50 protein-coding genes and 1 tRNA gene (2 of these 51 running past the window's edge) are annotated in these 56848 nt (G+C 66.4%); 24 read left to right on the forward strand and 27 right to left on the reverse strand.

The features are described 5' to 3' along the window. From LDO14_RS17035 to LDO14_RS17055, 5 genes are all read left to right on the forward strand, one after another. Positions 1 to 2045 carry the 3' portion of a transglycosylase domain-containing protein gene (locus tag LDO14_RS17035; protein WP_134164158.1) on the forward strand. It extends 277 nt beyond the left edge of the window, so the window shows 2045 of its 2322 coding nt (coding positions 278–2322); the start codon falls outside the window, past its left edge; its stop codon occupies positions 2043 to 2045. Between the two features lie 6 nt (positions 2046 to 2051). Then, positions 2052 to 2996 (forward strand): metallophosphoesterase, encoded by a 945-nt coding sequence (locus tag LDO14_RS17040; RefSeq protein ID WP_018768984.1) that lies wholly within the window; start codon positions 2052 to 2054, stop codon positions 2994 to 2996. Between the two features lie 136 nt (positions 2997 to 3132). Then, positions 3133 to 4941: an ABC transporter ATP-binding protein gene (locus tag LDO14_RS17045; protein WP_056392563.1), complete on the forward strand. Its 1809-nt coding sequence runs from the start codon at positions 3133 to 3135 to the stop codon at positions 4939 to 4941. Continuing rightward, positions 4938 to 6764 carry an ABC transporter ATP-binding protein gene (locus LDO14_RS17050; protein WP_056392561.1) on the forward strand — a complete coding sequence of 609 codons (1827 nt, stop codon included), beginning with the start codon at positions 4938 to 4940 and terminating at the stop codon, positions 6762 to 6764. Before LDO14_RS17045 ends, LDO14_RS17050 begins: the two co-directional genes overlap by 4 nt. Positions 6765 to 6847: 83 nt before the next feature. Beyond that, positions 6848 to 6924: transfer RNA gene (locus LDO14_RS17055), tRNA-Pro, on the forward strand. A gap of 137 nt (positions 6925 to 7061) precedes the next feature. On the opposite strand, the gene LDO14_RS17060 is transcribed toward LDO14_RS17055, so the two are convergent. Further along, positions 7062 to 7280, reverse strand: coding sequence for a hypothetical protein (locus tag LDO14_RS17060; protein WP_018768987.1), 219 nt, complete (start codon positions 7278 to 7280; stop codon positions 7062 to 7064). Between the two features lie 128 nt (positions 7281 to 7408). Between LDO14_RS17060 and LDO14_RS17065 the strand changes: the two genes are divergently transcribed. Beyond that, positions 7409 to 8677: a helix-turn-helix transcriptional regulator gene (locus LDO14_RS17065; protein WP_018768988.1), complete on the forward strand. Its 1269-nt coding sequence runs from the start codon at positions 7409 to 7411 to the stop codon at positions 8675 to 8677. A 48-nt stretch (positions 8678 to 8725) separates the two neighbouring features. Here LDO14_RS17065 and LDO14_RS17070 read toward each other — a convergent pair whose 3' ends face one another. Further along, complete coding sequence (locus LDO14_RS17070) at positions 8726 to 9664, reverse strand: phosphoribosylaminoimidazolesuccinocarboxamide synthase (protein WP_223992641.1); 939 nt, start codon at positions 9662 to 9664, stop codon at positions 8726 to 8728. Between the two features lies 1 nt (position 9665). Next, the gene (gene purD / locus LDO14_RS17075; protein WP_018768990.1) at positions 9666 to 10982 is read right to left on the reverse strand and encodes a phosphoribosylamine--glycine ligase; all 1317 of its coding nucleotides are present in this window, start codon (positions 10980 to 10982) and stop codon (positions 9666 to 9668) included. Between the two features lie 95 nt (positions 10983 to 11077). Between purD and LDO14_RS17080 the strand changes: the two genes are divergently transcribed. From LDO14_RS17080 to LDO14_RS17090, 3 genes are read left to right on the forward strand one after another with little or no spacing between them, the layout of a single operon-like run. After that, positions 11078 to 12664, forward strand: a complete 1587-nt coding sequence (locus tag LDO14_RS17080) for a molybdopterin-dependent oxidoreductase (protein ID WP_223992643.1) — start codon at positions 11078 to 11080, stop codon at positions 12662 to 12664. A gap of 53 nt (positions 12665 to 12717) precedes the next feature. After that, entirely contained in the window at positions 12718 to 13734 is a 1017-nt protein-coding gene (locus LDO14_RS17085; RefSeq protein ID WP_018768992.1) for an asparaginase, read from the forward strand. A 40-nt stretch (positions 13735 to 13774) separates the two neighbouring features. Next, positions 13775 to 14152, forward strand: coding sequence for a sterol carrier family protein (locus tag LDO14_RS17090; RefSeq protein ID WP_018768993.1), 378 nt, complete (start codon positions 13775 to 13777; stop codon positions 14150 to 14152). Between the two features lie 40 nt (positions 14153 to 14192). Here LDO14_RS17090 and LDO14_RS17095 read toward each other — a convergent pair whose 3' ends face one another. The 3 genes from LDO14_RS17095 to LDO14_RS17105 are packed head-to-tail and all read right to left on the reverse strand — an operon-like array spanning position 14193 to position 17307. Next, on the reverse strand, positions 14193 to 14954 hold the full coding sequence (locus LDO14_RS17095; protein ID WP_018768994.1) for an SDR family oxidoreductase: 762 nt from the start codon (positions 14952 to 14954) through the stop codon (positions 14193 to 14195). 13 nt (positions 14955 to 14967) lie between these two features. Continuing rightward, positions 14968 to 15711, reverse strand: a complete 744-nt coding sequence (locus tag LDO14_RS17100) for an aspartate/glutamate racemase family protein (protein ID WP_018768995.1) — start codon at positions 15709 to 15711, stop codon at positions 14968 to 14970. 27 nt (positions 15712 to 15738) lie between these two features. Then, positions 15739 to 17307, reverse strand: a complete 1569-nt coding sequence (locus LDO14_RS17105) for an NCS1 family nucleobase:cation symporter-1 (protein WP_223992644.1) — start codon at positions 17305 to 17307, stop codon at positions 15739 to 15741. 310 nt (positions 17308 to 17617) lie between these two features. Between LDO14_RS17105 and aceE the strand changes: the two genes are divergently transcribed. From aceE to nboR, 3 genes are all read left to right on the forward strand, one after another. After that, the gene (gene aceE / locus LDO14_RS17110; protein ID WP_223992645.1) at positions 17618 to 20359 is read left to right on the forward strand and encodes a pyruvate dehydrogenase (acetyl-transferring), homodimeric type; all 2742 of its coding nucleotides are present in this window, start codon (positions 17618 to 17620) and stop codon (positions 20357 to 20359) included. 178 nt (positions 20360 to 20537) lie between these two features. Further along, entirely contained in the window at positions 20538 to 21455 is a 918-nt protein-coding gene (locus LDO14_RS17115; protein ID WP_263422484.1) for a nitronate monooxygenase, read from the forward strand. 34 nt (positions 21456 to 21489) lie between these two features. Next, entirely contained in the window at positions 21490 to 22140 is a 651-nt protein-coding gene (nboR, locus tag LDO14_RS17120; protein WP_223992647.1) for a nicotine blue oxidoreductase, read from the forward strand. 13 nt (positions 22141 to 22153) lie between these two features. Here the strand turns inward: nboR and LDO14_RS17125 are convergent, their stop codons facing one another. The 9 genes from LDO14_RS17125 to LDO14_RS17165 form a co-directional block, all read right to left on the reverse strand. After that, positions 22154 to 23725: an HNH endonuclease signature motif containing protein gene (locus LDO14_RS17125; RefSeq protein ID WP_223992648.1), complete on the reverse strand. Its 1572-nt coding sequence runs from the start codon at positions 23723 to 23725 to the stop codon at positions 22154 to 22156. 49 nt (positions 23726 to 23774) lie between these two features. Further along, positions 23775 to 24425 (reverse strand): uracil-DNA glycosylase, encoded by a 651-nt coding sequence (locus LDO14_RS17130; protein WP_056391385.1) that lies wholly within the window; start codon positions 24423 to 24425, stop codon positions 23775 to 23777. After that, positions 24422 to 25162, reverse strand: coding sequence for a HEAT repeat domain-containing protein (locus tag LDO14_RS17135; RefSeq protein WP_056391387.1), 741 nt, complete (start codon positions 25160 to 25162; stop codon positions 24422 to 24424). The genes LDO14_RS17130 and LDO14_RS17135 overlap by 4 nt, the downstream gene beginning before the upstream one ends. Positions 25163 to 25194: 32 nt before the next feature. Next, positions 25195 to 26175 (reverse strand): aldo/keto reductase, encoded by a 981-nt coding sequence (locus tag LDO14_RS17140; RefSeq protein WP_223992649.1) that lies wholly within the window; start codon positions 26173 to 26175, stop codon positions 25195 to 25197. Positions 26176 to 26273: 98 nt separating this feature from the next. Continuing rightward, the gene (locus LDO14_RS17145) at positions 26274 to 29105 is read right to left on the reverse strand and encodes a molybdopterin cofactor-binding domain-containing protein (protein ID WP_223992650.1); all 2832 of its coding nucleotides are present in this window, start codon (positions 29103 to 29105) and stop codon (positions 26274 to 26276) included. 2 nt (positions 29106 to 29107) lie between these two features. Continuing rightward, positions 29108 to 30043 carry an FAD binding domain-containing protein gene (locus LDO14_RS17150; RefSeq protein ID WP_223992651.1) on the reverse strand — a complete coding sequence of 312 codons (936 nt, stop codon included), beginning with the start codon at positions 30041 to 30043 and terminating at the stop codon, positions 29108 to 29110. Beyond that, on the reverse strand, positions 30034 to 31251 hold the full coding sequence (locus LDO14_RS17155) for an XdhC/CoxI family protein (RefSeq protein ID WP_223992653.1): 1218 nt from the start codon (positions 31249 to 31251) through the stop codon (positions 30034 to 30036). Before LDO14_RS17155 ends, LDO14_RS17150 begins: the two co-directional genes overlap by 10 nt. A 99-nt stretch (positions 31252 to 31350) precedes the next feature. Beyond that, positions 31351 to 32892: an NCS2 family permease gene (locus LDO14_RS17160; protein ID WP_056391396.1), complete on the reverse strand. Its 1542-nt coding sequence runs from the start codon at positions 32890 to 32892 to the stop codon at positions 31351 to 31353. A 9-nt stretch (positions 32893 to 32901) separates the two neighbouring features. Continuing rightward, positions 32902 to 33396 (reverse strand): nucleoside deaminase, encoded by a 495-nt coding sequence (locus LDO14_RS17165; RefSeq protein WP_018769702.1) that lies wholly within the window; start codon positions 33394 to 33396, stop codon positions 32902 to 32904. Between the two features lie 401 nt (positions 33397 to 33797). Between LDO14_RS17165 and LDO14_RS17170 the strand changes: the two genes are divergently transcribed. Both LDO14_RS17170 and ligD read left to right on the forward strand, forming a co-directional pair. After that, positions 33798 to 35168 (forward strand): 8-oxoguanine deaminase, encoded by a 1371-nt coding sequence (locus tag LDO14_RS17170; protein ID WP_223992655.1) that lies wholly within the window; start codon positions 33798 to 33800, stop codon positions 35166 to 35168. Between the two features lie 31 nt (positions 35169 to 35199). Continuing rightward, entirely contained in the window at positions 35200 to 36444 is a 1245-nt protein-coding gene (ligD, locus tag LDO14_RS17175) for a non-homologous end-joining DNA ligase (protein ID WP_223992657.1), read from the forward strand. Positions 36445 to 36474: 30 nt separating this feature from the next. On the opposite strand, the gene LDO14_RS17180 is transcribed toward ligD, so the two are convergent. Beyond that, positions 36475 to 36645, reverse strand: coding sequence for a hypothetical protein (locus LDO14_RS17180; protein WP_018769699.1), 171 nt, complete (start codon positions 36643 to 36645; stop codon positions 36475 to 36477). A 371-nt stretch (positions 36646 to 37016) separates the two neighbouring features. Between LDO14_RS17180 and pucL the strand changes: the two genes are divergently transcribed. Both pucL and LDO14_RS17190 read left to right on the forward strand, forming a co-directional pair. Next, a complete protein-coding gene (gene pucL, locus LDO14_RS17185; RefSeq protein WP_018769698.1) occupies positions 37017 to 37925 on the forward strand; it encodes a factor-independent urate hydroxylase in 909 nt (302 codons plus the stop codon). A 134-nt stretch (positions 37926 to 38059) separates the two neighbouring features. Further along, positions 38060 to 39565: a nucleobase:cation symporter-2 family protein gene (locus LDO14_RS17190; protein WP_018769697.1), complete on the forward strand. Its 1506-nt coding sequence runs from the start codon at positions 38060 to 38062 to the stop codon at positions 39563 to 39565. Positions 39566 to 39654: 89 nt separating this feature from the next. Here LDO14_RS17190 and LDO14_RS17195 read toward each other — a convergent pair whose 3' ends face one another. Continuing rightward, complete coding sequence (locus LDO14_RS17195; RefSeq protein ID WP_018769696.1) at positions 39655 to 40410, reverse strand: IclR family transcriptional regulator; 756 nt, start codon at positions 40408 to 40410, stop codon at positions 39655 to 39657. A gap of 221 nt (positions 40411 to 40631) precedes the next feature. On the opposite strand from LDO14_RS17195, the gene LDO14_RS17200 reads away from it, so the two are divergent. From LDO14_RS17200 to LDO14_RS17215, 4 genes are read left to right on the forward strand one after another with little or no spacing between them, the layout of a single operon-like run. Continuing rightward, entirely contained in the window at positions 40632 to 42080 is a 1449-nt protein-coding gene (locus tag LDO14_RS17200; RefSeq protein WP_223992661.1) for an NAD-dependent malic enzyme, read from the forward strand. A gap of 34 nt (positions 42081 to 42114) precedes the next feature. Beyond that, on the forward strand, positions 42115 to 43713 hold the full coding sequence (gene aceB / locus LDO14_RS17205) for a malate synthase A (protein ID WP_223992663.1): 1599 nt from the start codon (positions 42115 to 42117) through the stop codon (positions 43711 to 43713). 3 nt (positions 43714 to 43716) lie between these two features. Continuing rightward, positions 43717 to 44994 (forward strand): aldolase, encoded by a 1278-nt coding sequence (locus tag LDO14_RS17210; RefSeq protein ID WP_223992664.1) that lies wholly within the window; start codon positions 43717 to 43719, stop codon positions 44992 to 44994. 17 nt (positions 44995 to 45011) lie between these two features. Further along, positions 45012 to 45824: a bifunctional allantoicase/(S)-ureidoglycine aminohydrolase gene (locus tag LDO14_RS17215; protein WP_018770567.1), complete on the forward strand. Its 813-nt coding sequence runs from the start codon at positions 45012 to 45014 to the stop codon at positions 45822 to 45824. An 85-nt stretch (positions 45825 to 45909) separates the two neighbouring features. Here LDO14_RS17215 and LDO14_RS17220 read toward each other — a convergent pair whose 3' ends face one another. Then, the gene (locus LDO14_RS17220; RefSeq protein WP_223992665.1) at positions 45910 to 47091 is read right to left on the reverse strand and encodes a zinc-dependent alcohol dehydrogenase; all 1182 of its coding nucleotides are present in this window, start codon (positions 47089 to 47091) and stop codon (positions 45910 to 45912) included. Positions 47092 to 47283: 192 nt separating this feature from the next. On the opposite strand from LDO14_RS17220, the gene LDO14_RS17225 reads away from it, so the two are divergent. Further along, on the forward strand, positions 47284 to 47532 hold the full coding sequence (locus tag LDO14_RS17225; protein WP_223992666.1) for a hypothetical protein: 249 nt from the start codon (positions 47284 to 47286) through the stop codon (positions 47530 to 47532). Positions 47533 to 47569: 37 nt separating this feature from the next. On the opposite strand, the gene LDO14_RS17230 is transcribed toward LDO14_RS17225, so the two are convergent. The 3 genes from LDO14_RS17230 to LDO14_RS17240 form a co-directional block, all read right to left on the reverse strand. After that, positions 47570 to 48283 (reverse strand): HAD family hydrolase, encoded by a 714-nt coding sequence (locus LDO14_RS17230; RefSeq protein ID WP_223992667.1) that lies wholly within the window; start codon positions 48281 to 48283, stop codon positions 47570 to 47572. Continuing rightward, positions 48283 to 48573 (reverse strand): hypothetical protein, encoded by a 291-nt coding sequence (locus LDO14_RS17235; RefSeq protein ID WP_018770571.1) that lies wholly within the window; start codon positions 48571 to 48573, stop codon positions 48283 to 48285. Before LDO14_RS17235 ends, LDO14_RS17230 begins: the two co-directional genes overlap by 1 nt. 114 nt (positions 48574 to 48687) lie before the next feature. Next, positions 48688 to 50496 carry a glycoside hydrolase family 15 protein gene (locus LDO14_RS17240; RefSeq protein ID WP_018770572.1) on the reverse strand — a complete coding sequence of 603 codons (1809 nt, stop codon included), beginning with the start codon at positions 50494 to 50496 and terminating at the stop codon, positions 48688 to 48690. Positions 50497 to 50557: 61 nt separating this feature from the next. On the opposite strand from LDO14_RS17240, the gene LDO14_RS17245 reads away from it, so the two are divergent. Both LDO14_RS17245 and LDO14_RS17250 read left to right on the forward strand, forming a co-directional pair. Next, positions 50558 to 51289 (forward strand): DUF72 domain-containing protein, encoded by a 732-nt coding sequence (locus LDO14_RS17245; protein ID WP_223992668.1) that lies wholly within the window; start codon positions 50558 to 50560, stop codon positions 51287 to 51289. A 32-nt stretch (positions 51290 to 51321) separates the two neighbouring features. Then, positions 51322 to 52434 (forward strand): phosphatase domain-containing protein, encoded by a 1113-nt coding sequence (locus tag LDO14_RS17250; protein WP_223992669.1) that lies wholly within the window; start codon positions 51322 to 51324, stop codon positions 52432 to 52434. A gap of 21 nt (positions 52435 to 52455) precedes the next feature. Here the strand turns inward: LDO14_RS17250 and LDO14_RS17255 are convergent, their stop codons facing one another. From LDO14_RS17255 to LDO14_RS17270, 4 genes are all read right to left on the reverse strand, one after another. Continuing rightward, a complete protein-coding gene (locus LDO14_RS17255) occupies positions 52456 to 54003 on the reverse strand; it encodes a family 1 glycosylhydrolase (RefSeq protein ID WP_056391432.1) in 1548 nt (515 codons plus the stop codon). A gap of 97 nt (positions 54004 to 54100) precedes the next feature. After that, positions 54101 to 54478 carry a hypothetical protein gene (locus LDO14_RS17260; protein WP_018770576.1) on the reverse strand — a complete coding sequence of 126 codons (378 nt, stop codon included), beginning with the start codon at positions 54476 to 54478 and terminating at the stop codon, positions 54101 to 54103. A 41-nt stretch (positions 54479 to 54519) separates the two neighbouring features. Then, positions 54520 to 54897 (reverse strand): J domain-containing protein, encoded by a 378-nt coding sequence (locus LDO14_RS17265; protein WP_018770577.1) that lies wholly within the window; start codon positions 54895 to 54897, stop codon positions 54520 to 54522. 64 nt (positions 54898 to 54961) lie between these two features. Then, the gene (locus LDO14_RS17270) at positions 54962 to 55387 is read right to left on the reverse strand and encodes an HSP20 family small heat-shock protein (RefSeq protein ID WP_223995298.1); all 426 of its coding nucleotides are present in this window, start codon (positions 55385 to 55387) and stop codon (positions 54962 to 54964) included. A gap of 144 nt (positions 55388 to 55531) precedes the next feature. Here LDO14_RS17270 and LDO14_RS17275 point away from each other — a divergent pair, with 144 nt between their 5' ends. Next, the gene (locus LDO14_RS17275; RefSeq protein WP_056391447.1) at positions 55532 to 55849 is read left to right on the forward strand and encodes a MerR family transcriptional regulator; all 318 of its coding nucleotides are present in this window, start codon (positions 55532 to 55534) and stop codon (positions 55847 to 55849) included. Positions 55850 to 55911: 62 nt separating this feature from the next. On the opposite strand, the gene LDO14_RS17280 is transcribed toward LDO14_RS17275, so the two are convergent. Together LDO14_RS17280 and LDO14_RS17285 are read right to left on the reverse strand one after the other, a co-directional pair. Continuing rightward, on the reverse strand, positions 55912 to 56709 hold the full coding sequence (locus LDO14_RS17280; RefSeq protein WP_018770580.1) for a phosphatase PAP2 family protein: 798 nt from the start codon (positions 56707 to 56709) through the stop codon (positions 55912 to 55914). Between the two features lie 96 nt (positions 56710 to 56805). Next, on the reverse strand, positions 56806 to 56848 hold the final stretch of the coding sequence (locus tag LDO14_RS17285) for a S8 family serine peptidase (RefSeq protein ID WP_223992670.1). The gene runs 1805 nt beyond the window's last position; the window shows 43 of its 1848 coding nt (coding positions 1806–1848); its start codon lies beyond the right edge, outside the window; the stop codon is at positions 56806 to 56808.

The raw sequence follows: 56848 nt of genomic DNA on the forward strand, positions 1-56848 counted from the left end.
TGGACCAGATTTCACCGAACATGAAGAACGCCATCCTCGCCGTCGAGGACAGCAGGTTCTATGACCACGGCGGCGTGGACACCACCGGTATCCTCCGCGCGCTGGTCAGCACCATCCGAGGCAACAAGCAGGGTGCCTCCACCATCACTCAGCAGTACGTCAACAACGTTCTCAACGCCAACCTCGCCGCCGCCGGCGAGGAGGACCAGATCAAGCTGAACGGCGTCAACAAGGGTGTTGGTGACAAGCTCCGCGAGATGAAGCTCGCCATCGCCCTGGAGAAGGAGTTCAGCAAGGACCAGATCCTTGAGGGCTACCTGAACATCGTGTTCTTCAACCGTGATGCATATGGCATCGAGGCCGCTTCCAGGTACTTCTTCAGCACCACCGCCAAGGACCTGACGCTCCCCCAGGCAGCGCTGCTGGCCGGCCTGGTGAACAGCCCCTCCGCCTTTGACCCCATCATCAATCCCGAGAAGTCAAAGCAGCGCAGGGACCTGGTGCTGGGACTGATGCTTGACCAGAAGAAGATCACCCAGGCGGAACACGACGCCGCCGTCGCCACCCCGGTGGAGCCCAAGGTGACCCAGCCCAAGCAGGGCTGCGCCTACGCGGCCTCGGCCCCGTACTTCTGCGACTACATCCTGCACCTGCTGGAGAACAACCCTGCCTACGGCGCGGACGTCAAGGAGCGCCAGCGGCTGATCTACGGCGGCGGCCTGACCATCACCACCACACTGGACCCCAAGGCCCAGGCCACGGCCCAGGAGCAGGCCAATGCCGCCGCCGGCGCCAACCCCGACAAGTGGGGTGCCTCCATGGTGTCGGTGCAGCCGGGTACGGGCAAGATCATCTCAATGGCCCAGAACACCACATTCCTGCCCGGCCAGGGCTTCGATTCCCAGCTCAACTTCAACGTGGACAAGCTGGATAAGGACGGCAACGACCTCAACGGCATGGGCGGCGCCCAGCCCGGGTCCACCATGAAGCCGTTCACCTTTGCCGAGTGGCTCAACGAGGGCAAGTCCATGAACACCATGGTCAACGCGGCCCAGCGCGTTTACCCGATCGGCTATCCGTGGCGCAACACCTGCGGCAAGGTCCAGGGTGCCTACAGCACGGCGCAGAAGAACGCGGGCCTGGACGCGGCTGACGACCTCCAGAACGCCGAGCCCCAGTGGTACAAGCCGCTGTCGGTCCTGGAGGGCCTTTACAACTCGATCAACACGGTGACGTTTGCGTCCGCGGCACAGCTGGACTTCTGCGGCATCCAGAAGATCGCTGATGCGGTGGGACTGCACAGCGGCCTGCCCTCAGCGGACGGCAGCGAGCCGAACCCCAAGGTGAACATGATGACGCTGGGCAACCTGCTGGGGTCCACGCAGACCTCTCCGCTGACCATGGCCAGCGCGTTTGCCACCTTCGCTAACGACGGCAAGTACTGCGAGCCCATCGCCATCACCTCGGTGACGGACGCCACCGGCAAGCAGCTCCCGGCACAGTCCAGCAGCTGCCGTGACGCCATCAAACCGGAGGTTGCACGCGGCGTGAACTACGCGCTCCAGGAAGTGCTGAACAGGGGCTCCGGTTCGCTGATCCAGCCCCGGATTTCCACCAAGACCAGCTTCCCCATTGGTGCCAAGACCGGTACGTCCAACAACAACGGCTCCACCTGGGTTGTTGGGCATACCACCGGCCTGGCAACGGCCGCCTGGTTCGGCGACCCGCTGGGAGCACAGGACCGTGCAGGGCAGAACATCACGGTCAACGGCAAGTTCTATAAAGGCATCGATGGTTACATGATCGCCGGTCCCATGTTCTCCAACTACATGGCGAAGATCGCCCCGGCATACGGCACCAACCCGTTCCCGGCACCGCCGAGCAACATGGTCAACGGAACAACCACTACTTCGCCTGGAAGGACCACCCCGCAGGCCACCCAGGCTCCCGTACCGTCCACGCCGGCAACGCAGGCGCCCGCCACCCAGGCGCCGGCCCCCGCCCCCACCAGCAATGGCAACGGGAATGGAAAGGGCAACGGCTAAGCACGCATGAGCATCGACAGCCTGGCAGGCCGCGCCCGCGCAATCGGGCGCGGCTTTGCCGTCACTGCAGGCGCCGGGGCCGCGGCCGGAATGGCAGCCTTCGGCTACGGCCTGTGGGAGAAGAACCAGTTCGTCCTCCGGGAGGAAACCCTGGCCATCCTCCCTCCCGGCCGCGGTCCGTTCCGCATCCTGCACCTGAGCGACATCCACTTCGTGCCGGGGCAGCGGAAGAAGGCTGATTGGCTAAGGTCCCTGGCGGACCTCAGGCCGGACCTGGTGGTGAACACCGGCGACAACCTCAGCCACGTGAAGGCTGTGGACCCGCTGCTGGATGCCCTGAAACCGCTGCTGCAGTTCCCCGGCGTCTTTGTCCCCGGGTCCAACGACTACTTCGCGCCCAGCCCAAAGAACCCTGCGTCCTACCTGCTGGGGCCGTCCAAGGCGAAGCCCAAGCCGGTTGCCCTCGACTGGCCGCGCCTGCGGTCCGGCTTCGGCATGAGCGGCTGGGTGGACCTGACCAATCGCCACCAGTCATTGGTCCTCAACGGCATGCGCTTCGATTTCTCCGGCGTCGACGACCCGCACCTGAACCGGGAACGGTACGCCGGCTGGCCCCGTGGAACGGTCAGCCAGGATGCCAAGGACCACCTCAGGATCGCGGTCATCCATGCACCGTACCAGCGGGTCCTGGACCACTTCACCGAAAGCGGCGCGGACCTCCTGCTGGCCGGCCACACACACGGGGGCCAGCTGTGCATCCCCGGGTATGGCGCCCTCGTGGCCAACTGCGACCTCCCCACATGGCGGGCGAAGGGCCTCAACGACTGGTCAAGCAACGGAAGCACGACGCCGGTCAACGTGTCCGGCGGCATCGGCACCTCACGCTTCGCCCCGGTAAGGATCGCCTGCAAACCCGAGGCCGTCCTGCTGACCCTTACCTCCCCCAACTGAACCGAAAGCATTACGGTCTGCAATAACTGGGCAAGCAGCCGGCCAGCACCGCAAATCCCTGTGAACCGCCTCACGCCAATGGCATAGGGTAGTTGCTAGAGGAAACTACATTCGTTTTAGAGCTTGAGAAGCGGGCATGGCCAAGCAGACTCCATTTTTCCGATCCATCAGCCGTCTTTATCCGCACGTCCGGCCCATCATCCCCAGGCTCCTGCTGGGACTCCTGTGCGCCCTGCTCGCAAGCGTCGTGGCGCTGACCATCCCCCAGGTGCTGCGGGTCCTGGTCAATACCGCGCTGCAGCCAGGGGCCACGCCGGAGGCGGTCTGGGTGTCGGCTGCCGTCATCCTGGTCCTGGGCATCGCTGAAGCCGGACTGGTGGCGCTGCGCCGGCAGTTCGTCATCAACCCCGCCACCACCGTGGAGACCCGCATGCGGGTGTCCCTTTACAACCATCTGCAGGACCTGACCGTCTCCTTCCACGACCGGTGGGGATCCGGCCAATTGCTGTCCCGGGCCATGACGGACCTGAACTTCCTGCGCCGCTGGATGGCTTTTGGCGCCATCATGCTGGTGGTCACCACCCTGACGGTGATCATCGGCGTCGTGGCCATGTTCGCCATGAGCTGGCAGCTGGCCCTGATCTTCCTGGCCGCCGCCGTTCCCATCACCATCAACAGCTTCCGGTTCCGCACCCGGTTCAGCAAGGTGGCGCGGCGAAGCCAGGACCAGGCCGGCGACCTTGCCACCACTGTGGAGGAATCGGTCCACGGCATCCGCGTGCTCAAGGCCTTCGGACGCAGCCGGGAAGCCCTGGAAAACTTCAACGAACAGGCAGAGGGCCTGCGCCAGACAGAGATCGAGAAGGCACGCCACCAGGCAACGTTCACCATGGTGGTCACCCTGCTTCCTGAACTCGCCCTGGGAGCCGGCCTGGTGGTCGGGGTCATGCTGTGCGCCAGCGGCCAGCTGAGCATCGGCTCCCTGGTGGCGTTCTTCGCCACCGCGGCAGTCATCGCCTCCCCCGTGGAATTCTCCGGCATGCTGCTGGCCATGGCACTCACCGCCAAGACCGCCGTCGACCGCCACTACGAAGTGATGGACACGCAAAACACCATCACCAGTCCTGCCCAGCCCCGCCGGCCGGCTGAGCTGGCCGGGGCACTGCGCTTCAACAACGCAACCTTCGCCTTCGAGGACGCCCCGGACAAGCCCATTCTCAAGGACATCAACCTGGACATCCGGCCCGGCGAAACCATGGCCCTGGTGGGCATCACCGGCAGCGGCAAGAGTGCGCTGATCCAGCTGGTGCCGCGCCTGTACGACGTCACCGGCGGCGCCATCACCATCGACGGCGTCGACATCCGGGACTTCGGCGTGGAGGAGCTGCGCCGGATCGTGGGGGTGGCCTTCGAGGACACCACGCTCTTTTCCAATTCCGTGCGGGACAACGTCCTGCTCGGCGCCCCGGCCCGCACAGAGGAGGTCCTGGACGAGGCCCTCGATGTGGCGCAGGCGCACTTCGCCTATTCCCTGCCCGGGGGTGTGGACACGTTGATCGGCGAGGAAGGCCTGAGCCTGTCCGGCGGCCAGCGGCAACGGATCGCCCTGGCACGTGCCATCGCCGCCCGTCCGCGGATCCTGGTCCTGGACGACCCGCTGTCAGCCCTGGACGTCCACACCGAGGAGCTGGTGGAGGCCCGCCTCCGCGAGGTCCTGAAGGACACCACCACCCTGATCGTGGCCCACCGGCCGTCCACGGTGGCCCTCGCGGACCGGGTGGCCCTGCTGGAAGACGGCCGCATCGCCGCCGTCGGAACGCATACCGAACTGCTGGCCCATAACCAGCACTACCGCTACGTCATCGCCAGCCTGGACCGGGAGCCGCGGGACCTGGACTCTGAACTGTCGGCACTTGAAGACAATGCTGAGGAAGTGTCCCGATGAGCACTGCAACGTTCGGCACCGCAAATGAAGACAATGCCCACCTCAGCAAGAGCGACAGCCGGGCAGTACGACGGCGGTCACTTGCCCTGCTGCGATCGCTGATCCGTCCCGTGCGGGCGCGGTTCTGGCTGACCATCGCCATGGTGGTCCTGTCCCAGGCCGCGCGGGTGGCCGGCCCGGCACTGATCGCGTTCGGGATCGACCATGCCCTTCCCGCCCTCCAGGCCGGCAACAACGCCCCCTTGGTGTTCACCGGCGTCGGCTACCTTCTGGCAGCCATTGCGACGGCGGGACTCACCGCCCTGTACGTCACCTCCACGGCGCGGCTCAGCCAGGCGATGCTGCTGGACCTCAGGGTGCGCGTCTTCCGGCACACGCAGCGGCTCAGCCTGGAGTTCCACGAGAAATACACCTCCGGCAGGATCATCGCCCGGCAGACCTCAGACCTTGAAGCACTGCGCGAACTCCTCGACTCGGGGGTCAGTTCACTGGCTTCGGGAATGCTCTTCATGGCCTTCACCGCCGTCACCATCTTTGCCCTGGACTGGCGGAGCGGTTTGCTGGTGCTGGCCGCCGGCGTGCCGATGTTCTTCCTTTCGCGCTGGTACCAGAAGCACTCGCAGATTGCCTTCAGGGAGTCCCGCGTGGTCTCCGCCCGGCTGATCGTGCATTTCGTGGAGACCATGACCGGCATCCGCGCCGTCAAGGCCTTCCGCAAGGAGAAGGAGAACTCGGAGCGCTACGGGAAACTCGCCGAGGACTACCGCCTGGTCACAGTCCGCTCCATCAACCTCAACGGCATCTTCCAACCGGGACTGGTGCTGATTGGCAACGTCTGCGTTGCCGTGGTCCTGCTCTTCGGCGGATTCCGGGTGCTGGACGGCGGCCTGGCAGTGGGCGTACTCCTGGCCCTCATCCTGTCCACCAAGCGCTTCTTCCAGCCGGTGGACCAGATGGCCATGTTCTACAACTCATTCCAGAGCGCGCAGGCAGCACTGGAGAAGGTGTCCGGACTGCTCGAAGAGGTTCCCACGGTCCGGCCACCCAGGAACCCGGTGGCCCTGCCCAGCGCCACGGGACGCATCGACTTCAACGGCGTCGAGTTCCGCTATGGCGACGGTCCGTTGGTGGTGCCGCGCCTGGACCTGCACATCCCGGCCGGACAGACAGTGGCGCTGGTGGGACAAACGGGCGCTGGAAAATCCACCCTGGCCAAACTCATCGCCCGGTTCTACGACGTCACCTCGGGAACGCTCACCCTGGACGGCGTGGACCTCCGCGACCTGGCCACCACCGACCTCCGCCGGAACATCGTCATGGTCACCCAGGAGGCCTTCCTGTTCAGCGGCTCGGTGGCGGACAACATCGCCCTGGGCCGGCCGGAGGCATCACGCGCCGAAATCGAAGAGGCCGCCAAGGCAGTTGGCGCCCACGAATTCATCCTTGAACTTCCCGAGGGCTACGACACCGATGTCAACAAGCGCGGCGGCAGGGTCTCCTCCGGCCAGCGGCAGCTGATCAGCTTTGCCAGGGCGTTCCTGGCGCAGCCGGCCGTGCTGATCCTGGACGAGGCAACCTCCTCACTGGACATCCCGTCCGAACGCCTGGTGCAGGCCGGACTGGCCCGCCTGCTGGCCGGCACGGAAGCCAGACGCCGGACGGCGTTGATCATCGCCCACCGCTTGTCCACGGTGGAGACGGCGGACCGTGTCCTGGTGGTGCACGACGGGCGGATCGTGGAGGACGGCACGCCGGAGGAACTGATCGGCGGCGGCGGACGCTTCGCCGACCTGCATGGGGCGTGGAAGGACTCCCTGGTCTGACCCGCGTCCCGCCCCGGACCGGGCAGGATTTCGCATCGGGACCCGGAATCGGCTATCCTTGTAAAGTTGCTTTTGCAGCGGATCGGGATGTAGCGCAGCTTGGTAGCGCGCTTCGTTCGGGACGAAGAGGTCGCAGGTTCAAATCCTGTCATCCCGACCATAACGAAAAGAGGGTCTCCTTGCGGAGGCCCTCTTTTTTGTCTCGATGTGGTCACGGCCCGGCACACCGGGGTTAAAACGAGTGGCCCCGGAGCTGTTGCTCCGGGGCCACTCCCGCCTCCTGTGTGAGGAAGCTGTTTAAGCGGGATCAGGCCAGTTGCCCACGTACGTTGTGTAGGTAGTATCGGTCTTCTTGTCCTTCTTCACCTTTGCTGAGGCGGGATCAGGCCAGTTACCAACAGCTACCGACACACCCGAATTATCGGCGACGGAACCTGAAGCCAGGACGGCCGGAGCCGCCGCAGAAAAAGCCAGGGCCCCAGCCAGGACGGCCGCGGTTGCGATCTTCTTCAACATATAAGTTCCTCAATACGAGTCGGATTCGTTACAAAGCCAGCACTGTCCTTGTTGACACACATTGTAAAATATTTTCCACAGGGACTGTCAAGCATTCGGCAGCCCAAGTGTCCAGAAGGAGGAAACGCGTGGGCAACGGGTTCGGAGAAAAGCTCCGCGCGGAGCGCCTGGAGCGTGGACTGACACAGGCCGAACTGGGCAAGGACCTGTATTCACCCAGCTACATTTCGCTGCTGGAAACCGGCCGCCGGGAGCCGACAGCCGAAGTAATTGAAGAATTGGCACGCAGATTGGAACTGGCCCCCAAGGCGCTGGAGGCTTGGAGCCAGCCAATTTCCGTGAGCGACGCCGAGTACGTGCTGGCAGGCCTCTATGCCCGCCAGGCGTGGGACCTTCGTGATTATCCACTGGCGGCAAGCCACGCTGCCACGGCCGCAAAGATTGCCCTCGAGGGGCGGAACACCAGCGCCTGGTGGAACATGACCTATATGCAGGCCGAATGCCTCATCAAGCAGGGAAACTGGCGCGAAGCCCAGAAGATCATGGAGCATTTGCTGGAGCATCCCATGGCCAGGGAATCGGCAGGCCTTGCCGTACGGGCACACCAGATGCTGGCGGGTATCTACCAGGGACAAGGCCAGCTGAGCCTTGCCGTGGACCAGGGGATCCAGGCAGTGGACCTCTGCAGGCAGCTTCCCAAGGGATCCACCCTGATCATCAACGCCCATCACGCGCTGATCGGGGCGCTTGCAGAAAGCGGGCGGCTCGACGAGGCCTGGAAGTATTGCCAGGCCATGATCGACCACGTGGATGAGCTTTCCATGACGCAGCTCGCCGGCGAGGTGGCCTGGGTTGTGGGGAACGTTGCGTTCATGCGGCATGACTACACGGAAGGCGTCAAACACCATGAGCGGGCAGCACGCCTGCTCTCCCCCGCCAATGACATCGAACTGTGGGCCCGGTTCAACAAGGCCTCCGCAGCCGTCCGGCTTTCCTCGGGCATCGTGGAGCCGGAGACCCTGTCGGCAATCGAACGTGCCGAACTGGCCTTGTCGATTGTGGGTGGGAACAAGTCCGATCAGCTGGAGGTCGCCTTCATCCGTGCCCGCTGGCTGTACCTGACCGGGGACATTGTGGCCGCCGTCGAAAAGCTGCGGGAAATCCACGCCGAACGCGCGGAGCTCGCCAAGCACACCGCGGGTGAAGTTTCCCTCCTCCTGGGCAAGTCCCTCAAGGCCGCGGGTGATACGGACGAAGCACTGGTGCATCTCGAGGAAGCCCAAAAGGCCTTCGCCACTGCCGGCGCCCAGGACCGGGTTCAACAGGCGCTGGACGCGATCCTCGAGATTAAGCTGGCGCAGAAACGCGCCGCCGCTGCGGCTGCGAAAGCCAGCTGACCAGGCCAGGTAAACCCGCAGTGCGGGCTTACCTGGCTTCCGGTTGTTCTAGGAGAACGCCTTCCCCGTGATCCTCTCGTATGCTTCGACGTAGCGGCTGCGGGTCCGTTCCACTACTTCAGCGGGGAGCGCCGGCGGCGGCGTGTCCGAGGCCTTGTCCCAGCCGGACTCCGCCGATGTCAGCCAGTCCCGCACATACTGTTTGTCGTAGGACGGCTGGGCCTGGCCCGGCTTGTAGGTGGCAGCGTCCCAGAAACGCGAGGAATCCGGGGTCAGCACCTCGTCGCCCAGGGTGATCGACCCGGAGGCTGCGTCGTAGCCGAACTCCACCTTGGTGTCCGCCAGGATGATGCCGCGCTCCCGGGCGATCTTTTCCGCCGTCGTGTAAATCTTCAGCGTCAACTCACTGAGGCGGCCCGCGATGTCGTCGCCCACCAGCGCCACTACGGCGTCGTAGGTGATGTTCTCATCATGCTCCCCGATCAGCGCTTTGGCCGACGGCGTGAAGATGGCGTGCTCCAGCCGGGATCCGTCCACCAGCCCTTCCGGCAGCGGGATGTTGCATACGGTTCCGGAGGCCTTGTACTCCTGCAGGCCGGAGCCCGTGAGGTAGCCGCGGGCGATGCATTCCACCGGGAACATGTCCAGCTTCTTGCAGATCATGGCCCGGCCTTCAACCTCGGCCGGGACGCCGTCCTCCACCGTGGAGCCGAGCACATGGTGTTCCACGCCCAACTGGTCGAACCACCAGAGGCTCAGTTGCGTGAGGATGCGTCCCTTGTCCGGGATTTCGCTGGACAGCACATGGTCAAAGGCGCTGATGCGGTCGCTGGCCACCACCAGTACGCAGTCCTGCCCAACGCGCTGCAGGATGGATTCGTCGGCGGGCTCATAGAGGTCGCGTACCTTGCCGGAGTAGACGTGGGTCCAGCCGGGAAGATCCAGTGTTTTGGTGGCGTAGCCGCGGTTCTCTCGGTTTTCAGTCATGTCAGGCCTTTGCTTTCACGATGGGCATCGAACCGGTGGCGCCGTAAGGAACCTTGATCTCGCCACGGGCGGCTTTGCGGGCGATGTCGGTGCGGAACTGCGCCCCGTCCAGCTGAACCAGCTCCACGCCGTCGTACGCTTTCTCGCGCGCCTCCACCAGGTCACTGCCCAGGGCGACAACCGCCAGGACACGGCCGCCGGCGGACACCACCTTGCCTTCCTTGTCCAGGGCGGTTCCGGCGTGGATAACGTGCACGCCGTCCAGCGCTTCCACTTTCTTGAGGCCACGGATCCGGTCACCGGTGCGGGGCGTGTCCGGGTAGTTTTCGGAGGCAATGACGACGGCGACGGCGGCCTCCTTGGACCACCGCAGCTCCTCAGCCTTGTCCAGTTCGCCCTTGGCGGCGGCCATCAGCAGCGCACCGAGGGGGGTCTTAAGCCGGGCGAGGACGGCCTGGGTTTCCGGGTCGCCGAAGCGGACGTTGAACTCGATCACGCGGGTGCCGCGTGACGTGAGGGCCAGTCCGACGAACAGCACGCCGACGAAAGGGGTGCCGCGGCGGGCCATCTCGTTGACGGTGGGCTGGGCCACGCGTTCAAGGACTTCCTGCACCAGTCCCTCGGGGGCCCACTCAAGCGGGGTATAGGCACCCATGCCGCCGGTGTTGGGCCCTTCGTCATTGTCGAAGATGCGCTTGAAGTCCTGGGCGGGCGAGAGCGCCACCGTGTTCTGCCCGTCGCAGAGCACAAACAGGGAAACCTCCGGGCCGTCCAGGAACTCCTCGATGACCACGGAGCCGCCGGCGTCGAAGCAGGACTGGGCATGCGCCAAAGCTTCATCGCGGTTGCGGGTGACAACAACACCCTTGCCGGCGGCGAGTCCATCGTCCTTCACCACGTAGGGGGCGCCGAAGGTGTCCAGTGCCGATGCTGCTTCCTCGGCGTTGGTGGCCACCATGGCCATCGCCGTGGGGACGCCGGCTTCCGCCATGACCTCCTTGGCGAAGGCCTTTGAGGCCTCCAGCTGGGCTGCTGCCTTGCTGGGTCCGAAGACGGGGATCCCGGCTTCGCGGACGGCGTCCGATACGCCGGCGGCCAGCGGAGCTTCCGGGCCCACCACCACGAGGTCCACACCGAGCCGTGCGGCCAGCCCGGCGACCGCGTCGGGATCGTTGCCGTTGATGTCGTAGGTGGGAACCAGTTTGCTGATGCCGGCATTGCCAGGTGCCGCGTGGACCTCGGACACGTTGGGGTCGGCGAGCAGGGAGCGGACAATGGCGTGTTCGCGGCCTCCGGGGCCAATGACGAGTACCTTCACAGTGTCCAAGGGTACTTTGTGCACCCTCCCCGCTCCTAAGCTGTGTCCTCCCCCGCCTGGTCAATCCGGAGTCCCGCCCGCTCCGAACCATACATATGACAAAGCTGCGAAACAGGATGACAGGCGCCGGAACCATGGCCGCGTTGGCAGGCGTGGTGGCAGCCGCCGTCGTACTTGCCGTTGCGGAGCTGATTGGCGCATTTTTTACCGCCCGCGCCACCCCCCTCTTTGCCCTGGGGTCCACCTTCATCGACTTCACGCCGCCGTGGCTCAAGGACTTTGCGATCGCCACGTTCGGCACCAACGACAAGACAGCGCTATTCGTGGGCATGGGCCTGACCATTGCGGTGCTCGCCTGCATCCTGGGCGTGGTGGCCTACCGGAAATGGGCCCTCGGCGTCCTGGGTGTACTTTTCATGGGGGCCGTGATCGTGGCCAGCGTGGTGACCCGCGCCGGCGTCGGCGCCGCTGACGCCATCCCTTCGGTGCTGGGAACCCTGGCCGGACTGGTGGTCCTGCACCGCCTGATGGTGCCGCTGTGGGGGCTGAAGGCGTGGCCGGAAGCGCCGGCGGATACAGCGTCCGACGGCGGCGAACGGCCTGGGGGCGAAGGCACCAGCCGCCGGCGCTTCTTCGCCACTGCCGGGATCACGGCCGTAGCCGCGGGCATCGCCGCCACCGGTGGGCGGCTGCTGGCTGCGGCGCGCAGCAATGTGGCCCAGGCCCGTGAAGCGTTGAGCCTGCCAACGCCGGCGAAAGCTGCAGCCGCCGTACCGGGCGGGGTCCAGTCCACGGTCCCCGGCGTCCCGCCGTGGCTGACGCCCAATGGCGAGTTCTACCGGATCGATACGGCTTTGAGCGTGCCGGAAATCAACGTTGACGACTGGGAACTGCGCGTTCACGGGCTGGTGGAGCAGGAAGTGACGCTCACCTTCCAGGACCTGCTCGACGCCGAGCTGATCGAATCCCACGTCACGCTCACCTGCGTGTCCAATCCAGTGGGCGGCAACCTCGCCGGAAACGCCAAGTGGCTGGGCCTGCCCATCCGTGAGGTGCTGGCGCGCGCCAAGCCCAAAGAAGGAGCAGACATGGTGCTGTCAAAGTCCATCGACGGCTTCAGCGCTTCCACTCCCCTTGAGGTCCTGCAGGATGACAGGGACGCCATGCTGGCCATCGGCATGAACGGTGAGCCGCTTCCGCTGGAGCACGGCTACCCCGTGCGGATGGTGGTCCCCGGACTGTACGGGTTTGTGTCCGCCACCAAATGGGTGGTGGACCTGGAGGTCACCCGTTTCGCGGACAGCAAGGCCTACTGGACCGAGCGCGGCTGGTCCGAGCGCGGCCCCATCAAGACGATGGCCCGCGTGGACGTGCCCAAGTCCTTCGCGAAGGTGCCGGCCGGAAAAGTCGCGGTGGGCGGCACCGCATGGGCCCAAACTCGCGGCATCAGCAAAGTGGAAATCCAGATCGACAACGGCGGGTGGGCGGAAGCCACCCTCTCCGCCGAAGCGTCCACCGTTACCTGGCGCCAGTGGTCCTACGAGTGGGACGCCACGCCCGGCCCCCACTACATCAAGGTACGGGCAACCGACGGGACCGGGGCGGTCCAAACCGACCAGCGCGCAGATCCCGTGCCTGACGGTGCGTCAGGCTGGCAGTCGATAATGGTCACCGTGCAGTAGGCCGCAGCCCGGAGTGCCCGGGCTTCTGCGGGGCTGGCCCATAGACTGGCAGTATGCCGCATAATCCGCATGCCACCTTCACTGTTGACTCCGCCGTCGAACTGGCCGTGATCGAACGCAGCGGCTTTGTGGAGTCGCGGCACATCGGTTCCGCCGTGCTCCTGTCCGCCGACGGCTCGGTGGTCACCGAACTCGGAGACATCAACACGCCCATCTTCGCGCGGTCCACGCTCAAGCCGTTCCAGGCATTGGCCGCCATGCAGTCCGGGGTTCCGCTGCGGGGCGCGCAGGTGGCCATTGCCTGCGGAAGCCACACGGGCTCCCTGGACCACATGGACGTGGTGGCGGGCATGCTCAAGGCCGCCGGAGTCCGTGAAGACCAGCTGCAGTGCCCCGAGGCCTGGCCGCAGGATGAAACGGCCCGGAACTGGCTGGTGCGCTCCGAAAAGGGCAAGTCGCGGCTGGCGTACAACTGCTCCGGAAAGCACGCCGCTTTCCTGTGGGCCTGCACGGAAAACGGGTGGGACACGCACAGCTACCTGGAGCCGAACCACCCGCTGCAGCAGCGCGTGCGCACCGTTGTGGAGGAATACACGGGTGAGAAGATCGCCCACCTGGGGATCGACGGCTGCGGCGCCCCCGTGGCGGCTGTCTCCCTGAAAGGCCTGGCCAGGGCTTACTCCCAGCTCGCCAAGGCTCCCGGGGACCAGAGCTTCAGCGCCAGGGCCGCCACCATCGCCACTTCGATGCTCGATTACCCATGGGCGGTACAGGGCCGTGGCGAGGCCAACACCCTGGTGATGGACGAGCTGGAGATCATCGCCAAGATCGGGGCAGAGGGGGTGCTGGCCATGGCCACTCCGCAGGGCGTGTCCGTGGCCGTCAAGATCCTGGACGGAAACATCAGGGCCACCTCGCTGGTGGCCCTGACGCTGCTCGCCGCGGCGGGGGCCGTGGAGATCCCGGGAGTTGCCAGCGCCCTGGAGCAGGTTGTGGAACCGGTGATGGGCGGCGGACGGCCGGTAGGAAAGATCCGCCTGGGCCCCGCTGTTTCCGCCCTCCTGGACTGACACCCCTTCCCACACCAGACATCAAAGGAAGGCTGACCGCATGGCCGTAGCCCGCCGTCGTATTGACGTCCAGCAAGGCAAAGCAGCACTGAACGCATGGCTGGAAGCTGCCCAGCCGTCGTCGGACGCTCCCTTGCCGCGAACCGTCCTGGCCACTGCCGTCAGGTACTCGCTGGAGGAGCTGACGGCGCGTGCACCGGGAAACTCCGTGGAGGTGCGCGTCCCGCCGTTCGGCGTCACCCAGTGCGTTGAGGGCCCGCGGCATACGCGCGGCACCCCGCCCAACGTGATTGAGTGCGACGCCGCCACCTGGCTTGCGATGGTGACGGGACAGATGGAGTGGGCCGACGCAGTCAGCGCCGGAAAGGTGGCCGCGTCCGGGCTGCGGGCGGACCTGTCAGCCCTGCTGCCCCTCTAGCCCCTCCGGCCCTTCGCGCTGCTCCGGCCCGGCAGAAGCCTTAGCCGCGGCCGATGAAGGGCATGCCCGCAGCGGTGACCACTACTGACCCCACGCTGGCCGAGGCCGGCATGTTGGCCATCATCAGTACTGCGCGGGCCGCGTCCGCCACCGGAAACATGGGCTCCACCTTGCGGCTGCCGTCTGCCTGCAGGGCCCCCGAGCCGACGCCGATGGTGTCCATGATGTCGGTGGCGGTGTTGCCGATGTCGATCTGCCCGCAGGTGATGCCGTAGCCCCGGCCGTCCAGTTCGATGCTCCTGGTCAGGCCTGTCATGGCATGCTTGGTGACCGTATAGGCCACCGTCCGCGGCCGCGGTGAATGCGCCGAGATGGAGCCGTTGTTGATGATCCGGCCGCCCTGCGGTTCCTGCGATTTCATGGTCCTTACCGCCGCGGCGGCGCACAGCATGGACCCGGTGAGGTTCACGGCAAGGGTGGCGTTCCAGTCTTCCAGGCTGATCTCATCCACCCCGGCGGCGGGACCGAACACGCCGGCATTGTTGAACAGGACGTCCACCCGCCCCCACTTCCGGCGCGCTGCCTCGAAAAGCCGTTCGACGTCGTCGCGCCGGGTGACGTCGCACGGCACCACCAGGGCCTCCGCGTGGCCGTCCGCCGTTTCAGCAAGTTGGGCCTCGCGGCGGCCGGCCAGCACCACGCGATAGCCGTCGGCCAGCATCTGCCGGGCAACCTCCCGGCCAATGCCGGAGCCGGCCCCGGTCACTACGGCGACGCGTGCTGTGGGAAGGGAAGTGGTCATGCGGTCTCCTGGCCTAAAACTGCGCCGGCACGGCCGGCTTGTTCAGCGGCCAGCCTATGACGGTCTTGGGACGCGGCGCAGCGAAGGTCCGCACCTTGGAGGTGGAAAGGCCCATCCGGACCAGCGATTCGGCGATGGTTACGGCCGAGGCCACACCGTCCACTACGGGAACGCCTGCCCGTTGCCGGATCTGTTCGTCCAGCCCCGCCATCCCGCCGCAGCCAAGGACAATCACCTCGGCCTTGTCCTCAGTGACGGCCAGCATGGCCTGGTTGATGATTGCCTCAACGGCGCGTTCCGGTTCCTCCTCGAGTTCCAGGACCGCCATTCCGCTGGCACGGACGGAAGCACATCTTGCGTCCAGGCCGGCCAGCTTCAGCCGGTCCTCGATGAGGGGAACCGTCCGGTCCAGCGTGGTGACCACCGAGTATTTGTGGCCCAGGAACATGGCTGTGCCGGCGGCAGCCTCGGTGATGTCGACCACCGGCACGTCCAGCAGTTCCTGGAGCCCTTCCCTCCCGTGCTCGCCGTAGCCGGCCTGGATGACGGCGTCAAACGTTCCCGGGAAGGAGGTGACGGCGTCCATCACGGCGATGGCAGCCAGGTAGCTTTCGAAGTTGCCTTCGCAGGAGTCCGCGCCGAACCTCGGGGTGATTCCCACGATTTCCGTGCCGGGAGCGGCAACACTGCGTGCCGAGGCCGCGATGGAGTCCGTCATTGATTGCGTGGTGTTTACGTTGGCGACAAGTATGCGCATTGGGTAGGTCCTTGGCTTGTGACTGGCTCAGTGGGTACTGACGACGGCGATGGCTTCCCCGTCGTGGTCGTCCAGCCTTTGGTTGCGGTCGGCGATGAAGAAGTACAGTGCCGCCGCAATGCCCGCTGCGAAGAACCAGGCGAAGGGTGCCGCGGCAGCCAGTGCCGGTACGAAGGCGATCAGCAGGGCAAGGACGGCGGCCGGAACCATGGCGATGACCGCCCGGGGGTTGACGCCCTTCCTGTAGAAGTACGCGCCCTCCGGTGATGCCGTGTAGAGCTCCGGGACGTTGACCTTGCCACGGCGGATCAGCCAGTAGTCAGCCATGACGACGCCGAACAGCGGGCCGAGCAAGGCACCGAGGCCGCCCAGGAAGTACACGATGACCAGCGGGTTGTTGTAGAGGTTCCAGGGCAGGATGACCAGGCCGATGGTGGCGGAGACCATTGCTGCCTTGCGGAAGTTCAACCGCCGGGGGAACAGGTTGGTCAGGGCGTAGACAGGGGCGACGAAGTTGGCCATGAGGTTCACTGCGATGGTCAGGATCAGCAGGGCAAGGCACGCAAGGACCAGGAAGAGCGTGTTGGGGATGGTCTGGACGATATCCGAGGGGCTCTTGATGATGGTCCCGTTGATTTTGAACTGGCCACCGGCCATGACCACCACGATGGCGCCGAACACGAGCATGTTGATGGGGATGCCCCAGAAGTTTCCGCGGACCACGGCCTTCTTTGAGACGGCTGAGCGGGTGAAATCGCAGAAGTTCAGGACGAAGGTGCCGTAGATCGAAACCCATAGGGCGCCGCCGGCGAAGATCGTGAGCCACATTTCCGGCCCTTCCAGGGCCTTGTTGGAGGACCAGGCGATGCTTCCGCCGGCTTCCACGAAGATCCAGACAGCCATTGCGGCCATGGTGGCCAGGATGACAGGGCCGGCGAAGGCCTCGTATTTGCGGATCATCTCCATGCCGAAGCTGACGATGACCAGCTGGACCACCCAGAGGGCCACGAATGCCATCCACCCCAGCGTGGACAGCCCCAGGAGGGAGTCCTGGTCCAGGTCGTGGAGGCCCGGGAACATGGCCACGAGCATGACGCGGAAGACAACGGACGCCAGGTACGTCTGAATGCCGAACCAGGCCACGGCCACCGCGCCGCGGAGGAGGCTGGCGATCTGGGCGCCCCTGATGCCGAAGCTGATGCGGCTCATGACCGGGAAGGGGACGCCGGTCTTCACCCCCATGAAGCCGGAAAGGGTAAGGAGGCCGAACAGCAGCGCGGCACCAATGCCGAGTGCCATCAGGATCTGCCACCCGCCCAGCCCCAATGCGAACAGCCCGATGGCGAAGGCGTAGTTGCCCAGGCTGTGCACGTCATTGGCCCACAGGGTGAAGATGCTGTAGCTCGTCCAGCTGCGGCCTGCGCGTTTGGTGGGGGCAAGGTCTGCATTGTAGAGGGAAGGGCTGATGCTCTTGCCGGAAGCCGCGCTGGCCGATTCGCACAGGGCTTCAACGCTGCCGGCCGGGTGGACCGGCCCGGCTGACGGCGCTGTCAGGTCCAGGTCCGCGTCAACGCCCGCCGATGGAGGGGTTTGCATAGGGGTCTCAATTCTTTGGTGGATTCCGTGTGGTGAGGCCGACCTCGGGTCGTTTCTGTTATTCCACATTGCGGAATCAAGATATTGAATAGTGAAATAAGAGTATGACCTGCGTCACGGGAACGTCAAGCAATGCCGGCATGGGCGGCAGTCACAAACCGCTTCTTCCTCCCGGCCTGCGCACTCTGCGGGCTCAGGGGCACCGGTCGCATTGACCATACCCCCGCGTCTGACTAATCTCATCTAGCAATAATGTTTTCTCGTAATATGAAAACTCAAGCCGAGCATTCGAAGATGAAAAGAGGCTGCCGTGGCTGCAGGAGAAGATACCTCCCATATCCTCAGCGGGTTGACTAACCAGCTGCCTGATCGTGATCCGGAAGAGACTGCCGAGTGGGTTGAGTCCCTGGATGCGTTGATCAGGGAACAGGGCACCGAGCGTGCCCAATACATCATGCGGAGCCTGCTGCAGCGCGCCGGCGCGCAGAGCGTCGGGGTGCCGATGGTGACCACCACCGATTACGTGAACACGATCCCGGTGGACCAGGAAGCCCAGTTCCCGGGCAACGAGGAGTACGAGCGCCGGTACCGGGCCTACATGCGGTGGAACGCCGCCGTCATGGTCCACCGGGCGCAGCGGCCCGATATCGGCGTCGGCGGGCACATCTCCACCTACGCCGGTGCCGCGACCCTGTACGAGGTCGGGTTCAACCACTTCTTCCGCGGCAAGGACCACCCCGGCGGCGGGGACCAGGTCTTCTTCCAGGGCCACGCCTCCCCCGGCATGTACGCCCGGGCGTTCATGGAAGGACGCCTCTCCGAGGAGGACCTGGACGGGTTCCGGCAGGAAAAGTCCCGCGAGGGCCACGCCCTGTCCTCCTACCCGCACCCGCGCCTGATGCCGCACTTCTGGGAATTCCCCACCGTGTCCATGGGCATCGGCCCGATGAACGCGATCTACCAGGCCCAGAACAACCGGTACCTGCACAACCGGGGCCTGAAAGACACCTCGGACCAGCAGGTCTGGGCGTTCCTGGGCGACGGCGAAATGGACGAACCCGAATCCCGCGGCCTGCTGCAGCTGGCGGCGAACGAAAACCTGGACAACCTGAACTTCGTGATCAACTGCAACCTCCAGCGCCTGGACGGGCCGGTGCGCGGCAACGGCAAGATCATGCAGGAACTCGAAGCGTTCTTCCGCGGCGCGGGCTGGAACGTGATCAAGGTCGTCTGGGGCCGGGAATGGGATGACCTACTCACCCGCGACACCGACGGGTCCCTGGTGAAAATCATGAACGAAACCGTCGACGGGGACTACCAGACCTACAAGGCCGAATCCGGCGGGTTCGTCCGCGAACACTTCTTCGGCAAAACCCCGCAGACCAAAGACCTCGTCGCGGACCTCACCGACGACCAGATCTGGAACCTCAAACGCGGCGGCCACGACTACCGCAAGGTCTACGCAGCCTACAAAGCCGCCACCGAATTCAAGGGCAAACCCACCGTCATCCTCGCCCACACCGTCAAGGGCTACGGCCTGGGACCGCGGTTTGAAGGCAGGAATGCCACGCACCAAATGAAGAAGCTGACGGTCGAGGATCTCAAGGACTTCAGGGATTACCTGCGGATCCCCATCTCGGACGAACAACTGGACGCCGACCCATACCGGCCTCCCTATTACCACCCGGGCCTGGATGCACCCGAGATCGCCTACCTCCTTGAACGGCGGCGGGCGTTGGGCGGATCGGTTCCCGAGCGCCGCAGCCGATACAGTGCTGTGGAGCTTCCGGATGAAAAGTCCTACGAGGTAGCCAGGCGGGGTTCTGGCAAGCAGCAGGCCGCCACCACCATGGCCTTCGTCCGCCTGCTCAAGGATTTGCTCCGTGACAAAAAGTTCGGGGGCAGGATTGTGCCCATCGTGCCGGATGAATCACGCACGTTCGGCATGGATGCGTTCTTCCCCACCGCGAAGATCTACAACCCCGAGGGCCAGAACTACCTCTCCGTGGACCGCGACCTGGTCCTGGCCTACAAGGAATCCCCCGCCGGGCAACTGATCCACCCCGGCATCAACGAAGCCGGCGCCGTGGCAGCCTTCACCGCAGCCGGGACCTCCTACGCCACCCACGGCGTGCCCCTGGTCCCGGTCTACGTGTTCTACTCCATGTTCGGCTTCCAGCGCACCGGCGACGCCTTCTGGGCCGCAGCAGACCAAATGACCCGCGGCTTCATCATCGGCGCCACCGCAGGCCGGACCACCCTCACCGGCGAAGGCCTCCAGCACGCCGACGGCCACTCCCCCCTGCTCGCCTCCACCAACCCCGCCGTGCTCACCTACGACCCCGCCTACGGCTACGAAATCGGCCACATCATCCGCTCCGGCCTCGAACGCATGTACGGGCCGGACTCAACGGACAAGAACGTCATGTACTACCTCACCGTGTACAACGAACCCATCGTCCAGCCCGCCGAACCCGAAAACCTCGACATCGAAGGCGTCATCAAGGGCATCTACCTGCTCGCACCGGCAAAGATCGACGGCCCCCGCACCCAGATCCTCGCCTCCGGCGTCTCCGTGCCCTGGGCCATCGAAGCCCAGCGCGTCCTGGCCGACGACTGGAACGTCTCCGCCGACGTCTGGTCCGTCACCTCCTGGAACGAACTGCGCCGCGACGGCCTCGCCGCCGAAGAAGAAGCCTTCCTCAACCCCGGCCAACCCGCCCGCACCCCGTTCGTCACCCAGCAACTCGAAGGCGCCACCGGCCCCATCGTCGCCGTCTCCGACTACATGAAAGCCGTCCCCGACCAGATCCGGCAGTTCGTCCCCAACGAATTCGCCACCCTCGGCGCCGACGGCTTCGGCTTCTCCGACACCCGCGCAGCAGCGCGCCGCTACTTCAAGAACGACACCCACTCCATCGTGGTGAAAGTGCTGCAAATGCTGGCGGCGAGGGGCGAGGTTGAGGAAAGCGCGCCGTCGTATGCCCTGGACCGCTACAAACTCCTGGACGTCAACGCCGGCACCACCGGTGGCGCGGGCGGCGACGCCTGAGACGGGGAACCGCGCCAAATTCCGGAGGCCTTTGGGCCTATTGACGACGGTGCAGCTGCGGTCTGTACTTGCCCTGTAAGCCAGTCCCTGTTGTGTGAAGGAGCAGCGGTGGAGTCCGATGCTGCGGACGTCTTTTTGTAAACTCCTCGGAATTGACTACCCCATCATGCAGGCGGGAATGGGGCTCTTCGGGAGCGATGCAGCACTGGCTGCTGCTGTTTCCAACGCAGGCGCTTTGGGCAGCCTCGGCGGTGCACTTCGCACCGCCGAGGATCTTCGCGGCAGCATCCGGCGAATCCGGGAGCTCACCGGGCGGCCTTTCGCGGTGAACTTCACCCAGCCCTGGCTGCAGGGCCACCCCGAGTCCTTCGACATAGCTGTGGAGATGCAGGCGCCTGTGATTTCCATGGCGCTGGGCGATCCGTACGGATTCCCGGCAAAGGTGCATGCAGCGGGTGGCCTTTTTGTACAGCAGGTCCACACTGTCCAGCAGGCCCGGCTGGCTGCGGACCGCGGCGCGGACGTGATCATTGCCCAGGGAGCTGAAGCCGGCGGGTTCGGCGGGAGTATCTCCACGTTGGTCCTGGTGCCGCAGGTGGTGGATGCGGTGAATCCCTTGCCGGTTCTGGCTGCGGGTGGAATTGCAGACGGCAGGGGCTTGGCGGCTGCCCTCATGCTGGGCGCCCAGGGAGCCAATATGGGGACGCGTTTCCTGGCGTCGACAGAAGCATCGATCAGCGAAGGCTGGAAACGCTCCCTGGTAGCCGCCGAAGCCCAGGACGCCGTCAAGGTGGAGGTCTGGGACGATATCTTCACGAAACCGGGGAGCGGTGCCTTCGATGTGGTTCCCCGCGCCCTGCGGACCCCTTTCATAGATCAGTGGCAACCCAACCGGGCTGGAGCGGTGCAGCAGTCGGCCCGGCTCCAGGAAGATATTGGAACGGGAATCCGGGAGGGGCGGATGGAGGAGTATGTACCATTCACCGGCCAGTCCGCGGGGCTGGTCAGCAGCATTCTCCCGGCCGCAGGGATCGTGCAGGAGCTCGTGGCTGGAGCCGTTGGCGCATTGCGGCGTGCCCGGGAACTTGGTGTGTAAAAGGCCACCGCCTCGGAAGCACTACAGTGCAGCTATGACGAGCATGGATGCCCGCGGAACGGAATCGGCTGGCCCCAGGGTGACGGGCATTGTGCTGGCAGCCGGAGGCGGGACACGGCTGGGTTTGGGCCCCAAGGCCCTGTTGCCGTATCGCGGTCGGCCACTGGTTGAGGCCATCGCAGGCAGGCTGCTCGACGGCGGTTGCCGGGAAGTGGTGGTGGTCCTGGGGGCTGGAGCAGCTGATGTTGAGGCTGCTGCCCGTTTGGACCAGTGCCGCGTGCTGACCAACGTGGAATGGCAGTCAGGCATGGGCAGCTCCTTCCTGCTCGGGAACCAGGCCGCGGCTCCGCAGGACCACCTGCTGGTTGCGCTGGTGGACCAGCCGGGCCTGACCTCCGAAACCGTGGAGCGGCTGCTGGACCGCCACCGCCCCGGACGGATTACCGCTGCCGCCTACCGCCGACGCGACGGCCCCGGCGAGGGCGGGGACGCTGAACTCCAGCGCGGCCATCCCCTGCTCATCGACGTGACCCTGCGGGAAGCGGTGTGTGCAACAGTGAAGGGCGACGCCGGCGCACGCGGCTTCCTGCGGGCGCATCCGGAACTGGTGGATGAGGTGGATTGCAGCGACCAGTCAACGGGTGAGGATGTGGATACCCCGGACCAGTTGGGGCTTCTCCGTTAGCAACCGAGGGTGGTCAGGCATGGGCGTGCAGGAACTTCTCAAGGGCATCCTCCCAGGGGGACGTGCCGTGGTGAACGATGTCGATGCTGCCCGGCTGTGGGCGTTCCGGCCACCTTGGTGGTTCCCAGTCCTGGTGTTCGCTTGTGTAGTGGCGGCCGGTGGGCGAGGTCCAGCCCGGTGGTTCGTTCGTGCTGGCCGGGGTGGGTCTCCAGCCGGTGGTGTGCCGGAGCCGGTGGTGCTTCGGGCAGGGCTGTCCCAGGTTGCTGATGCCGGTGGTGCCGCCGTGGTGCCAGGCGAGAAGATGGTCGGCCTCCGTGTCCAGGGAGGTGTTGCTGCAGCCCGGGAACGGGCATTTCCCGTCCCGCATCCGCAGCCAGGCCCGCATCGCCCTGGGAACCCGGTAACTCTTCCGGCCGATCTCCAACGGCGCCCCGTCCCGCGGGTCCACCAACACCCGGTAAAACGAGGCCGCCCCGTCCGCGACCAGTCGCCGCGCCATCGACGCCGGCACCGGACCATACCCATCCAGCATCGCCGGCTCATCGGTCAGGCCCATCAGCGCGAACACCGGAACCGTAACCAGGACCTCGGCGCGGACCGATGGCGACTGGTGGCCAGTTCCCGATGCGGCGCTATCAGTGCCACCGGCACCGGCGCCCGGCCGCGCAGCAGCCAGGGCGCCGGCAGTGGCACTGGCACTGGCACTGGCACTGGCACTGCTGAGACTGGTGCTGCCGCCCCGGGTGTCGCCGCTGCCGAGGATCGCTGCGGCGAAACTGTCGGCCCGCAGCTGGGGCATGGTCCTGTCCTCGGCCGGCCCCTGCAGGCCCCGTGCGGCAGCGGTGAGCCGGTTCCAGCCGGACATGGCCTGGTCCGCGGGCAGGTACGCGCCCAGCCACGCCATCCCGTCCCGGTCCGGCCGGAACTCCACCCGCCGCTCCGCCACACCCCTGGCGTGCCGCTTCTCGATCGATTCGGCGTGGTGGCGTTCCCGCCAGGTCCGGGCCTTGACCCGGAACCGGTGCGCCGGCAGTTCCCCAACCGGGCACCCCCTGGCCGGGGGAAGGGCGTCCGGGTCCGGTGTATCGGGTGGCAGGAAATGCGCCTCCAACGCCGCCGCCCCCGCCACATCAAGGCTCGCCGTTTCGTCGGCCATCACCAGCGCGTGCTGCCACGACAGGGTTCCGGACTGCAGCGCCTCCAAAGTCCGCGGCAAGGAAACAGTCAGGGCGTGGGAGGTGGCCAGGAACGACGCCGCCGCCCGCGGACCCAGGGCCAGCACGCACCCGATCTCCGCCGCGACCGCCATTTCCTGCGCCACCACCGGCACGTCCGGCCCCGCCACAGCATGCGCAGCCTCCGCGTACGCCACCGCAGCCTTCGCCTTCACCCCCGCAACCCGCGCCTCGACCTCCCGGGCCCCGGCGAGGATGTCCAGGCACCCATCCGCCAAACCGGCCAGCGGATCAGAAACCGCATCAGCATCCGCGAACGCCTCCAGACCCTCCCCATCCACCTCAGCCTGAAGCACAGCAAGGGCAGCACGGATCTCCTCGAACGCCCTCACCACCGCCGCTTTCCCCATAAACCCATCATGGCAAGGGGGTCCGACATTCTGGCCGTGAAGAGTCAGGTCAATCCTGCAGCCTTCCCTCAAGCAACTCCTCGAGTCCCCGCTTGAAGCCGGACCGGCCGCCATGGGCAGGATGCCGGATCTTAGGGGCAGCCAGGCCGCTGCGCTGCAGGCTGTGCTGGGCCACATTTCCCACTGCCACGATGGAGCTGATCCCGAAGATCTCCGCGAGCTCCTGCCAGAAGGATGTTCCGAGCTTGGTTTCCGAGGGTTTTGGTGTGCGGTTGGACAAGGGCTTGCCGGGCTGGTGGGGGTGCCAGGGGAAAGCACTCCAGAGCAGCGGTACGATGTCCACTTCTTCGAGGACTTGCCACAGCACCGTTGCAGTAGGTTCGGCGGCTATTCCCGCGGCGTCCGGCGGCAGCACATAGCCTTTGCCGGGGCCGAAGAGTCCAAACCTGTTGACGGGACCTTCGATGATGGTCCTGTTGGTGAAGGGCACGCCCGTGATCCGCATGCCCCTAAAGCCCGGGGCCTCACCCACCAGCAGTACCCTGGGCCGCCGGTCCAGCATTTCCTGCAGGTAGATCTCAAGGTTGCGCCGGCGCAGCTCATTCGCCGGGACGGAACGGTTGAAGAAGTTGTTGCAGGCCGGCCCGGCCTCGACGGCGGCCAGCCGCTCAACGAAGGCTTGAATTGCTGGCGCTGTCATCCGCCGGAGTGGTCCAGGACCGCCGCAACGCGTTCCGCTGCCGGTGCGTCCGCGCGGGACAGCCGGGCTTTCCGAAGGTTTTCGCGCACGATCCAGCGGACATCCTTGTCCTGGCTGGCTGCCCACCGCTCCAGCCGCGCGAAGCCCAGGGCAGGGGAAGCGGCCGCGGCAACGCTCCAGCAATAGCCGAGCCCCTGGCGCAGCACGCGGAATTGATCCAGCTTCCGCGATTCCGGGCCGGTTCCTTCGACCGACGCCGTGATCCGGTCGAGGGTTTCCACTGCCTTGGCTGCATCTTCCGGTACGCGGAGCAGCCGTGGTTCGCAGACCCCGGCTGCAAGGGCACGTTGGACCAGGGGCTTCCCGTCCACCCATTCCCTGGCCAACGCCCACAGTGCCCGCATGTCCGCGTCTCCCAGCCGCTGCAGGGCCATGGCAACACCTTCACGAACCCGCCAGCGCCCGTCCTCCGCCATGACCCTTAGTGTTTCCGCGGCGCGCTGGTCACCCGCGGCAAGCAGGCGGCCGAGGCCGACAGCAGCGCACATGGCAAGGTACTCGTCCGGACTGTCAACGAGCCGTCGGATGAGGCCGGGATCCGCCACGTCGGCGAACGCCGCAACCAGTTCAAGGTTGCCGCGCGGCCCCGGCAATCCTGACTCGGCGCGGAGGTACGCCTCCCATTGCGCCGACGGCAGCGCTTCCAGGACCGCCCGGTAGTCCGACGTCTTGGTCATCGTTCAACTCCCTGCCGCCCACAGGTGCTGCCTTACCAGCGGGGGTGGATGGCCTCACGGAAGTAGTGGTCGTAGATCCAGCGGACGCCGGCGTCGAACTCTTCGCTGATGCTGACCGTGGCCGCGGCGGCGTTGGCCCTGGCCTGATCCACGTTGCGCGCGCCGGGGATCACCGAGGTGACGCCGTCCTGCGCGGCAATCCACGCAATGGCCGCCTGCGCGGTGGTGGCGCCCTCCGGCACCAGCTGTTCGAACTCCGCCACGGCCTTCAGGCCCAGTTCGTAGTCCACGCCGGAGAAAGTCTCGCCAACGTCGAACGCCTCGCCCTTGCGGTTGTAGTTCCGGTGGTCGTTCTCCGCGAAGGTGGTCTCTTTCGAGTACTTCCCGGACAGCAGGCCGGACGCCAGCGGCACGCGGGCGATGATGCCCACCCCGGCCGCTTTGGCGGCCGGAAGCACCTCGTCCAGCGGCTTGAGCCGGAAGGCGTTCAGGATGATCTGCACCGAGGCAGTTCCCTTGTGGCGGATGGCTTCGAGGGCCTCGTCCGTCCGCTCCACGCTGACGCCGTAGTTACGGATGGCGCCTTCGGCCACAAGGGTGTCCAGGGCGTCGTAGACCTCGTTGTTGCTGTAGACCGGGGTGGGCGGGCAGTGCAGCTGGACCAGGTCCAGGGTGTCCGTGCCCAGGTTTTTCCTTGAGCGGTCCACCCATTGGCGGAAATTGGCCAGCGTGTAGTTTTCCGGCCGCTGTTCCATCCGGCGGCCCATCTTGGTGGCCACCGTGACGCCGAGGCCCGGGTTGTCCGCCAGGAACTTCCCGATAGCCTGCTCACTCTTGCCGTCGCCGTACACGTCTGCGGTGTCGAAGAGGGTGACCCCGGCCTCCACGGAGGCGGCGAGGATGGCCTGCGCCTGTGCCGGGTCCACGTTGCCCCAGTCCGCGCCGAGCTGCCAGGTGCCGAGCCCCACGATGGAGACGTTCCGTCCGGTCTTGCCTAAAATCCGCTGTTCCATCCCCTGACTATATGCAACGATGCAACCCGCAGTCAGGTTGCCCCGCTGCGAACACCTTTTGGGCCTTCCGCACGCACGGTGCGGGCAGGGCCCCGGCGTTATGACCGGGCGTGCTCGAGCTTGGGCACCAGCCCCGCCTCCTTCAGCCCCAGGTAGATGCGGTCCCGGGCAATTGGCAGCGACGCGAAGCGCACGCCCGTGGCGTTGCGGATGGCGTTGGCCAGCGCCGGCGCCACCGGGTTGAAGGGGCTTTCGCTCATCGACTTGGCCCCCAGCGGCCCCATCTTGTCGTTGGTGTCCGCGAAGTACACCTCGCTGCGCGGCACGTCCGCAAAAGTAGGGATGTGGTACTGCCGCAGGATGTCCGTGGTGACCTTTCCGGCGTCGTCCACCACCACCTCCTCGTAGAGCGTGGCGCCAAGGGCCTGGGCGATCCCACCTTCGATCTGGCCGCGGCACTGCCGCGGGTTGACCACCACGCCGGCGTCGGCCGCCTGCACGCTTTGCAGGATCTTCAGCTCGCCGGTGCCGCGGTTCACCGCCACCCGGAAGCCGTGCACATTGAATGCGACGGAGCGCGGAGTCCCACCCCAGCGCCCCTCGGCGGCGAGTTCGACGCCGGCACTCTCCGCGGCCTGGGCCAGTTCAGACAGTGCCACGGGAGTCCCGTCGACCACCAGGACGTCGTCCTCAAGGACGCAGGCGGACGCCTGGGTCTGCCGGATGCCGGCGGCGAATGCACGGATCCGGACGGCCAGTTCCTCTGCTGCGGCGAGGGTGGCCTTGCCGGCCACTACGGTGCCGGCCGAGCCGAAGGCGCCGGTATCGTGCTCTACCAGGTCCGTGTCCGATTGCCGCACCGCCACCCTGGACGCTTCCGTGGAGAGGGCGGTAGCGGCAAGCTGGGCGTGCACCGTGGTGGTGCCGTTCCCGAACTCGGCGGTCCCGACGTCGGCCTGGTACGTTCCGTCCGGCAGGAGCCGGAGCCTTGAATGGGCAAAGTGGCCGCGCGGCGGCACGGTGTCGATCATGGACAGGGCCGTGCCTTCGCCCACCATCCAGTCAGGCCCCAGGTCCTCAAGGCCGGCCTGCCGGTAGCGTTCGCGACCGCGGTCCAGCGCGTCCCTGACCAGGTCCAGGCATTGGTCCAGCCCGTAGCTGCCGTAATGGACGTCCTCTTCCGGGTCCGGCTGGGTGGACAGCATGTGGTCCCCTTCCCGGACCATGTTCCGGCGGCGGAACTCGAACGGGTCCATGCCGATCCCGGCGGCGAGCTCATCCATGGCGGACTCGACGGCGAAGATCATCTGGCTCAGCCCGTACCCGCGGAAAGCTCCGGACGGCACGGTGTTGGTGTACACAGAATGCGCGTCCACCTTCTTGTTCGCGCAGTTGTAGACCGCCAGCGATTCGCCGCAGCCGTGGAACATGACGCCGGGGCCGTGGTTTCCGTAGGCGCCGGTGTTGGTCACCACGTCCAGCTCCAGGGCCGTCAGCTTCCCGTCCTTGCTGGCTCCGGCCTTCAGCTTGATGGTGAAGGGGTGCCGGGTGGTGGTGGCGGTGAACTGTTCGGTGCGGGTCAGTTCCAGCTGGACGGGCCGGCCGAGCTTGAGGGCCGCGAGCGCCACGAGGTCCTCGGTGAGCACTTCCTGCTTGCCGCCGAACCCGCCGCCCACGCGGCCGGCCACCACATGCACCTTGTCCTCTTCCAGGCCGAAGATCCGGCACAGGGTGCGGCGGACCAGGAAGGGGACCTGGCTGGAGGTGCGCACCTGCAGCCGTCCTTCAGCGTCCACCGAGGCGATGGCTGCATGGGTTTCCAGTGCCACGTGCTGGACCCGCTGGGTTTGGTAGGTCTTTTCGTGGATGAAGTCGGCGGCAGCGAAACCGTCGGCCACGCTGCCCAGCTCCGAGTGGAGCTCCGCCACCACGTTCCGATCAGGACGGGCGATCCGGGAACCTGCAGCATCCTTGCCACCGTGGACCAGCGGGGCGCCGGGCAGCAGTGCATCCTGCGGTGAGAGGACCGCCGGGAGTTCCTCATAGTCCACCCGGAGGGCACGGACGCCGGCTTCCGCGGCGCCCACCGATTCAGCCACGACGGCGGCCACCCGCTGCCCAATGAACCGGACCACGTCATCGAGCACCCGGGTGTCATCGGGGTCGTCCGTGAACAGCTCGTGTTGTGCGGTGGAGAACAGCTGTTCCGGGGCGTCTTCGGAGGTGAAGACGGCTACCACGCCGGGAACCCTCAGCGCCGCAGCCTTGTCGATGGACACCACCCGCGCGTGGGCATGGGGCGAACGCAGGATCTTCAGGTGCAGCAGCCCCTGCAGCTGCTCCGGCGGCACGTCCAGGGTGTACCGGGCAGCGCCCCTGACGACTGCGCGGCTGGCCGGCGCCGGGACGTCATCGCCCAGCCGGCCCGGCTCCGGATCCGGCTGCCCGTCCCCTGCGATGCCGGAGCCCGGCCCCTGGGGATCCGGGTGCCCGGCGTCCCCGCAGACGGCATCCGCGATGGCACGGTAGCCGGTGCACCGGCAGAGGTTGCCTTTGAGGTTCCGGGGCAGGTTCTCCTTCTGTTCATCTGTGAAGGTGGCGGCCGTCATCACCATGCCGGCCGTGCAGAAGCCGCACTGGAAGCCCTGGCGCTCCAGGAACTGCTGCTGCACCGGGTGGAGCTGCCCGTCGTGGGCGCCGGCATCCGCGAGCCCCTCGATAGTGGTGACGGCATGGCCCTCCGCCCGGACAGCCGGGTAGATGCAGCTGTGGACCGGGGTGCCGTCCACGTGCACCGTGCAGGCACCGCAGTCGCCGCCGTCACAGCCTTTCTTTACCCCCAGGTTTCCCTGCTCCCGCAGGAACGTGCGCAGGCACTGCCCGGGACGGGGTGCCGCGTCCGCGGAAATTCCGTTAATCTCGATGGCCATGCTCAGGCCCCTTTCGAAAGAGTTGTGGGCCCGGAGCCCGGCATCCCGCCGGTCCGGGCCGGCCAGAAGTCCCCGGACACAGCCAGTCCCGGCGTTCCCTGCGGCGCTGCCAGCTCGGCCCGGATTTCCTCGGCCAGCCGGTACGTCATGTCGCGGCGCCAGGCGGGCAGCCCGTGGATGTCGTCGTGGTAGAGCTTCGCCGGAATATGGTCATCAAGTCCGGCCGCCAGCCGGTCCGCGTCCGGCAGCGCGTCGAAGCGCAGCTGCACGGGCCGCTTGGTGGCGGCGGTGACGGTCAGCACCAGGGAGGTGCCGCCGTCGAGCCTTCCAATGAGCAGCACGCCGGACCGGCCCAGGTTGCTCAGGGACAGGCGGCGGAACGCCACGCGGGCGGAAAGGGCCGACGCCGGGAGGTGGACGCTGCGGAGCAGCTCACCGGGTGCCAGGGCGTTTTTCGCGTCGCCGGTGATGAAGTCCGCCACCGGAAGGGTGCGGCTGCCGCCATCCGGTGCGATGAGGGTGGCTGTGCCGTCCAGTCCGGCGCACAGCGAAATGACGGGGCCGGCGGGCAGCGAGGTGCAGAGGTTGCCGCCCACGGTGGACATGTTCCACACCTTGAAGGAGGCCACGAAGGAGTCACAGCATGCCCGGACCAGGTCCAGCGCCGTCCAGCCGCGGTCCGACACATCCGGAAGCCCGGGAAGGCTGTACAGCCCGGCGATGGTGCAGGTGGCGGCAAGCTCGATCCCGTCGTCGGTGACGGTGATCGGCGTCCAGCCTGCGGCGTCGAGGTCCAGGAGCCGTTTGAGCGGCTGGGGCCCGAAGGCGTAGCTGCCGTAGGAGAAAAGGACCGTCCCGCCGGCAAGCCAGGCGTCGCCGTCGCGCCATTCCGAGGGGTCGGTGGTGCGGACCACCGCCTCAATGGTGTTCATGTCCATGCGATCTCCTGCTTGTCAGAGTCTGTAGGCGCCGGCGTGGGCGCGGGGTGGGGGTGGATGGTGCCGGAGGTTTCACGCAGCGGCAGGCAACTGGCGGCGCGGTTGCGGGCTGCGATGATTTCCGCGGTGATGGACACCGCCACTTCGGCGGGGGTGGCGGCACCAAGATCCAGCCCGATGGGTGAGTGCAGCTGGGCGATCCGCTCCGGCGGGACACCCGCGCTGAGGAGTTCGCCCACCCGCTGGAGGTGGCTCCGGCGGGAGCCCATGGCGCCAACGTAGGCGAGGTCCAGGGCCAGCGCGGCTTCCAGCAACGGGATGTCGAACTTCGGATCATGGGTCAGGACGGCGGCCACGGTGCGGTGGTCCGTCCTGCCCGCAGCCGCTTCCGCCGCCAGGTACCGGTGCGGCCACTCGGCCACTACCTGGTCGGCGCCGGCAAAACGGGGCTGCCTGGCGAAGGCGGGCCGGGCATCAACCAGGGTCACGTGGTAGCCCAGCAGCTTCGCAGCCGGTACCAGTGCCGCGCCGAAGTCGTTGGCGCCGAACACCAGCATCCGCGGCGGGGCCAGCCGTGACTCCACGAGGACGGCGGACCCGTCCATAGGCTGCCCTGTCCAGTCTGGCAGACAGTCCCCCGCCCCTGGAATACTGACCAGTCCGGTGCCACCGAGGCGCAGGATGGCCTCCACCTGCAGTGCCGCCTCCCCCTGGAGGAAGGACAGCTCCGGGGATGCGGCCACGCCGGCCGTGGCGGGGTGGTGCAGTACGACGGCGGCGCCTCCCGGGCTGCCCAGCAGCCGTACCAGGGCCATGGATTGGTCCGGGCCGGGTTCGGCGAGTTGCAGCAGGGCAGTGCGCAGCGGATGGGCGGGTTCGCCCGGAACCGCGGCGGGCACCGGCTGGATGTGGATGTCCAGCCGTCCCCCGCAGGTGAGCCCCGCGGCGAAGGCGTCGGCGGCACTGAACCCGTAGGACTCAAGGCGCGGGCCGCCGTCGTCCATTGCCTCCTGGGCGAGCACCACCACGGCGCCTTCCACGCAGCCGCCGGAGAGGCTGCCCAGCACCTCGCCGGATTCGGTGACCAGCATGGATGTTCCCACCGGCCGGGGCACGGAACCGGACGCCGCCACGATGGTGGCGACGGCGAACTGCCCGTCTGCAAGCCGGTGCAGCCACGGGCCCAGCGAAGGGATCAGGTCAAGCATGGCGGCACTCCTTCTTCCGCGCGGCGGTGGTGTCCATTGTCGGTCCTGGCAGGGGCCGGGCCAAGGGTTGGCCCGGCCCCCGGTGTGGCTGGGGCAAGCTCAGCCTCCGAGCAGGTGGTTGATCGGACCGCGGGCGAAGTACACCAGGAACCCGATGCTCACCACCCACATCAGCGGATGGATTTTCTTCGCCTTGCCTGACGCAGCCCCGATGACGGCCCAGCTCACGAAGCCAACACCGATGCCGTTGGCGATCGAGTAGGTCAGCGGCATGGTGACGATGGTCAGGAATGCCGGCAGGGCCACGGTGAACTTGGTGAACTTGATCTCCCGGATCTGCGCCATCATCATCGCCCCCACCACCACCAGGGCGGCGGCCGCGACCTCGAGCGGCACCACGCTGGTGAGCGGGGTGAGGAACATCGAGCCGAGGAACAGCACGCCGGTGACCACCGAGGCCAGGCCGGTCCGTGCCCCTTCGCCGATGCCGGCGGCGGAGTCGATGTACACGGTGTTGGAGGAACCGGAGGTTGCCCCGCCCGCCACGGCGCCGAAGCCTTCCACGATGAAGGCCGCTTTCAGCCGCGGGAACGTGCCGTCCTTGTGGGCGACGCCGGCGCTCCTGGCCAGGCCGGTCATGGTTCCCATGGCGTCGAAGAAGTTGGTGAACACCAGCGTGAACACCAGCATGGTGGCGGCCAGGCCGCCGATCCGGGCGAACGAGCCGAACAGGTCGAACTGCCCCACCAAACCGAGGTCCGGTGCCGAGACCAGCCGGCCGGACAGGACGGGGGTGTTCAGGTGCCAGCCGCCGGGGTTGGTGGCGCTGGCCGGGCCAAGCTTCAGGACGGCTTCCACGACGGCGGCCAGCACGGTGGTGCCGACGATGCCGATGAGCAGGCCGCCCTGGACCTTGCGCGCCACCAGGATCCCCATGGCAAGGAGGCCGATGACGAAGACGAGCGTGGGTACCGAGGTGATGGAGCCGCCGTCGCCCAGTTGGACCGGCGGACCGCCTGCCGTGGGCCGGACGAAGCCGGAGTCCACGAAGCCGATGAAGGCGATGAACAGGCCGATGCCCACGGTGATGGCGGCCTTCAGTTCCTTGGGCACTGCCCGGAAGATGGCGGTCCGGGCGCCGGTGACGCCGAAGAGGACGATCAGGATGCCGTTGATCACCACCAGGCCCATGGCCTCGGGCCAGGTGACTTCCTGGATCACCGAGACGGCCAGGAAGGAGTTGATGCCCAGGCCGGCGGCAAGTCCGAAGGGCAGGTTGGCGATGAGGCCAAAGAGGATGGTCATGACGCCGGCGGTGAGGCCGGTGACGGCACCCACCTGGGCTGCGGATAGCCAGCCCCCGGCGACGTCGGTGGGGGCGTTGTCCGCGCTGAACCCGCCGAGGATGAGGGGGTTCAGGATGACGATGTACGCCATGGTGAAGAAGGTGACCAGGCCCCCGCGGAATTCGCGGGCAAGGGTTGAGCCGCGCCGGGTGACCTGGAAGAAGCGGTCCAGGAAGGATTCCGGGGCCGGCGGCAGCGGGACGTGCGGTCCCTGTGCCGAAGTGCGCGGCGCCCGCCGGGAGGTGCTGGTGGTTGGAGCCGGATGCTCCTCGTGGGAATGGTCCAGGATGGTCATCCCAGCCGCCTAGTAGTCGATCCTGGATTCGAGCGTGTTCCAGGTGTTGAACGGCTCCAGTGGTGCCGGGGCCTGGGGATCGCCCAGCTCCAGTTTGGATACCGGCATCAGGGAGTCCCTGTCCTGGTTTTCGAAGTATTCGTAGAAGACGGCGTCGTCAAAGCCGACGGAGGCGGCGTCGTGGCGGTCCGCGGCGTAGACCACGCGGCCCACCCGGGCCCAAAGTGCGGACGCCAGGCACATGGGGCATGGCTCGCAGCTGGTGTACAGGACTGCGCCGCTGAGGTCGAAGGTGCCCAGTTCGCGGCAGGCGGTGCGGATGGCGGTGACTTCGGCGTGGGCGGTGGGATCGTTGTCCGCTGTGACACGGTTGACGCCGTCGAACGTTTGGCCGTCCGCCGTGACGATCATGGCGCCGAACGGGCCTCCGCTGTTAAGGACGTTGGCCGTTGCCAGCCGGATGGAGCGGGCCAGAAATTGTTCGGCCGTGACGGTGGTACTCATGATGCGACTTCCTTTTGCCGGGAAGCCTGATGCCGTGCAGTACCAGTAGAACCAGGTGCGAACGGTTACCAGGCTTCAGCATGTGCTGTGAAGGTTAAGTTGCGCCTGGTAGATAGCTTCCCCGAGGAGGGGCGCCCGCCTTTGGCAGAATCGAGATTAGCACCGCTTTGTGGGCTGCGCCATAGTTTTCTGGAAATTTAATTTCGCAATGTGAAATCCATGTTTCGACGCCTTCACGGCGGATGCCGCCACGCAGTCACAATCACTTCCATTGACGCAGGTGGAGGCCTTTTCCTAGTCTGATCCCACCCGTCCTGCCCGCAGGTGGCGGGCACCTGGATCAGCAGACAGGGCCTCACTGAGCTGGAACAACTGCCACTGCGCCCAGAACAGGACATCCCATGCCCCATCCCCATCCAGCGCCCGCCTCCCGCCTGTGGATCCGGAGCCCCCTGGCCGCCTTCACCGCCAACACTCTTGACGCCTCGGGTGGCGTGGTGGTCAACGGCGGAGTGATTGAAGAAGTCCTGGCAGCGGGGCAGAAGCCGGCCGCGCCCTGCACCGAAACGTTCGACGCCGGCAGCCACGTCCTGCTGCCGGGCCTGGTCAACACGCACCACCACTTCTACCAAACCCTCACCCGGGCGTGGGGTCCGGTGGCCAACGCCCCGCTGTTCCCGTGGCTGCAGAACCTTTATCCGGTATGGGCCCGGCTGACGCCGAAAGACCTGGAACTGGCCACCACGGTGGCCCTTGCCGAACTGCTGCTCTCGGGCTGCACCACCGCTGCCGACCACCACTACCTTTTTCCCGCGGGCCTTGAGGACGCCATTGACATTGAAGTGGAGGCGGTGCGCCGGCTGGGCATGCGGGCCACCCTCACCCGCGGGTCCATGACGCTGGGAACGGACGACGGCGGCCTGCCGCCGCAGTCCACCGTGCAGGCCCCGGAAGTGGTGCTGGCGGACAGCGAGCGCCTGGTGGGCCGGTACCACGAGCGCGGCGATGACGCGGTGATCCAGATTGCGCTGGCGCCGTGCTCCCCGTTCTCGGTAACCAAGGAGATCATGGCCGAAAGCGCGGCCCTCGCCGGGCGGCTGGACGTCCGGCTGCACACCCACCTGGCAGAAACCCTCGACGAGGAGGACTTCTGCCGGGAGATGTTCGGGCTGCGGACGGTGGACTACCTGGACAGCGTCGGCTGGTTGACGGACCGCACCTGGCTGGGCCACGGCATCCATTTCAGCGACGCGGAGATCGCCCGGCTGGGTGCCGCGGGGACCTCGGTGGCGCATTGCCCCACCTCCAACATGCGTCTGGCGTCAGGCACCGCCCGGGTCCTGGAACTGGAAGACGCCGGAGTTCCGGTGGGGCTGGGCGTTGACGGTTCGGCATCCAATGACGCCTCCAACATGATGCTGGAAGCGCGGCAGGCCCTCTACCTCCAGCGGCTGCGCTACGGGGCCGATGTACCGGTGGAACGGGCCCTGGGCTGGGCCACCCGCGGATCCGCCGCGGTCCTGGGCAGAACCGGACTGGGCCAGCTGGCACCCGGGATGCAGGCGGACCTGGCACTCTTCCGGCTCGACGACCTGCGTTTCTCCGGCAGCCACGATCCCGTGGCCGCCCTCCTCCTGTGCGCCGCGGACCGGGCGGACCGGGTGATGGTCGGCGGGCAGTGGCGTGTGGTGGACGGCCAGGTTCCGGGATTGGACGTGGCGGGGCTCATCGCGGAGCACTCTGCCGCGGCACGGCGCCTGATAAACGGCTGACAGGGATACTGGCCGCTGCTACCGTGGCGGCATGACTCCGTCAAAGACGCCGGCCGAAGTCCTGGATATCGAGGGTGTTGAGGTCCGGATCTCCAGCCCGGACAAGGTGGTATTCCCCCAGCCGGGGCTGACCAAGCTTGACCTGGTGCGCTATTACCTGGCTGTGGCGGACGGAGCGCTGCGGGGTGCGGGAGGGCGGCCGATGGTGCTCAAGCGGTTTCCCAAGGGGATCGACGCGGAGCCGTTCTTCCAGAAGCGCGTTCCGGAAAACCACCCGCCCTTTATTGACACCACCACGCTGCATTACGCGTCCGGGACCTCGGCGGAGGAGGCAGTGATCCGCGATGCGGCCGGCCTGGCCTGGGTGATCAACCTCGGCTGCCTTGACCTGAACCCGCACCCGGTCCGGGCAGAGGACCTGGAACACCCGGACGAACTCCGCGTGGACCTGGACCCCATGCCGGGAGTGGACTGGCCGCAGATCGTGGACGTGGCCTACGTGGCGCAGGAGGTCCTGGCGGACGTAGGCCTGGTGGGGTGGCCGAAGACCAGCGGTTCGCGGGGGCTGCACATCCTGGTGCGCATTGCCCCGGAGTGGTCCTACCGCGATGTCCGGCTCGCTGCGGAAACCCTGGCCCGGGAGGTGGAAAACCGCGCTCCCGGACTCGCCACGGCACGGTGGTGGAAGGAGGAGCGCGGCGAGAGCGTGTTCGTGGACTTCAACCAGAACGCCAAGGACCGCACCGTGGCCTCCGCCTATTCAGTCAGGCCGCTGCCCGATGCCCGGGTCTCGGCGCCGCTTACCTGGGAAGAGGTGCGCACCGCCAGGCCGGAACAGTTCACGGTGCCCACCGTCCTGGAGCGGTTCGCCGAGATCGGCGATCCGCATGCGGGTATTGACGGCGCGGTGGGCAGGCTCGATGGACTCCTGGCCCTTGCCGAAAAACTGGGTCCCGCAGAGAAGGCACCGCGCGGCGGCAACGGATCCGGACGCCGGCAGTCGGTGATGCCGCTCATCGAAGTGGCCCGGACCAGGACCAAGCCCGAGGCGCTCGCCGCGCTCGATGAATGGAGGTCCCGGCACGCCGGCGTCGTGGCGGCCCTTCAGCCCGCCGATGTCCTTGTGGACGGGATGCGTGGATCCAGCTCGCTCTGGTACCGGGTGCGGGTAAACCTGCAGCATGTACCCGAGGCGGACCGGCCGCCCCAGGAGGAGCTCGTCGCGGACTACGACCCCTGGGCGGGCAAGCAGTGGCCCGGAGGCCCCGGCTCCTGACGCCCGGCCAGGGGTCAGCGGCGGCCGGGGTCAGCGGCGCCCGAACACCGGAAGGGCGCGGAGCCAGCGTGAAAAGCCTCCGGACCGCCGCTCGTGGTCGGCCGGAATGTAGAAGTCGGGATCACTGGCTCCGAAGGGCAGGTACAACTCCTGGCCCGGCGCCGGGAATTCCACAACCTGGTTCTGTTCCTGGGGGTTCATCTGCTCCTCCTGTTCCTATAGCGTTTCCGTAGCTCGGAATTTATTTATTGCTATATGAAAAGTGTAGGTAGTGGAGCAGCTTGCCGTCAACGGTGCCGTCGATGGCGCTCCGGGGCCGGCTGGGCGTACGGCAGTCATAAAATGATTTTTGGCCTTGTGATGTACACCACCGGTTTGCGGAGGTACGCTGTTAGGCAACTCGTGGCGCACGTCACGTAACCTGGGAGCAGCAGGCAGGGTCGTAATGAGCTGGCATCAACGGATGCCGGCTCTTTTTTGTTGGGTCGGCTCCATCGGAAACGCGCATGAAATGCGCGCTTAATTTCAGTGATGGAACCTAGGTTCCACTTACCGGAAGTTGGGAAAAGACCATGAGCAGCAAGATCATCCTCGGCGAAAACCAGTACGGCAAGGCAGAAGTGCGCGTCGTCAAGATCACCCGCGACACCAACCGCCACGAGATCGAGGACCTGAACGTCACCTCGCAGCTGCGGGGCGACTTTGCCGCGGCCCACCTTGAGGGCGACAACGCCCACGTGGTGGCCACGGACACCCAGAAGAACACCATCTACGCCTTCGCCCGTGAGGGCATCGGCTCGCCGGAAGCGTTCCTGCTGCGCCTCGGCGAGCACTTCACGTCCAGCTTCGACTGGGTCACCGGCGGCCGCTGGGAAGCCGAGTCCTACGCATGGAACCGGATCCAGGCCCACGGCAGCGAACACGACCACTCGTTCGTCCGCAACGGCCAGGAAGTCCGGACCGCCGTCCTGGTCCGTGACGGGGCCACCAGCCACCTGATTTCCGGGCTGAAGGACCTCACCGTCCTCAAGTCCACCCAGTCCGGCTTTGTCGGCTACCCCCGGGACCGCTACACCACGCTTCCCGAGACCACCGACCGCATCCTTGCAACGGACGTTTCGGCCCGCTGGCGCTTCAAGACCGGCACCGATTTCAGCGCGCTGGACTTCAACAAGAGCTACGACGACGTCAAGGGCCTCCTGCTCGAAGGCTTCACGGAAAAGTACTCCCATGCACTGCAGCAGACCCTGTTCGACATGGGCGCCAAGGTCCTGGAGGCGCACAGCGAAATCGACGAGATCAAGTTCTCCATGCCCAACAAGCACCACTTCCTGGTGGACCTTTCCCCATTCGGCCTGGACAACCCCAATGAGGTCTTCTACGCGGCCGACCGCCCGTACGGCCTGATCGAGGCCACCGTCCAGCGCGAGGACGCTGCGGCGGCCCCGGCCGCCTGGTCGGGCATCGCCGGCTTCTGCTAAAGCACGACAACAGGTTTCGACGGGCCCAACCACCATTGGCGGCTGGGCCCGTCGAGGCCACCCCACAGCTTCACCTGTTAGCCAGACAACGTTAGCCAGACGATGACGTCTGCCATGAACCAAGAAAGTCTGCCATGAACACCAAGAAGAAACTGGCCACTGCAGCCGCCGAAAAAGGCGCACGGCCCGCCCGCCCCGAGGACCAGCGCCTCCCGATCGGAAGCATGTTTGCGTACGGCTTCCAGCACGTCCTCACAATGTACGGCGGCATCATTGCCCCGCCCCTGATCATCGGCGCGGCCGCAGGCATGAACTCCCAGGACATTGGCCTGCTCATTGCGGCCTGCCTTTTCGTCGGCGGCCTGGCCACCATCCTGCAGACGGTCGGCGTCCCCTTCTTCGGTTCGCAGCTGCCGCTGGTCCAGGGCGTCTCCTTCGCAGGGGTCTCCACGATGGTGGCTATCGTCCACGGCGGCGGGGGCATCCAGGCCGTCTTCGGTTCGGTCATCGCGGCCTCCCTGATCGGCCTGCTGATCACCCCCCTGTTCTCGAAGATCATCCGGTTCTTCCCGCCGGTGGTCACCGGCACGGTGATCACCACCATCGGCCTGACGCTGATGCCGGTTGCCGCAAACTGGGCCATGGGCGGCAACAACAAGGCGCCCAACTACGGCAGCGTTGCGAACATCGGCCTGGCAGCAGCCACCATGGGCATCGTCCTGCTGTTGAGCAAGGTGGGCAGCGCCGCCATCTCCCGGCTGTCCATCCTGCTGGCCATGGTCCTGGGCACGCTGATTGCCGTCGCGTTCGGCATGGCCGACTTCTCCAAGGTGGGCCAGGGCGGGATCGTCGCCTTCCCCACCCCCTTCGCGTTCGGACCGCCCACGTTTGAACTCGCCGCCATCATCTCCATGCTGATCGTCATCCTGGTCACCCTCACCGAGACCTCCGCAGACATCATTGCCGTGGGCGAGATCGTTGGAACCAAGGTGGACTCCAAGCGGATCGGCAACGGCCTGCGGGCGGACATGCTGTCCAGCGCCGTCTCCCCGCTGTTCAACTCCTTCACCCAGAGCGCCTTCGCGCAGAACGTGGGACTGGTGGCCATCACCGGCGTCAAGAGCCGGTTCGTGGTCAGCGCCGGCGGCGTGATCCTGGTGGTCCTTGGCCTGCTGCCGGTCCTTGGCCGGGTGGTGGCCGCGGTGCCCACCCCCGTCCTGGGCGGTGCCGGCGTCGTGCTCTTCGGCACAGTTGCGGCCAGCGGCATCCGGACATTGTCCAAGGTGGACTACAAGAACAACATGAACCTGATCGTGGTGGCCGCCTCCATCGGCTTCGGCATGATCCCCATCGCCGCCCCGGCCTTCTACGACCAGTTCCCGTCCTGGTTCGGCACCATCTTCCACTCCGGCATCAGCTCGGCCGCCGTGATGGCCATCCTGCTGAACCTGCTGTTCAACCACCTCCGGGCCGGAAATTCGGACAATCAGTCCGTTTTCGTGGCCGGCACGGAGCGGCTGGTGCGCTCGGAGGACCTCCGGTGCCTGGCCGAAGGCGACCGCTTCGAGAACGGCAAGCTCATCGACTGCGACGGTAAGGAAGTCCCCATCCAGTCAGCCGGCAAGGCAACAGAGCACTGACCTTCCACGCAAACGACGACGGCGGCCCGCTCCGGAAAGGAGGGGCCGCCGTCGCGCGTGGTTGGCACCGCCCGCGCAGGGCAGGTGCGTCAGGTGCGGTTGAGCTCGCGGGAGATGGCCTCGGCCGCTTCGCGGAGGACCGGCACGGCCTTGTCGGCGAAGTCCTCGTCCACCCGGGATACGGGACCGGATACGGAAATCGCCGTGGGGGTGGGCGCGTTGGGCACTGCCATGGCGAAGCAGCGGACACCCAGTTCCTGCTCTTCCTCGTCAATGGAGTATCCCCGCTCGCGGATGAGCTTAAGGTCCGCCAGGAGTTCGTCCACGTCTCCGATGCTCTTGGCGGTAGGGGTGGGCATCCCGGCCCTGGCCACGATGCCGCGGACCGTGTCGTCGTCGAGTTGGGCCAGGATGGCCTTGCCCACGCCGGTGGCATGGGTATGGGCGCGCCGGCCCACTTCGGTGAACATGCGCATGGAATGCAGCGACGGCACCTGGGCCACGTAGATCACCATGTCCGAGTCCAGCACAGCCATGTTGGAGGTCTCCCCCAGCCGGTCCACCAGGATCTTCAGCTGCGGCTGGGCCAGGGCACCCAGCTGTTTGTTGGCACCCTCCCCCAGCCTGATGAGCCGGGGACCAAGGGCGTAGCGCCGGTTGGGCAGCTGCCGGATGTAGCCCAGCGACACCAGGGTCCTCAGCAGGCGGTGGATGGTGGGCAGCGGCAGGTCCGTGGAGGACGACAGCTCGCTGAGCGTGACGTCGCCGCCGGCATCGGTGATGAGTTCCAGCAGTTCGAAGACGCGCTCCACCGACTGCACCCCACCAGAGGCTTTTTCTGCCATTCCGTTGTCTCCTACGGCTCGGAATCCGACAACTCTTATCCGCATCGTGAAAAGAATTGCTTAGAACACCCAAGATACAGCACGCGGGTTTCCACGGCGACGTTGGCCTCCGGTCGCAATCGGAGGGATTGTGTTTCCATAAAGTAGATAATAATATCCATAATACGAAAACATTCGGATCCGAGCAGCAGCCGGCCCAAGGCCCAACAGGAGGACATTCAATGGCGAACCCCAGCCCCGGAAATTCGATCACCCTGCGCGTGGAAGCACCGTCAAGCTTCAGCGCCACCAGCGAACTCGCCGCAGCCGTGGGAGCCGCAGGCGCAGCAATCACCGCCCTGGACGTCAGCGAATCCCACCACGAGACCCTGGTGGTGGACGTCACCTGCAACACCACCGACGACGCCCACGCCGCCCGCATCAAGGACGCCCTGGACGCGCTCGACGGCGTCACGGTCCAGCACGTCTCGGACCGCACGTTCCTGATGCACCTGGGCGGCAAGCTCGAGGTCGTCCCGAAGGTAGCCCTGCGCAACCGGGACGACCTCTCCCGCGCCTACACGCCCGGCGTCGCCCGCGTTTGCCTGGCGATTGCCGAGGATCCCGCGGCAGCCCGCAACCTGACGGTCAAGCGCAACACCATCGCCGTCCTCACCGACGGTTCGGCCGTCCTGGGCCTGGGCAACATCGGCCCCGCCGCAGCCCTCCCCGTAATGGAGGGCAAGGCTGCCCTGTTCAAGCAGTTCGCCAACGTGGACGCGTGGCCGGTCTGCCTGGACACCCAGGACACCGAAGAAATCATCATGATCGCCAAGGCCATGGCCCCCGTCTACGGCGGCATCAACCTTGAGGACATCGCCGCCCCGCGCTGCTTCGAGATCGAGAACCGGCTCCGCGAGGAGCTGGACATCCCCGTGTTCCACGATGACCAGCACGGCACCGCCATCGTCACGCTCGCAGCCCTGGTCAACGCCCTGCGCGTAGTGGACAAGAAGCTGGAGGACGTCAAGATCGTGGTCTCCGGCGTCGGCGCCGCCGGCTCCGCCATCATCCAGCTCCTCAAAGCCCAGGGTGCGCGGCACATCATCGCCGCCGGCCGCTCCGGTGCCATCCACTCCGGCGAGACCTACGGGGATGAGCACCGCAGGTGGATCGCCGCGAACACCAACGGGGAAGGCTTTGCCGGTAGCCTGCACGAGGCCCTCGTGGGCGCGGACGTCTTCATCGGCGTCAGTGCACCGCACGTGATCGGCGAGGAGCAGGTGGCAGCCATGGCGGAGAACGCCATCGTGTTCGCCATGGCCAACCCCACGCCCGAGATCGATCCCGTCATCGCGTCCCGGCACGCCGCCGTGGTGGCCACCGGCCGCAGCGACTTCCCCAACCAGATCAACAACGTGCTGGCATTCCCCGGCTTCTTCCGCGGCCTGCTGGACGCCGGAGCCTCGGACATCACACCGGACATGCTGGTGGCCGCCGCGGAGGCCATTGCCAACCGCGTGGCTGACGATGAGCTGAATGCCAGCTACATTATCCCCAGCGTCTTCGATCCCCATGTGGCTGCCGACGTTGCCGCAGCGGTGGCCGCGGCCGCCCGGTCCGCACACGTTGCAACGGCTGAACCGGCCGATTCCGCCTTGGAACCAGCAGCAGCACTGGCTTCCGCCTGACCGCCCGACGTCCAGCCAAAGGAAAGGACCAGAAATGGCCATCACCGTCACAGACCCCCGGCCCATCGCACGCGCAGAGGAGATCCTCACGCCCAAGGCACTGGCCTTCGTGGAGGAACTTCACAACCGGTTCGCCGGCACGCGCAACGAGCTGCTGGCGGCCCGCGCCGTCAAGCGGCAGCGGGTGGCAGAAACCGGCAAGCTGGATTTCCTGCCGGAAACCAAGGACGTGCGCGACGGCGACTGGAAGGTTGCGCCCGCACCGGCAGCCCTGCAGGACCGCCGGGTTGAGATGACCGGGCCCGCCTCGCCGGCGAAGATGGCCATCAACGCCCTGAACTCCGGCGCCAAGGTGTGGCTGGCGGACCTCGAGGACGCCAGCACACCCACCTGGGCCAACGTCATCGACGCCATCCTGAACCTCCGGGACGCCGCCCAGGGCACCCTCAGCTACACCTCGGAGGAAGGCAAGGAGTACCGCCTCCGCACCGACGCGCCGCTCGCCGTGGTGGTGGCCCGCCCCCGCGGCTGGCACATGCAGGAGAAGCACCTGCTGGTCAACGGCGAGCCGGCCGTAGGTGCGCTGGTGGACTTCGGCCTGCACTTCTTCCACATCGCCAAGCAGCTGGTGCTCAACGGCCAGGGGCCGTACTACTACCTGCCCAAGATGGAGAGCCACCTTGAAGCCCGGCTGTGGAACGACGTGTTCGTCTTCGCGCAGGACTTCCTGGGACTGCACCAGGGCACCATCCGCGCCACCGTGCTGATCGAGACCATCCCGGCCGCCTTCGAGATGGACGAGATCCTGTACGAACTGCGGGACCACGCTTCCGGCCTGAACGCCGGCCGCTGGGACTACCTGTTCAGCATCATCAAGTATTTCCGGGACGCCGGCGAGGAATTCGTCCTCCCGGACCGCGCCTCCGTGGTGATGACCGCGCCGTTCATGCGTGCCTACACCGAACTCCTGGTCAAGACCTGCCACAAGCGCGGCGCCTTCGCCATGGGCGGCATGGCCGCGGTGATCCCCAACCGGCGCCACCCGGAAGTCACCGAGGCTGCCTTCGAAAAGGTGCGGGCGGACAAGACCCGCGAGGCAAACGACGGCTTCGACGGCTCCTGGGTTGCCCACCCGGACCTGGTCCCCACCTGCCGCGAAGTCTTCGACTCGGTGCTGGGCGACAAGCCCAACCAGGTGGACAAGCAGCGCATGGACGTCTCGGTCACGGCGGAACAGCTGCTGGATGTTTCCTCCGCCGACGGCCAGGTCACAGAGGCCGGCCTGCGCCTGAACCTCTACGTGGCTGTCGCCTACACGGCCGTCTGGCTGTCCGGAAACGGTGCCGTGGCCATCCACAACCTGATGGAGGACGCCGCCACCGCGGAAATCTCCCGCTCACAGGTATGGCAGCAGATCCGCAACAAGTCCGTCCTGGCCGACACCGGCAACACCGTGACCAGGGAACTGGTGGAGCGGATCCTGGCCGAGGAGACGGAACGGCTCCGCACGGAGTTCGGCGACGAAGCGTTCCGCCGCTACTACCAGCCAGCCAGCGAACTGATCGCGGACATCTGCCTCTCCGACGACTACACGGACTTCCTCACCACGCCGGCCTACGAACTGGTGGGCTGAGGCATGGCCGCAGCATCCAGGCCCTCGCTGTCCGCAGGGGACCTCGCGCACATCGACGGGCAGCTGGCCGCCACCGACCGGCTGCTGGAGCGCAACTACCCGGGCGACGACGGCTCCCGCCAGCCCGTGCATACGGTCTACGTGCCCGCGGACCGGTTCACGCCGTCGTTCGCTGCCGACTGGGGCGCCCAGGCGCTGGCTGTGCCCAACGCCCACGGCGGCCTGGAAGCACTGGGCCGGCTCCTGGGCCAGGAAGGCAGCCTCGCCGAAGCAGTCGCCGGGCGCGTGGAAGCGAAGCTCACCAGCGAACCTATCGAGGACCTGCGCCTCGATTTTGAGGACGGCTTCGGGGACCGGGGCGACGACGCCGAGGACGCCGCCGCGGTTGCCGCGGCGTCCGCGGTGGCCGCCGCCGTCTCGGCCGGGTCCGCTCCCCCGTTCATCGGCATCCGCTTCAAGTGCTTCGAGGCGGCCACCCGTGCGCGGGGGCTGCGCACCCTGGACTTGTTTGTCTCCGGCCTCGCCGCCGCCGGCGAACTGCCGGAGGGCCTGGTCCTGACCCTGCCCAAGGTCACCACCGTGGCCCAGGCCCAGGCAATGGACTACGCGGTGTCGCGGCTGGAGGAAGTCCACTCGCTGCCCGCCGGACGGCTCCGTTTCGAGGTCCAGGTGGAGACGCCACAGCTGATCCTCGGCCCCGACGGCACCTCCCCGGTGGCGCAGCTGCCGCATGCCGTGCCGGGCCGGATCAGCGGGCTGCACTACGGCACCTACGACTACTCGGCGTCGCTGCAGATCTCTGCCGAGTACCAGTCCATGGAGCACCCGGTGGCCGACTTCGCCAAGGAGGTCATGCAGCTGGCCGTCGCCGGCACCGGCATCAGGCTCTCCGACGGGTCCACCAACATCATCCCGGTGGGCGACAACGTGGAGAACGCCTGGCAGCTGCACGGGCGCCTGGTCCGCCGGTCGCTGGAACGCGGCTACTACCAGGGCTGGGACCTGCATCCGGCCCAGCTTCCCAGCCGGTTTGCCGCCACCTATGCGTTCTACCGCGAGGGCCTGCCGGCCGCCGCCGCCCGCCTGCGGAACTATGTGGAGCGGACCGAAGGCGGCGTCATGGACGAGCCCGCCACCGCACGGGCCCTGGCCGCCTTCGTGCTCCGCGGCGTCCAGTGCGGCGCAGTCGGTGCGGATGAAGTCCAGGCGCTTGCCGGCGTCGGGATTCCGCAGCTCACCGCGCTGGCGCACCCGCGGCTCGCCACCACGTCAAACTCCTAAGAAAAGGACCTTCGTTCATGGGCAAGTACTACTACCCGCAAGGCGGCCTGCCGCCGCAGACCCACCTCACCACCGAGCGCGCCATCGTCACCGAGGCTTACACGGTCATCCCCAAGGGCGTGCTGACGGACATCGTCACGTCCAACCTGCCCGGCTTCTCGAAGACCCGCTCCTGGATCATTGCCCGCCCCATCTCCGGTTTCGCCACCACGTTCTCGCAGCTGATCGTGGAAATCGCTCCCGGCGGCGGGGCGCCGAAGGCGGAGTTCGAGGAAGGCGTTGAGGGCGTCGTCTTCGTCACCAAGGGCACGGTCAACCTGACCCTCGACGGCGAGCTGCACCAGCTGGAGGAGGGCGGCTACGCCTACCTGGCGGCCGGCGCGCAGTGGGGGCTGGAGAACATCTCCGACGACATCGTGTCCTTCCACTGGATCCGCAAGGCCTACGAGCGCCTGGAAGGCTATGAGGCCAAGTCCTTCGTCACCAACGAAAAGGACGTGGCGCCCACGTCCATGCCGGACACCAACGACGTCTGGAAGACCACCCGCTTCACGGACTCCAGCGACCTCGCCCATGACATGCAGGTCAACATCGTGACCTTCCAGCCGGGCGGCGTGATCCCGTTCCCGGAAACCCATGTCATGGAGCACGGCCTGTACGTCCTGGAGGGCAAGGCCATGTACCTGCTGAACAACGACTGGGTGGAGGTGGAGGCCGGCGACTTCATGTGGCTGCGTGCCTTCTGCCCGCAGGCCTGCTACGCCGGCGGCCCGGGTGAGTTCCGCTACCTGCTCTACAAGGACATGAACCGCCAGGTGAAGCTCACCTAGGAGTTTTCCGGCCTGTCCGGACAGGAGCAGGGGCGGTTACGGATTTCCGTAACCGCCCCTGCTTGTGTGTACAGACACCCGGGCATCAGGCGCCGGGGTTGAGGACCACCTTGATGCAGCCGTCTTCCTTCTTCTGGAACTTTTCGTACAGGGCGGACGCACCCTCCAGGCTGGAGCGGTGGGTGACCAGGTCCATGACGCCCAGCGGATCGGCGTCGTCCTCCACCAGCGGGATGAGCTGGTCCGTCCAGTTGCGGACATTGCACTGGCCCATGCGCAGCTGGAGCTGCTTGTCGAACATGGTCATCAGTGGCATGGGGCTGGCTTCGCCGCCGTAGACGCCGCTCAGCGACAGGGTGCCGCCGCGGCGGACCGCGTCGATTGCGGTATGCAGCACGGCCAGCTTGTCCACGCCGGCAGTCTCCATCGCTTTCTGTGCGAGCTTGTCCGGCAGGAGGCCAAGGGCCTGGTGGGCGAAGCCGGCCACCGGGGAACCGTGCGCCTCCATACCGACGGCGTCCACGATGCCGTTCGGGCCCCTGCCGTCTGTTATCTCCCGCAGTTCGTCGGCGACGCCTTTGCTGTAGTCAAGGGTTTCCACGCCGTGGCGGGCGGCCATTTCACGCCGCTCCGGGACCGGGTCCACACCAATGACCCGGTAACCGCGGTGGATCCCGATCCGGGTGGCGAACTGGCCCACGGGCCCCAGCCCGAAAACCGTCAAGGTGCCACCGGGCTGGACATTGGCGTACTCCACGCCCTGCCACGCCGTGGGCAGGATATCGGAAAGGAACAGGTAGCGTTCATCCGAAAGCTCGCTGCCCACCTTGATGGGGCCATAATCCGCGTGCGGGACGCGAAGGAATTCCGCCTGCCCGCCGGGTACGGATCCATACAGCTCGGAGAAACCGAACAGTGCCGCGCCGGAACCCTTCTCCTGAACCTGTGTGGTTTCGCACTGCGACTGCAGGCCCTGGCTGCACATGAAGCAGGAACCGCAGGAGATGTTGAAGGGAATCACCACGCGGTCGCCCTTGCGGAGGTTGGTGACGCCGCTTCCCACTTCTTCCACGATGCCCATCGGCTCGTGGCCGATGACGTCGCCCTTGTGCATGTATGGCCCCAGGACTTCGTAGAGGTGCAGGTCCGAGCCGCAGATGGCTGTGGAGGTGATCCGGACGATCGCATCCGTCGGTTCCTGGATGACGGGATCGGGTACTTCTTCAACGCTTACCGACCGTTTTCCTTGCCACGTCAGTGCTTTCACAGTCTCCCTTTCACTCTGTCCTGCCTCCGGGCTCTCTCCGGGGGCGTGCGAAGGGCGCCTGCAGGCACCCTTTCTTCGACGCTATCTGTTTTAGGGAAAAAAAGTAAGCATGCTGATGAAAACCTTGTGACCGCCGTCGACTGCTCCTAGCGTAGGAAGGGCAGGCAAAAGACAACGGGAAAGAGGAACGCCATGTCGCTGTACCAGCCGGAACCAGTCGAGATCTCCACCCGCATGCGTCCGGGCGAATGGACGGAAGAAACCCTGGCTGAGCTGGTCAGCACCTACCGCGCGCGGATCGCGGAAATGGGCGCGCCCGCAGCAGAGGTGGCCACTGACATCGAGCGGAATGACGACGGCTCGGTGAAGGTGGTGGTGTCGTGGACGAAGCCCGCCATCGCCGGCAACGAGGATTCGGTGCCCGGCGGCCAGCCGTTATGACCGCCGCCAGGCGTGGGTGCCGTCAAGCGGGGTGCTGTCAGGCGTTCGGCTGGAGCGCGAGCAGCCGGCCAATGGCACTTGAGCCCAGGTTTTCCAGCAGGTCGCGCGGTCCCTGGTAGACCTCCACCGCGCCGGCGTCACGCAGCTGGCCGGCCTGGATTCCACCGCAGGTCACGCCGATGGAAGGGATCCCCAGCGCCGCCGCCGCCTTCATGTCCCATACCGCGTCCCCGACGTAGACAACGTTTGCGGCATCGAGGCCGGTGGCCGCCAGGGCCGCCTCCAGGATGTCCGGCGCAGGCTTGCTTTCCTCCGCATCATTCGCGCTGGTGGCGGCATCAATGAAGGGGTCGGCGTCGAGGACGGACCGCATCACCTCGAGGTCGCGGTCCCTCGCCGAGGATGCCAGGGCCACAGCCAGCCCGCCCGCATGGCACCGGCCTAACAGTTCCTTGGCCCCGTCGAGGGCGCGGAGGGAGGGCCAGTGCGAGGCATACAGCGCGCCGTGGCTGGCCATGATGTCCTCATCCTCGCCGCGGTCGCGGCCGGACGGCAGGAGATTGTCCACCAGCCGGGCGCCGCCCATGCCAACGAGTTGGTGAATGGCCGCCATGGGCACGTCGTGGCCGTACTGGCGGAACGCCCCCCACCAGGCGACGGTGTGGATGTAGGACGAGTCGATCAGCGTCCCGTCAACGTCAAAGAGGACCCCCCGGCGCGGGCCGCCGGGGGGTGGAGTGGAACCCGGCATCAGCTCACCGCTGCCCGTCGTGCCTCCGGCGCTTTCTTCCGCCGGGCCGCCTCCTCCTTGGGGGAGTTGACGGGCCGCACGCGGTCGCGGATGACCGATCCGGCCCCGTCCAGGCTCTTGTCCCGGATCAGGCCGGTGCCGGCAATTTCCCGGGCCATCGCGACGCCCGCCACAGCAGCCCTCTTGGTGGGAAAGGTTACCGAGATGGCCATCAGGTTCCCGCTTCCGTCCATCATCCTGATCCGGTACCCGCCGTCGGGGGCATCAACGAGCTCAAAATATCCGGCCATAACTATCACTCCTCCATCAATCACGGCGCTGTGCTTGGGAGCACTCCATGAGGTATTAGTAAGTATACTTATCTATCCTGCGAAGGAGAAGTTCCAGCCCCGGTCCGCGCCGCCTCAGCGCGAATCCACCCCTTCAGGCGGAATGGGGCTGTCACTGCGCCGAACCGTATCCTGATGCAGCTCCAGGGCGCTAGTCACAAGGGCAAAATGGCTGAACGCCTGCGGCGTGTTGCCCAGCTGACGCTTGGCTTTCACCGCCCATTCCTCGCTTAGCAGCCCGACGTCGTTGCGCAGTTCCAGCAGCCGCTCAAAGAGTTCGCGGGATTCCTCATGGCGGCCCGCCCCCAAAAGCGCCTCCACCAGCCAGAACGAGCACGCCAGGAAGACGCCCTCGTCGCCCGGCAGGCCGTCGTCGCTCTGCTCCGGCCGGTACCGCAGCACAAACCCGTCCTGGGTCAGCTCCCGCTGGATTGCTTCGATGGTTCCCACCACCTTGGGATCATCGGGCGGCAGGAACCCCACCCTGGGAATCAACAGCAGGCTGGCGTCCAGCTCCGGACGGCCGTAGGACTGGACAAACGTATTGCGCTCCGCGTCGAAGCCGTTGGCCATGATGTCCTTGCGGATCTGGTCCCGCAGCAGCTCCCAGCGCTCCACGGGGCCCGGCAGGCCGGACTCGCGCACACCCTTCACCATCCGGTCCGCAGCCACCCACGCCATGACCTTGGAGTGGGTGAAATGCCGGCGCGGCCCACGCATCTCCCAGAGCCCGTTGTCCGGCTGGTCCCAGATGGTTTCAAGGTGCTCCATCAGCGCAATCTGCACGTCCCAGGCCTCGTCCGTATGCGTCAGCAGCGAGTTCCGGGTCAGCGCCAGGCAGTCAAGGACCTCACCCCATACATCCAGCTGAAACTGCTCAGCCGCCGCATTCCCGATCCGCACCGGTACCGAGTTCTCGTAACCCTTCAGCCACGGCAACTCCATTTCCGGCAGCCGCCGCTCGCCATGGATCCCGTACATGATCTGCAGGTCGGCGGGGTCGCCGGCCACGGCCCGGAGCAGCCAGTCCCGCCAGGCCGCGGCCTCCGCGGTGTAGCCGGCCGCCAGCAGCGCCTGCAGCGTCATGGCGGCGTCCCGCAGCCAGCAGTAGCGGTAGTCCCAGTTACGCTGGCCGCCCGGCTGCTCCGGCAGCGACGTTGTGACGGCCGCGACGATCCCGCCGGTAGGGCCATACGTCAGCGCCTTGAGCGTTATCAGGGAACGGACCACGGCCTCCCGGTACTTGCCCTTGACGGTGCATTGCGAGGACCAGCCCCGCCAGAATGCAAAGGTGCTGTCAAGGACTACTTCCGCGTCCACGGATACCGGGCGTCCCACATGGCTGGGCGCCCAGGTCAGCACGAAAGGTACCTTTTCGCCTGCATTCACGGTGAAGTCGCTGACAGTGTGCATGTTCTCGCCATGCAGGGGTGCCGGAGTGACCAGGTAGACGGCATCCGGACCGGCGATCGCGTGCAGCCCGCGCTTGTCCTTGCGCACCCACGGAATGATGTGCCCGTAGTCGAACCTCAGGACCAGTTCGCCGTGCATCCTGACGCTGCCGCTGATGCCTTCCACAATCCGGACGATGTCAGCGACGGAATCACGCGGCGGCATGAAATCGGTGATGCGCACGGTTCCGTCCGGCGTCTCCCACTCCGTATCCAGGATGAGGGTGCCCTCGCGGTAGCTCCGGCGGGTGCATTCACCCCCTCTTTCCGGAGCCAGCAGCCAGCGCCCCGAGTCCGGCGTGTCCAACAGTGAATTGAAGCAGGCAGGGGAATCGAACCTCGGGAGGCAGAGCCAGTCGATCGAGCCTTCCCTGCTGACCAGGGCTCCGGTTTGAAGGTCGCCAACAACCGCATAATCTTCGATTCGCGCCATGACATTACCCTGCCACACCCGGGCCCGAACGGAAGGGGAAGCCCGGTGTAGCCTGAGGCAAATGGGAATCCACATCGGCACCTCCGGCTGGAGCTACGACCACTGGGAGAACGTCCTGTACCCGCCCGGGCTGCCCGTGCGGGACCGGCTCCAGTGCTACGTCGCCGAATTCAGCACGGTGGAACTGAACGCCAGCTTCTACCGCTGGCCCAGGGATACCACCTTCGCCGGATGGAACAGGCGCCTGCCGCCCGGGTTCGCCATGTCCGTCAAAGCTCCCAGGGGACTCACGCACGCGCGGAAACTGTATTCACCGGAAGTCTGGGTGGAGCGGATTGCCCGCTGCTGGCACGAACTGGGGGACAAACGTGCCGTGCTCCTGGTCCAGCTGCCGCCCCAATTGGAGCGCGACGACGCCAGGATGGACTACTTCCTCGCTGCGGTTCCGCCGTGGATCAGGGTTGCCGTGGAGTTCAGGCACCCCAGCTGGGACTGCCCTGAGGTGTTTGCCCTGCTGGAGCGGCACCAGGCCGCCTACTGCATCATGAGCGGCGCCAACCTGCCCTGCATCCTGCGGACCACCGCCCCCTTCGCATATGTCCGGCTGCACGGACCCGACCACCAGCACCTCTACGGCGGCTCCTACTCGGACGCCGACCTCCACTGGTGGGCCGACCGGATCCGTGAGTGGGACGGCGCGGGCATCGATGTCTACGCGTACTTCAACAACGACGGCGGCGGGAACGCCGTGTGGAACGCCCGGACCCTCCGCGCGATCCTCGGCAACGGCTGATGCCCGCTGCCGCCCTGTGGCAGAGTGGTGGCATGGACTCGGCCCCGCAGAACCCCGACCAGGACACGGCACGCCCACCCCGGCGGAACACGAAGGGCCGCACCGCCCTGTCCGGAAGCCAGTTCTTCCGGCTGGCACACCGGTTGTCGGACGCGGTCAACGACGTCCGGATCCAGCTCGCCAAGCGGTGGAAGTTCGTGCCGCAGACCATCGCGTACCAGGGTTATGGCTCCACCACCCGGGTGCGCGTCCTGGGCAGGGTACTGCTGACACAGAAGCCGCCGCCCGGAAGCAAGGCCGAGCACGCGGCCAGGAACGGCAACCAGAACATCCGCGGCTGGCGGGCGTTCACGGGGGTGCCGTTGCAGTTTTCCGACGTCGAAATCACCATCGGTGATGTGGTCTCCCACGTCACGGCGGACCGGGGCGGGCTGATCGATACCGAGGTGGACGTGCAGCTGTCCCCCGGCTGGCACACTGCCGTGCTGCGGGCCGAGGGAACCGAGCCGGCGGAGGCACTGATCCAGGTGATCGCTCCGGGCGTGCAGTTCGGCATCGTCTCGGACATCGACGACACCGTCATGGTGACCGCCCTGCCCCGGCCCTTCCTGGCCCTGTGGAACACCTTCGTGCTCAGCGAACGGGCGCGCATGGCCACTCCGGGGATGGCCGTGCTGCTGGACCGGCTGACCATCGAGCACCCTGAAGCCCCGGTCATTTACCTGTCCACCGGCCCCTGGAACGCGGCCCCCACCCTGGCACGGTTCCTGACCCGCAACATGTACCCCAAGGGCGCGCTGCTGCTCACGGACTGGGGACTCACCCAGGACCGCTGGTTCCGCAGCGGCCAGGACCACAAGCACCGCAACCTGGAGCGGCTGGCCCAGGAATTCCCGGACATGCGGTGGCTCCTGATCGGCGACAACGGACAGCATGACGAGGCCATCTACTCCGCCTTTGCCGCCGAAAATCCGGACAAGGTTGCAGCAATCGCCATCCGGCAGCTGTCCGTCAGCGAATCCGTGTTCGCCGGCGGCCACTCCGAGGACGGCGACCACACCACCTCCCGCGTGCCGTGGATCTACTCGCCCGACGGCGCCGGCATCGCCAAGCAGCTGGCCATGCTGGACCTGCTCCGGGGCTGAACGGCTCCCGGCTGCGCAGCCTTACTGCGCGTTGGCACCCAGGGGTGCGCCGTCGTCGGGCAATTCACTGTCCAACAGCTCCGGAACCGCTGCCTGCGCGATGGCCGCCCCGGCCGCGGCAGCCAGGTCGCGTTCCTCGATGAGCTCCTGGAACCAGAAGTAGGACGCCTTGGGTGTGCGGTCGAGCGTTTCGAAGTCCACGTGCAGGAGGCCGAACGGCTGGTTGTAGCCGGCGGACCACTCGAAGTTGTCCAGGAAGGACCACACGTAGTAGCCGCGCAGGTCCACGGATTCGGCCACCCCACCGGGCGCCGTGGCCCGGAGCGCGGTTTCAAGGTGGTCTGAAATGTACTTCAGCCGCCGCTCGTCCGGGATGAACCTGGTGTTGGTGGACTTGTCCCGGACAATGATGTCCTCGAAGCTGGCTCCGCCCTCGGTGATGATCACGGGCGGCAGGTTGGGGTACCGCTCGGCCATCTCCTTCAGGGCCACGGCCATGTACTCCGGCTTGACCGGCCAGCCGTATGCGGTGACGTCCGCTTCCGGCCACGTCTCCACGTGGAAGGGCGTAGCGCCGTTTCCGGCCGCGCTGAGGTCGCTGCCCATGGCCTCGGCCATGCTGGCCGGCACGGCGCCGTTGCCCGGCCCAACGGCCACCTTGGTGGGCATGTAGTAGTTGAGCCCGTAGAAATCGAGGGGCTGGGAAATGATCTCCATGTCCTCTTCGGGATGTTCGAAGGAGCTGAAGAACTTGGCCGCGCGGATGAGGTCCGGGTACTTGCCCGTCAGGACAGGGTCCGCGTAGAGCCGGTTCTGCCCCAGGTCCATAAGTCCCGCGCTGATCTTGTCCAGCGGGTTGATGGAGTTGGGCACCATGGGTGAGTAGACGTTGGTCATGCCGATTTCGCCGGGCACCCGCGCCGCGCGAAGGGCCTGGACGGCGAGCCCGTGGCCCAGCAGCTGGTGGTGGACCGTGGGGAAGGCACCCAGGGCCAGCTCCTTGCCTGGGGAGTGCAGCCCCAGGGAGTAGCCGTTGGCGCTCACCGTTGCCGGCTCGTTGATGGTGACCCACCGGGCCACCCTGTCACCGAAGGCATCGGCCACGAGCGCCGCGTACTCCCCCAGCCGGTAGGCGGTGTCCCGGTTCATCCAGCCGCCGGCCTCATCCAGTTCCAGGGGCGTATCCCAGTGGTAGATGGTGGCCATGGGCGAAATTCCGTTGGCCAGGAGCTCGTCCAGGAGCCGGTCATAGAACGCCATGCCTGCGCGGTTGGCCGGGCCGGTGCCGCCCGGCTGGATGCGCGGCCAGGAGAAAGAGAACCGGTAGGAGTCAACGCCGAGCTGCTTCAGGAGGGCCACGTCCTGCGGCATCCGGTGGTAGTGGTCCGTGGCCACCACCGGGCTGTGGTCCTCAACGATGGCACCGGGCCGGGCAGCGAACCTGTCCCAGCCCGCCGGTCCCCGCCCATCCTCGTCCAGCGCCCCTTCGATCTGGAATGCTGCGGTTGCGACGCCAAGCGTGAACCCCGGGGGGATGAGCGCTGCGAGGTCCTTGGCGGTGATGTGCATTGGGGTCCAGCCTTTGGTCACGGTAGTTAGGGTACGTCCCAGAATGTCACAGCGGAGGTCGGCTGACGAGCAGTAACTCCGCTCCCTGCGCCGGCAACTACTGGGTGCCGAACAGGAACTCCTTGGCGTGCGCCACTGCCTTGCGGAAGGCATCATTCCGGAGCGTCACCAGGTGTTCCGTGTCGTCGTCGGACGGCTCCAGGTAGCCGGTGTACCCGGGCCGCAGGACCCAGATGTCCCCGCCCGGCGGGAGGTAGAACACGCCGAAGGAACGCTGCTGCCTCTCATCGGCGGTCCATACCGGAACCACCGCCAGCGCAGCACCCGTAGTGGGGTTGATCCACTGTGCCCGCGGCAGAGGCTGTTCGTGCGCCTCCGGGTCCAGGAAGGGCGCGGTTCCCTCGCCCCACCGCTGCTCAAAGCGTTCGAAGAATGCAGGAATGAGGTGTGAATCGTAGCGCCGCCAGTCGCCCATGCAGTTTTCCGCCTCCTTGGATCAATGGCCCAGGGCCTGGATCAGGACCAGGGCCCGCTTTCCCACCGCACCGGGGTGACGCGGATGGGAGGTCCGGACTGCCCGCCACGGCTGCGGACTTTCCGGACCGGAATGATGGTGGGCGCAGCTGCCGCCAGCTTCCTGTCGTAGTCGGCGCGGCGCCCGGGGTCACGCAGCACGTTAAACGCCTGCATGATCCGGAGAAGTTCCTCCCCCTGTGCAGTGTTGCCCTTCTCCGCCGTCGTATCCCCCATGGTCTCCATGCCTTCGTAAGCCCGCCCGCCGTCCATATCCGGATGGTGGGTGCGCATGAGGGCGCGGTAGGCATGCGAGATTTCCTGGCGGCCGGCGTCCCGGCCTACGCCCAGGATGGCGTAGTAGTCGGGGAGATCAGTCATCCTGCCTCCTGTTTCGCCGGCGCCCCGCCCGGAGGGTCAGGGGCGCCGGCACGAAAGCATGGTCCTAGCTGCCGATCTGGTGCTTCTCGCCCTGCTGGGTCTGGATCTCGATCTTGCGCGGCTTGGCCTGCTCGGCAACCGGAATCCGCAGGGTCAGGACACCCTGGTCATAGCTGGCCTTGATGTGCTCGGTGTCCAGGGTGTCACCCAGGATCAACTGGCGGCTGAACACGCCCCGGGGACGCTCAGAGGCCACGAGCTCCACGTTGGGCTGCGTGGGGTCCTCGCGCTCCGCCCGGACGGTCAGGACGTTCCGCTCAACGTTCAAGTCCAGGGAATCCACGTTCACACCGGGAAGGTCGAACGCCACCACGAATTCCCCGTCTTCCTGCCACGCGTCCATGGGCATGGCTGCCGGGCGGGCGGAGGTTCCAAAGACCTGCTGCGTGAGCCGGTCCAGCTCACGGAACGGGTCCGTACGCATCAACATCATTTCCCACTCCTTTAGCTTCCAGGTGCTGGATCTGCAGCTACCCACCACCTCCTTTAATCTATGGTGGTGGATATAGATTTTTTATAGCACTTGTGCAAAACTGAAGCAAGGTACCAGCGGAAGCGATTTTTGGGAGAAAGAATGGCGGATCCTGAAGCAGGTCGGGCTGGCCGCTCCCCCGGTTCACGGGCCCTGTACGCCATCTCGGTGGCGGCGGAGCTCACGGGAACCGGACAGCAGAACATCAGGCTGTACGAAACCAAGGGACTGTTGACGCCCTCGCGGACGGCGGGCGGCACGCGGCAGTACAGCGACGACGATATTGCCGTACTGCTGCGGATCGGCGAACTCCTGCAGGAGGGGTTGAACCTGGCGGGCGTTGCGAAGGTACTGGAGCTGGAGGCAGCCAACGTGAAGCTGCACCGGGCACTCAAGCGGGCAAAATCGCGGCCGCAATAACAGGGGGCCAGGAAGCGGCCCAGGAAGCGGGATCCGGTTCCCGGACTGCTCCCGGTAAGTTCCTACTCTCCGGTGGATTCGGCCCTTGACAGCTCTCCGGTGATCGGTTCCCCCGGAATCCTGGCCGTCCGCCACGTGTCAAGCGCGATGACCCCGGAGAGGATGAGCAGCGAGAGCGCGAACGACGCCAACGCATCCGTGGGCCAGTGGTAGCCAAGGTACAACCGGCTGGCGATAGCGAGGATGATGCCGATCCCGGCCCCGATGAAGCCGAACACCGCGGCACGCGGGTTCCGGCGCCGGGAGAAAATCAGGTAGGCGCCCACCAGCAGGAAGTCGCAGGCCCCCAGGACGTGCCCGGACGGGAACGAGAAGGTCTGGTCCGCGCCGAACAGCATCTGGTCCACGGGGGGCCGGGAGCGCTGGACGATGTGGAGGATGATCTGCGAGATGATCACTCCGGTCAGCATCGCGGAGGCGAGCAGGATGGGGCGCCAGGCGTGCTTGGCTGCGAATCCCCAGACAAGGATCACCACCAGCACGATGATGGGCAGCGCGATGGGGCCGAAAATCACCGCCAGGAAGATCATGATGGCAGTGACGGCCGCTGAACGGGTGGTCAGCAGCCAGTCATGCACGGGAGTGTCGGCAACGGAAAGGCCGTCGGCCTGCACCACGCTGACCAGGGTGGCAATGAAGAGTGCCAGCCCCACGACGGCCAGGATGATCGACGCGCGGTACAGGCCCCGCCGGTCGGCAGGGTCCACGTAGCGTTCCTCCACCACGAACTTCTCGTGGAAGGCGTGCCACCTTCCCGCTTTCCGTTCAGAGACTGCGGAACCTGCTGATTTCTGTGCCAATGTGCTGCCCGTCCCTACGCCGCGGAAGATGCGTGCCGTGATGAATGCCTAGGGTGAAGATTATCCCGGCCACGGCCCATTCACTCCATCAGGCGGCTAGAAAGAGCCGGTGGTGAACTGCCAGCTCCGGCTGGCGAGG

The sequence above is a fragment of the Arthrobacter sp. NicSoilB11 genome (genome assembly GCF_019977375.1).
Taxonomy (GTDB): Bacteria; Actinomycetota; Actinomycetes; order Actinomycetales; family Micrococcaceae; genus Arthrobacter.

Coding starts and splice junctions, on each gene's coding strand:
- LDO14_RS17040 (WP_018768984.1), top strand. CDS start 2,052: ATGAGCATCGACAGCCTGGCAGGCCGCGCCCGCGCAATCGGGCGCGGC.
- LDO14_RS17045 (WP_056392563.1), top strand. CDS start 3,133: ATGGCCAAGCAGACTCCATTTTTCCGATCCATCAGCCGTCTTTATCCG.
- LDO14_RS17050 (WP_056392561.1), top strand. CDS start 4,938: ATGAGCACTGCAACGTTCGGCACCGCAAATGAAGACAATGCCCACCTC.
- LDO14_RS17060 (WP_018768987.1), bottom strand. CDS start 7,280: ATGTTGAAGAAGATCGCAACCGCGGCCGTCCTGGCTGGGGCCCTGGCT.
- LDO14_RS17070 (WP_223992641.1), bottom strand. CDS start 9,664: ATGACTGAAAACCGAGAGAACCGCGGCTACGCCACCAAAACACTGGAT.
- LDO14_RS17080 (WP_223992643.1), top strand. CDS start 11,078: ATGACAAAGCTGCGAAACAGGATGACAGGCGCCGGAACCATGGCCGCG.
- LDO14_RS17085 (WP_018768992.1), top strand. CDS start 12,718: ATGCCGCATAATCCGCATGCCACCTTCACTGTTGACTCCGCCGTCGAA.
- LDO14_RS17090 (WP_018768993.1), top strand. CDS start 13,775: ATGGCCGTAGCCCGCCGTCGTATTGACGTCCAGCAAGGCAAAGCAGCA.
- LDO14_RS17095 (WP_018768994.1), bottom strand. CDS start 14,954: ATGACCACTTCCCTTCCCACAGCACGCGTCGCCGTAGTGACCGGGGCC.
- LDO14_RS17100 (WP_018768995.1), bottom strand. CDS start 15,711: ATGCGCATACTTGTCGCCAACGTAAACACCACGCAATCAATGACGGAC.
- LDO14_RS17105 (WP_223992644.1), bottom strand. CDS start 17,307: ATGCAAACCCCTCCATCGGCGGGCGTTGACGCGGACCTGGACCTGACA.
- LDO14_RS17115 (WP_263422484.1), top strand. CDS start 20,538: ATGGGGCTCTTCGGGAGCGATGCAGCACTGGCTGCTGCTGTTTCCAAC.
- nboR (WP_223992647.1), top strand. CDS start 21,490: ATGACGAGCATGGATGCCCGCGGAACGGAATCGGCTGGCCCCAGGGTG.
- LDO14_RS17125 (WP_223992648.1), bottom strand. CDS start 23,725: ATGGGGAAAGCGGCGGTGGTGAGGGCGTTCGAGGAGATCCGTGCTGCC.
- LDO14_RS17130 (WP_056391385.1), bottom strand. CDS start 24,425: ATGACAGCGCCAGCAATTCAAGCCTTCGTTGAGCGGCTGGCCGCCGTC.
- LDO14_RS17135 (WP_056391387.1), bottom strand. CDS start 25,162: ATGACCAAGACGTCGGACTACCGGGCGGTCCTGGAAGCGCTGCCGTCG.
- LDO14_RS17140 (WP_223992649.1), bottom strand. CDS start 26,175: ATGGAACAGCGGATTTTAGGCAAGACCGGACGGAACGTCTCCATCGTG.
- LDO14_RS17145 (WP_223992650.1), bottom strand. CDS start 29,105: ATGGCCATCGAGATTAACGGAATTTCCGCGGACGCGGCACCCCGTCCC.
- LDO14_RS17150 (WP_223992651.1), bottom strand. CDS start 30,043: ATGGACATGAACACCATTGAGGCGGTGGTCCGCACCACCGACCCCTCG.
- LDO14_RS17155 (WP_223992653.1), bottom strand. CDS start 31,251: ATGCTTGACCTGATCCCTTCGCTGGGCCCGTGGCTGCACCGGCTTGCA.
- LDO14_RS17160 (WP_056391396.1), bottom strand. CDS start 32,892: ATGACCATCCTGGACCATTCCCACGAGGAGCATCCGGCTCCAACCACC.
- LDO14_RS17165 (WP_018769702.1), bottom strand. CDS start 33,396: ATGAGTACCACCGTCACGGCCGAACAATTTCTGGCCCGCTCCATCCGG.
- LDO14_RS17170 (WP_223992655.1), top strand. CDS start 33,798: ATGCCCCATCCCCATCCAGCGCCCGCCTCCCGCCTGTGGATCCGGAGC.
- ligD (WP_223992657.1), top strand. CDS start 35,200: ATGACTCCGTCAAAGACGCCGGCCGAAGTCCTGGATATCGAGGGTGTT.
- LDO14_RS17180 (WP_018769699.1), bottom strand. CDS start 36,645: ATGAACCCCCAGGAACAGAACCAGGTTGTGGAATTCCCGGCGCCGGGC.
- pucL (WP_018769698.1), top strand. CDS start 37,017: ATGAGCAGCAAGATCATCCTCGGCGAAAACCAGTACGGCAAGGCAGAA.
- LDO14_RS17190 (WP_018769697.1), top strand. CDS start 38,060: ATGAACACCAAGAAGAAACTGGCCACTGCAGCCGCCGAAAAAGGCGCA.
- LDO14_RS17195 (WP_018769696.1), bottom strand. CDS start 40,410: ATGGCAGAAAAAGCCTCTGGTGGGGTGCAGTCGGTGGAGCGCGTCTTC.
- LDO14_RS17200 (WP_223992661.1), top strand. CDS start 40,632: ATGGCGAACCCCAGCCCCGGAAATTCGATCACCCTGCGCGTGGAAGCA.
- aceB (WP_223992663.1), top strand. CDS start 42,115: ATGGCCATCACCGTCACAGACCCCCGGCCCATCGCACGCGCAGAGGAG.
- LDO14_RS17210 (WP_223992664.1), top strand. CDS start 43,717: ATGGCCGCAGCATCCAGGCCCTCGCTGTCCGCAGGGGACCTCGCGCAC.
- LDO14_RS17215 (WP_018770567.1), top strand. CDS start 45,012: ATGGGCAAGTACTACTACCCGCAAGGCGGCCTGCCGCCGCAGACCCAC.
- LDO14_RS17225 (WP_223992666.1), top strand. CDS start 47,284: ATGTCGCTGTACCAGCCGGAACCAGTCGAGATCTCCACCCGCATGCGT.
- LDO14_RS17230 (WP_223992667.1), bottom strand. CDS start 48,283: ATGCCGGGTTCCACTCCACCCCCCGGCGGCCCGCGCCGGGGGGTCCTC.
- LDO14_RS17235 (WP_018770571.1), bottom strand. CDS start 48,573: ATGGCCGGATATTTTGAGCTCGTTGATGCCCCCGACGGCGGGTACCGG.
- LDO14_RS17240 (WP_018770572.1), bottom strand. CDS start 50,496: ATGGCGCGAATCGAAGATTATGCGGTTGTTGGCGACCTTCAAACCGGA.
- LDO14_RS17245 (WP_223992668.1), top strand. CDS start 50,558: ATGGGAATCCACATCGGCACCTCCGGCTGGAGCTACGACCACTGGGAG.
- LDO14_RS17250 (WP_223992669.1), top strand. CDS start 51,322: ATGGACTCGGCCCCGCAGAACCCCGACCAGGACACGGCACGCCCACCC.
- LDO14_RS17255 (WP_056391432.1), bottom strand. CDS start 54,003: ATGCACATCACCGCCAAGGACCTCGCAGCGCTCATCCCCCCGGGGTTC.
- LDO14_RS17260 (WP_018770576.1), bottom strand. CDS start 54,478: ATGGGCGACTGGCGGCGCTACGATTCACACCTCATTCCTGCATTCTTC.
- LDO14_RS17265 (WP_018770577.1), bottom strand. CDS start 54,897: ATGACTGATCTCCCCGACTACTACGCCATCCTGGGCGTAGGCCGGGAC.
- LDO14_RS17270 (WP_223995298.1), bottom strand. CDS start 55,387: ATGTTGATGCGTACGGACCCGTTCCGTGAGCTGGACCGGCTCACGCAG.
- LDO14_RS17275 (WP_056391447.1), top strand. CDS start 55,532: ATGGCGGATCCTGAAGCAGGTCGGGCTGGCCGCTCCCCCGGTTCACGG.